Genomic DNA, 53197 nt, shown 5'->3' on the forward strand with positions numbered 1-53197 from the left:
GGCTGCGGCTTGACGAGCTGTATCAAATCGGTGGCTCCGCAGCAGCGCGAGCATCCGCAGTGCTGTCTTTGGACCCACAGCCGGGATGGTGCGTAGCCTCTTCAGATCGGCCTGGAGATCTGCATGGGCCGCAAGATGCTCGGCGATTGCCTCTTGCAGGAGCTTGCACTGAGCTTTGAGAGCCTTGATGCTCGTGGCAAAGGAACGCTTGATGACGCCGGAGCAGCCACGAACACAGGCCTGTTCATATCGGTTCTGCTCCCGGCGAAGATCACCCTCCAGGTCATCCAGCCGTGCAAGTAGGGCTTGCAGCTCGACCAGGGGCTCGGCAGGTGGGGTCCACGCTTTCGGCTGGGTCAGGCAGCCGTAGCGCGCTAGGAGCACTGCATCGATCTGGTCGGTCTTATTCAGGACAGCCATGCCCTTGGCGAAACTGCGGATTTGGGCAGGGTTGACGAGAGAGACCGTCATGCCTTTGGCCGCAAACAGTCGGGCAGCCAGTTCGTGATAGGCCGCTGTCGGCTCGAGAACCGCGTGGCCCCCCGGGAGCTCAGTCTTGGCAGTCCTCGTCACCCAGGCGGCTGCTCTCTCGATACCGTCTGGGGTATTGGGAAAGGATTTCTGCCCGATGGGGCGTTGCCGATCATGAATGATAGCTGCGCAATCCAGTCTCTCCTTTGCAACGTCAATGCCGAAGAACACCGTCATAGAGCTTCCTCTCACTGAGAATGCCCCTTGCGCTGATCAACCTTGTCAATGCAGGCTTACCCGTCGTGGGATGACCTTTGATACCGTCCAATCTCAGCTGGGGCGCGTGGTGAGGCCGGGTGCACTATCTACATCGCAGACTTCCGTCTTACGTCTCGTTCGAGCTATCCCGGCCTCATGCTGTGGGAATGACCCGCAACACCCATCAAATACAANGTGGGATGACCTTTGATACCGTCCAATCTCAGCTGGGGCGCGTGGTGAGGCCGGGTGCACTATCTACATCGCAGACTTCCGTCTTACGTCTCGTTCGAGCTATCCCGGCCTCATGCTGTGGGAATGACCCGCAACACCCATCAAATACAAGGTCTCGTCCACTCTCCAGGAACCTGAGCGAGGTCCCTGATAGGGTCGGATCCGCTTCTCGATCTCCGGAGCATAACGCTGAACCCATCGAAAGATCGTGGATGGGTCAACGGCGACACCGCGCTCGGACATCATCTCGGCGAGATCGCGATAGCTGATCCCATACTTGCAGTACCAGCGCACGCACAGCAGGATGATCGTGACCGGAAAGCGGCGGCGCTTGAAGATCGACAACAGGACGGCTCCTCAGGTAGTCGCCCTTTCCTAACCCGCCAAGGTTAATGCAACGGAGCCCTACAGCGCGAGCTCACCAGACGAACCGGCTACAGAGCTTGTGGAATCGTGTAAGATATCATTCCTTCCCTGGATCCTCAGCTCGTGAGAGCCGCCTAAGGATCGCATCCCTCAACTGCAGATGCCATCACCAATTCAAAAACTGCTCCATCCGGCGATTCACAAGCACACTGCCCACCCCACATGGAGGTTGGCAAGGAAGTTGCTTGCAAAGCCGGACTTCCGGGACCCGCTGCTGAAGTATTGTGTGACGATAACTCAGCCGCCGGGTGCCTCCTGGCCGAGCAACAAGGTCTTCGTGCAGAAGCTGCGTTACCTGACGTGCTACATCCTGATCGGCAACTATGCCCGGTGGCAGAGGGGGGAGGGGAACCCACCCACGCTCGCCGCCCTGCAGCGGGCCGCCGTGGCCAGTCCCCGGCAGATCGCCGGTTACATCAAGGATCTGAGACATGGAGGATATATTGTTGCCGAACAACAGGAGCGCGATCGCCGCCGCTATCATCTGCGCCCGACAGCGGCACTGATCCACGAGGTCGCGCGTTCGCCGCTGGCTTTCCTTGCCGCGTCTGAGCGGCTGGAACCGTCCTCGAGGCCTCTCGTCGAAACGATCTCGTCGTCGCCGGAACGAATGTGCGACTGGCTCGGCCGATCTATGGATTGCTACCAGGATGATGACAGCCTCTTCGCACCGTTCCGGACCATCGTGCAGGTCACGGAGCGCGAATGTGGCTATCCGTTGATGGCCGCTGTCCTCGGGGCGCATTACGCCGCACAACGTGGCTTGGATACCGGCCTGCCGACCCTTACCTACCGCGTCCTGGCCGAACGCTTCCAAGTCTCGCGCCAGCACATCGGCAACATGCTCGCCGAGGCCGAGAGACAAGGGTGGTTCAGCATCGTCCCAGGCGGTCACCTGAGGGAGATCTCCGCGGACTTCATCGCAGAGTTCGAGACCTGGGCGGCGGGCCAGATGGCTCATTATCGGCTGCTGGCGGAACTGGTGAGCAGCCGTGCCGGCACGGAACCGGAGACCATGGCCGTATGACGGATCGTGGTCCGTCAGGATCAGGCATTCCATGCAAGGTTTGGACTGTCAGACGCTTCGGCTCTAGTCGATAAACCAGCGTAGCGGTTAAGCTTGCTCATTGGGCCACCCGCTCCCCGCCAACGGCGCGCCGCAGTCTATCGCGGTACCGAGATCCGCAATGCACAACCCGATCCCGTCCGTTCCTCCTGCCCCTGAGCACCGCTCCTTTCGTGCCGTCCTGCTCGGGTCGGTTGCGCTCTGTGCACTGGTGGGCGCGTCAAGCGTCTTGGCCGATGGCGGCGATGGCGGCCTCTTCTCGCTCGGTGGACGATCCTCCTTTTCCGGAACCGGAGGGGGAGGCGGAGTTGTCGTCAGGGGCCTCAGTGGTGGAGGTGGAGGGGGCGCGGGCGATACTGGTGGAAATGGCGGCGAAGCAAATGGCTGCGACGATGCAGATTGCAGAATCTTATCAGGTGCCGCCGCGGGTGGGGGCGGCGGTCAACCCGGTGCGAGAGATGGACTCGGGGGCGACGGGAGCAACGGTCAGGACGCCACTTGGAGAGGCGGCGGCGGCGGCGGCGGTGGCGGCGCGCATGGCTTCAACGACGCTTCAGGACCAATCCCGAACCGAGAGTTGAGCGGCGGCCGGGGTGGCAAAGGTGGAAACGGCACCACCGGCGGTGGCGGTGGCGGTTCCGGAGGCTTCGGTCTCGTACTGCAGAACAACTCCGATTACACCACCACGCAGCGTGCCGTTGGTGGTGCCGGTGGGGATGGTGGTCATGGCGGCCAAGGCCAGGGAGGTGGTGGCGGCGATGGTGGGATAGGGCTTGCCGCCACCACCGCCGACTCATTGGCTGTGCGCGCCGTCATGACGGGCGGCAAAGGGGGGCGCGGTGGCGGCAATGACAGGCTCGATGGCCTCGGCATCGGAAAGGGTGGTCGCGGTGGCGCGGGCGTGTACTCGACCAGTCACTCCACGAGCATCGAGGCGATGGTTGTCGGCGGCGACGGTGGCGACAGCAACAATGGTCAAGGCGGAACCGGCGGCTCAGGCGTGGAAGCGTCCGGCGCCGTGACGGTCTCAGCGGAGATCCGCGGCGGCAATGGGGGAGTCGGCACTAACGGCGCATACACCGGACTCGGGGGTACCGGCCTCCTGCTCATGGGGTCCAACCACGCGGACGCATTCGCTCCCATCCACGGTGGCGTAGGTATCACTGGCGGAGCCGGCATTTTCCTGCGTACCGATTCAGACCTCACCGTCAATTCGGTCGTGCGGGGTGGTGATGGATTGGAAACCGGCGGCATCGCCATTGATGGCGACGGTACAGGGCACGAGATTAACCTGCAGGCGAACGCTGTCGTCAGCGGGGGCCTTGCCGGCGGCGTGCGCGGTGCCGCGATGAGGGTCACGGGGGATAGCACTCTCAATCTTTTCGCCGGCGCCGTTATCGAGGGAGACATTGTCATCGACTATGGCAACTGCCCGGTAGGCAGTTGCTACATGAGTGCCCTCACCGTCAATGTGCCGTCGGATTTCAGTTACAACGGGGCGTTCCGAGGCATCGGCAGTCTGGAGAAGCAGGGAAGCGGAACGCTCACCTTGTCAGGAGCCAACGCTTACGGGGGCGGGATTGTGATCGGTCAAGGCACCCTAGCGCTGACGGGCGTGAGCAGCATTGCGAGTGCGGCCAGCCTTCGCCTGAACGGCACACTCGACATCTCGGGCCTGTCGGCATCGAGCACGACAATCCCGAGCCTCGTGCCGACAGCGCTTGGGGAGCCGACGCCCGGCAACATTATCCTTGGCAATAAAACGCTCGTCATCAACCAGGGCGCCATCGCTGATTTCGCCGGCCGGATCACCGGTGCAGGGTCCGTCATCAAGGATGGCGGGGCGACCCTCAGGCTCCATGCCGAGCAGGGTTACAGCGGTGCCACCATCGTTCGTGGGGGCAGCCTGAACCTGACCGGATCGGCCAGCATCGCAAGCTCAAGCGCCGTCCAAGTCGACGCCATGCTGAACACCTCGGGCGCCGGAGATCTGGTCTTCCGAAACTTGTCCGGCTCTGGGGCAGGCAGGCTCTATCTGGGCAACCGCGGTTCGCTCACGATCGATCAGGAGGCAGATAGTACCTTTGCTGGCAGCTTGGAAAACAATGCGATCATAAGGAAAACCGGCGTCGGGACACTCACGCTGACTGGCGACAGCACCCGCTTCGACCATATCTACTCACCCTTCATCGGGACCATCGCAATCAACGAGGGGACGCTGGCATTGGCAGGCACCGCCAATATCAGCCGATCGCGCGGCATGAATGTCGGGGGCGTGCTGGATATTTCCGGCCTGACGACAGCAGGAACCTCACTCTCCAACCTTGCCGGAAGCGGCACGGTCGCACTCGGTGACAAATCGCTGACCGTCAATCAGACGACAGATGGTACTTTCTCAGGCGCTTTTAACGGAGCCGGCTCGTTCCAGAAGATGGGTACCGGCAGGCTCGCCCTTTTGGGCACCAGCACGAATGCCGGCGGCGCGACCGTTGGCCAGGGCGTGCTGGAACTGTCGGGCTCGCTCAGCGGACCTGTCACAATTGGACCAAGCGGTGCCCTCTATGCGGCCGGTGGCACCATCGAAGGCCCGGTGACGGTCGAAAATGGTGGCACGCTATTCGGCGGGCAGAGCGGCGGCACGCTTCGCATGGGCAGCCTCAGCCTTGCAGCAGGGTCGACGACCAACGTTAATCTCGACGCACCTTCGGGAGATGCGCTGTTCGACATCGTCGGTCCTCTTACCGTCAACGGCACACTCAATGTTACCGGTGGTGGATCCTATAGCACCGGCGTCTACCGGATTTTCTCCACGAACGACACCGTGACGGATGCGGGCTTGTCTCTCGGCTCGGCGCCTACCATCGAGAACGTTACGACGCGTCTTGAAATCGGCGACCGCGCCGTCGACGTGCTGGTCACAGGCGACGGGTCGGCGCTTCAATATTGGAGCGGCAACGGGGCGGACAGGGGAGGAAGCGGCACGTGGAGCGGCGTGACCCGGTGGCTCGAACCTGATGGTAAGCAGCGCTCCTGGCTGAACGGTACCGGCGTCTTCGACGGTCCCGCAGGCCGGATCACTGTCGAGGGAGCCGAACGGATCGGCACGCTCGAGTTTCTGACATCCGGCTACGAGCTCGTGGCGGGCAGTGGTGGCGAACTCCTTCTCGACGGGGGCGGCCGCCTTTGGGCCGAGGGCGCTCAAACGACCGCGACGGTCTCTGCTCCGTTCACCGGCACGGGAAGTCTCACCAAGATCGGCGCGGGCACAATCGTCCTGGCGGGACAGAACAGCTATTCCGGCGGGACCGTGCTGCAAGCTGGTACCCTCACGCTTGCTTCGAGTAGCGCCCTTGGTACAGGACGCCTCGATGCACGCGATAATACAAGGCTGTCGTTTGGAGCCGATGGGCTCAACGTCGCCAACGACATGGCGCTCACCGGCAACCTCAATATCGCAACAGGTCCGGGTCGGGCTGCCACCTTGTCAGGCGTGATCAGCGACGGCTTGATGACGGGCAGTGTCGTCAAGGCAGGCGCTGGCACGCTGACGCTGACCAGCGCCAACAACTATACGGGCAACACCGTCATCTCCGCCGGAACATTGCAGATCGGCGACGGCGGGACAAATGGGTCGATCCTCGGGGAGGTCACCAATAACGGCACGCTGGTTTTCAACCGGAGCGACGACGTTACGTTCGGCGGAGCCGTCATCGGGTCCGGTGCACTCGTCAAGCAAGGCGCAGGCCGGCTCACGCTAAGCGGTGCTAACCGCTATACCGGCGGCACGACCATCTCACAGGGAACACTGGTCGGGAGTTCGTCGAGCTTTGCTGGCAACATCGCCAACAACTCCTCCCTCGTCTTCGATCAGGCTCATAGCGGCACCTATTCCGGATCCATCTCGGGATCGGGATCTCTCACCAAGCAGGGGACCGGAACGCTCATCCTCACCGGCAACAACAGCCACACGGGTGGCACGGTCATTGAAGAGGGAACGCTGCAGATCGGTGACGGCGGCAGGACGGGAAGCATCTCCGGCTCAATCATCAACAACGGTGCACTGGTCTGGAACCGCTCCGGGAGCTACGACATTAACGCCTCCATCAGCGGAACAGGGACGCTTGCGATCATCGGCGGAACGGCGAACTTCACCGGGACGGGCTACGCGGGACCTGTGTCGGTGGAAACAGGGGCTTTCAACCTCACGCCCAATTCACACTGGGGCTCGATCGTTACGATTGGCCAGGGCGGCACGCTGGGCGGCTCGGGCACGATTGGTGGGCTGATCGTCAGTCGGGGCGGCACCGTTTCGCCCGGTTATTCTCCTGGGACGCTCAACGTTACCGGCGACGTAGCCTTCAATGCCGGCTCGACCTACACGGTCGATGTGACGGTGGATGGGGACCACGATCTCATTGCAGTGAAGGGTGCCGCCAAACTCTCAGGCGGCACTGTGAATGTCCGAGCCGCCCGAGGTCTCTATGCAGCCACGAACACTCACGCGGTCCTGAGCGCCCAAGGCGGTGTCACCGGCAAATTCGCCTCCACCTCCTCCGATCTTGCCTTCCTGACCCCTTCGCTCTCTTATGATTTGAACAACGTCTATCTCACGCTGACCAGAAATCAGGTCGATTTCAGCGCGCTTGCGGGAAGTCCCAATGCACGAGCGGCGGCCGCTGCCATCGATGCGCTGGGTTTTGGTAACAATCTCTATGAGGCCCTGGTGCTGCTCTCCGCAGACCAGGCAGGCACCACCTTTGACGCGCTGTCGGGCGAGGCGCATGCCTCGGCTGCGGGTGTAGCCTATGCGGATAGCCGCCTGGTGCGCGAGGCGATCCTCACCCGCCTGCGCGAGCCGCTGCGCGCCAGCGTGCCCACCCTCGTGCAAGGCGCCTACAGCGCCGCCTATGCGGCCGATCTGCCCGGCGCAGCCCCCGGGCCGGTTCCGGTCACCCCCGCCTTCGATCCGCGCCCCTTCGCCCTGTGGGGCGAGGGCTTCGGCTCCTGGGGCAAGGTGGATGGCAACGGCAACACAGCCTCCCTCGACACCTCCACCGGCGGGTTCACCCTCGGGGCCGATGCCCTGGTGAGCCCGGCCGCCCGCCTCGGCGTGGCGGGCGGGTTTACCCGCACTACCTTCGATGTGGACGGGCGTCTGTCATCGGGCAGCAACGACAGCGTGTTTGGCGCACTCTACGGCTCGTCCTCCTGGGGCGCGTTCAGCCTGCGGCTGGGAGCAGCCTACGCCTGGCACGACATAGACGTGAACCGCACGATCCATTTCCCGGGCTTTGCCGACACGATCAGCGCCTCCTATGACGGCTGGACGGCACAGGCCTTTGCCGAGCTGGGCTACCGCTTCAATCTGGGGCGTGTGTCCCTGGAGCCGTTCGCCGGGGCTTTGGCGCTGCGCCTGCACACTGACGGCTTTGCCGAGGAGGGCGGGGCGGCAGCTTTGACCGGCTATGCCCAGGATCAGGATCTGGCCACCACCACGCTGGGGCTCAGAGCCGAGACCCAACTGAGTGAGACAGTGCCGCTGATCGCACGCGGTCACGTAGGTTGGCGGCACGCCTTCGGGGATGTGGAGCCGCATGCGCTGCTGGCCTTTGCCGGCGGGGCGAGTGCCTTCACGGTGGCCGGAGCACCGATCGACCGCGATGCGTTGGTGGCGGAGGCGAGTCTCGACTGGCAGACCTCGGACACGATTACGTTGGGCGTTGCCTACTCCGGCCAGATCGGCGAGCGGGCCCAGGAGCATGCCCTCAAAGGCAATCTCACTTGGCACTTCAACTCCTATTGATCTGATCAGAGGATGGCGTTTCGGATGATACAAGCCTCGTGAATCTCACCGCCGTACAAGGGAGGTGCCGTCAAACAGCCGTTCGCTAAGATGCTCCGGCTTCGTGGCGAACGTCTGGTTGAGCCAACGCCCTCTTGGCACAACAGCTTTCAGATCGTATCTGTCCTTCGATAGGCTGCCTCGCCATAAGCCATGTACGAGCAACCCGGCCCTCCCTTCAAACGCCCCGTGCCGCGGCGCCTCAAAGGGGACTATCCATGTCTCATGAGCGGGTTCTCATCTAAGAGGCTGGTGAGCAATTATCTTTCCTTTCGCGTGAGGCGCCGCAGCAGGATGCGGCTCATGGCGAGATAGAGCAGCATCTCGCCGGTTTCGACCAAGCGTTCATAGTCCTTGGCCAGCCACCGGTTGGTGGTGAGCCAACCGATGGTCCGCTCCACCACCCATCTGCGTGCGAGGCCTTGAAAGCCGCTCGGGCGTGTCGGCGGCTCTGTGTCACTCCGCATCCAGGTTCCGCCGCTCTACCAATGCTGCGGGATGGATAATCGCCAGCCCAGGGCCTTCTGGAGCCAGTCCCGCAAACCCCGATAAGCCGTGTCCACCCACATGAGCTTGATGGCCGGAAACAGATGCTGCCGCCCCTCCAGCAGGAGTTCGGCTCCGGCGCGATAGTGGATGTCGGCTGGATGCACGCTGTTCTTCAGCAGATTGCCTTGCGTATCAACGAGAAGATGGCGCTTGCGGCCGTTGATCTTCTTGCCGCCGTCGTACCCACTTGGTCCGCCCATCTCAGAGGTCTTGACCGACTGGCTGTCGATGATCGCCGCTGTCGGCTGAGGATTGCGGCCGATCCGACAGCGGTAACTCTCGCGCAGAACCTGGGTCACGTGCTCCCAGGTGCCATCCTCGCGCCACTGGGCATAGTGGTAGAAGGCAGCACCACGCGGGGGATATTCGTGCGGCAGCAGCCGCCATTGGACTCCTGTCCGCAGCAGATAGAAAATCGCATCGACGATGCGGCGGAGCGAGTAGGTCTGCGGCCGTCCGGCCGGATGGCTGCGGGGAACGAGGGGCGCGAGCAGCGCCCATTCGGCATCAGTGAGATCGCCGGCGTAGGAACAGGCATCCATGGCGGGGCTCCCGGATCGTCACACAGCCCACATCCGCCGCAGCGGCCCAGCACCAAACCTATTCTGAATCAGGCACTTGGATCGAGCAATATAATTGCTCACCAGCCTCTCAGACCCTTATGGGACCGGTGCTCAACCCTTGGCATGACTTGGCGTCTGGCTGCTCCGTAGGAGGCCAACTTGTCAGTGACGATGCGCTTGGGCACCAAGCCTTGTTTCTTCATCAACCGGGTCAGCAAGCGCTTGGCCGCCTTGGTGTCGCGCCGGTGTTGAACGACTTCGTCGAGCACGTAGCCATCCTGATCCACGGCACGCCACAGCCAACGTTTCTTGCCAGCGATTGTGATGACAACCTCGTCCAGGTGCCAAACGTCAGTCGGGCGTGGCGGCTTGCGGCGAAGGCGCCGGACATAAGCCGGTCCGAACTTCTTACCCCAGCGCCGGATTGTCTCGTAGGAGACGACGATACCGCGCTCGAGCAGCATCTCCTCGACGATCCGGAGGCTCAGAGGAAACCGGAAGTACACCCACACGGCATGGGCGATGATCTCGGGTGGGAATCGATGGCGCTTGTAGCTGATGGGCTTGGTCATGCCACAGCTCTTAGGCCAGAAGCCTCTGACCAAAGGTTACCGTGACATCACCGCCCGACCTATCTCAAAGGCCAGAGCGATGACGTCTCTGGGGCAGGAGATACGCAAGGCCGTGCGATCTCGCTTTCAGATACCACTCAGCGGCCTGATGCCGTAATGACGCTTAGGATTGTCGACGAACTCCTGGCTGCGGGACACATTGAAGCCGCCAAGGTCGCCGTCAGGCGAGCTCTCAAGGCGATTGCTGTCGAATAGGCAACTCAACCTTGGTTGCCTCGGGCGATATGGGGGAGAGCAAGCTCCATAGCCTTACCTGCTGTTAACCAGTCAGCTACACTCTCGCGGGGTGGATCAGGAGCGAACCATGCAGTTCAGCGTTGGCGCTGTCGTGCATCTGATTGCCTACCCCTCTCATCGGATGACCGTTGTTGAGGTCGATGGCCGCGAGATAACCTGCAGATGGTTCGAAGGAGCTGCGGTCAAAGAAGGCATATTTCCGTCGCACATCATCGAGATGGAGTTTCAGCCTCAGATGTCTATCGTTCCTGCCTAGGGGCAACTCACAAAGCTAGTCGCAAGGGAGGCCAGGAGAGACCGAGCCTGGCCTTAGAGAGCGCTTACCCGCTGGCCTTCTTCTTGGAAGGCCTGCCGCGCTTTGGCTTTGCGGCCTCGGCGGGTGCCGTGACTGTATCGTCCGAAGTGACAGCTGCCTTTGCGGCCGCCTTCCTTCGCTGCTGGCCGAGGCCGCTGCTTCTGGCGAGTTCAGAGCGCTTGGCGGCATAGCTTGGTGCAACCATCGGGTAATCACCAGGGAGCCCCCACTTTGCACGATACTCCTCAGCCGTCAGTCCCAACTTCCCGAGGTGACGCTTGAGCGTCTTGTACTTCTTGCCGTCTTCAAGACTGATCAGGAAGTCAGGCGTGACGGACCTGCGGATCGAAACAGCCGGCTCTGGCTTCGCAGGTTCTTCCTGTTTGGGAGTGACCAGGCCTCGGAGTGCGGCGTGTACAGATGCGATCACAGTCGGCAAATCGGCCCGGTGGACTGCATTGTTCGCAACATACGATGAAACGATATCTGCGGTGATACTGGCGAAGTCTAGCTGCTGTTCAGTTTGATCCATAATTCATCCAATGCTTATGAGGCTGAGGCACGATCAGTTAGCTGATCGCCTAGATGGGTCAAGCCACTCGGGCAGGTGCGGGCGATTCTCAATCCTGACCGCTCCAGCCACACGTCGAAGGCCTCGCTTGCCACCCGCTTGGCTTCCTCGGCCGAGGCAGCGAAGCCAAGTAGGGGCACTCTCGCGTTGTGAGGCATACCGCTCAGGCTCCAGATCCACTGGCCATCACCATAGCCGCCGGTCTTCTGCTGATAGACGAGGCAGAAGGAATGGGAGCCGAGACCTCCCTCAAAGCTCCCGTCTCCGCGCCGCTCGCAAGGCCTCCATTTCAAGGGCATTCGCGCTTCCTTGGCGGCATCGGCAGATGTTTATAAGTCAGGCCTAGGGCTGCACTGCGCACAATGTCTCGGCCAACGCCGTACTTACGGGCAAGCTTGGTCCAATCTCTGTCTCCGACAGCATAGCTCAAGCGGGCATCAAGAACCTGCTCGACTGTCAGCTTACGCCTGGGGAAACGCTGCTCGACCATGCCCACCCGACTCAAATAGAACGAATGCAGAACATGTTCCATGGGCTGGTGCTGAGTCGAGCCCTATGAAGGGCAGGGGATTGGAGGCTGTGGAAACAGTGGATAGAGGGTGGCGGCCTGCTCAGCGGCCAGTGCTCGCATGGAGAAAGAGGTAAACTACGATCACTGCGCCGATGGTGATGAGAACGGCAACGGCAGTCAGAGTGGGCCAGCCAATTCGGGTTTCCCGAGCCAAGCGCTCTTTCACCTCATGCCGCTTCTGGTCTAAGGCCACATCCGTCTCTTGCTGCCCGTAAACCATTGCTGCCCCATCAGAGATGATGCATCTCCAGCAAGATCCGCCAGGTGCGCTCTTGTCTCCAGCTTAAGGCAGCCTTCGGCCTAAGGGCCAGGCCTTAAGAACGCAGGCACCGTTGCATTAACCTCGGCCGTATAGCGAGGAGCGGTTCATCAAGGATCTGCTCCCGTGTCTCTGTTCAAGCGCCGTCGCTTCCCGGTTGAGATCATCTTGCTGTGCGTGCGCTGGTACTGCAAGTACGGGATCAGCTATCGCGATCTGGCAGAAATGATGGCCGAGCGCGGTGTCAGCGTTAATCCAAGCACGATCTTTCGTTGGGTCCAACGCTATGCCCCGGAGATCGAGAAGCGGATCCGACCCTATCAGGGACCTCGCTCAGGTTCCTGGAGAGTGGACGGTATCTACGTCCGTGTAGGAGGCAAGTGGAAATACTTGTTTCGCGCCGTCGACAAGCACGGTCGGTTGATCGCCTCCATGCTGTCTGATCGCCGAAATACCAACGCCGCTTATCGGTTTCTGCGTAAAGCCATAAAGGCGATGAGCCACTATCCAGCATCCTTCATCACGACGGATAAACTGGCGTCGTATCCCATGGCTATCCTGCGCCTGCAGAACGAAGGGCTGCTGCCGAACGATGTGGTACACCGCACCTCGAAATATCTGAATAACATCCTTGAGGCGGATCATGGCGCGCTCAAGCGTGTGATCCGGCCGACGCGCGGCTTCCAGAGCATGAAAACCGCCGCCGCGACCCTGACGGGTTTTGAAAACATGCGCATGATCCGCCGCGGCCATTGCATCCAGCGGGAACGTCGAGCGACAGGCGAAATCCGGCTCGTCAATCAGCTCTTCGGTCTTGCTGCCTGAGTGTCCCGTTCGACGGGGTTCGTTGTGACCTTTTCAAGTTACTGCAACAGTGCCGGTCAGATTGCTACAGTCCTAAGCATGGAGGATGGCCAGATCAGCCGCCAGCCTTTCGCCAGTCCGGATGTCGACGCGATGCTCGACGATGAGCACTCCGAGATTCCGTTCCATTATTTCCTGGCCTCGGCCTTCCTGGTGCGCCTGGATCAGAATGAGAATTTCGCCGCCGACTTGGCCGATTGGTGCGATAAAAAGCTTTTTGGGAAAGCAGGCAGGGCAGCCGCGAGAAAAGGACGCCATGCCTATAGCTTCCCCGGCGCTCCTTTGTCTGGCCTGTCCAAAGAATAAGCCGCTCCGTCGGGAGCGGCTTGAAGAGCCAGCACTGAGCTGACGCTATGACAGGCTCCATCAAGCCTTTTGCAGGTTGGTTGCAGACTCCTTGCCCGAACGGCGGTCGGATTCCACCTCATAGGAGATCTTCTGGCCTTCCACGAGGCCGCGCATGCCAGCCCGCTCCAGGGCTGAGGCATGGACGAACACATCCTTGCCGCCATTGTCCGGCTGAATGAAGCCATAGCCCTTAGTCTCGTTATACCACTTCACAGTGCCAGTCGCCATTGAATGTTCCTCAAGTCCCGTCAGGTGCGCTTCCGCCAAGTCATCCTGCCGTGTCTGACCAAGAGGTCAAGCGCCTGGTTGAGTACTGGACTGTGACGCAGAACCTGCATCATGCGCCCAGAGTGAGCCGCCGCGGCTTCGCCTGCACGGGCACCGAGCGCCGAGTGGCGCACCCTTCAATGCCAACCAAATGATTTTTAGCCCCAGCATGACCTACAGCCTGATCCAGCTTGCTCCCGGCGCCTATGATCTTCTCCTGAACGGGCAAGTGATGGGCAGCGTGGTCAGAGCCGGCCACCGCAGCACCAACACGACCTGGACGGCCGAACTGCTCGAGGATTTGCCCCGAACCAAGAGACCGGCTCCGTTCGAAGAGATCGAGCACGACTTCGCGACCCGGGAGGAGGTGTGTGCCTGGCTCGGCAATCCACCCGTGCAGAGCACCTTTGGGCGCAGTTCGACGGCCCTCTGATTTTAGACAGAGCCGTGCAGGGCGGACTCATAATTCCCAACGAGGATGCATGGGATGGGAACTGCGCGCGTCATCCTGGATGGATCTACGCTGTCGTCAGACGGTCCGACTCGCGGCGCAACTTCGCAAGCCGTCGAGGTAAGAACGCCTCGGCGGAAGGCCGAGCCCCAGACCTCCCAGGGATCATTCCATCGGTTCTGATCTCGCTCGAGGAATATGATCATAGATCATGCTCACAGAAGTGGGCCTGAGCACATCACGATGGAACCATAGCAGACAGTCGTTGCGTCGCTTTCCTTAGGGCATGAAACCATTGGTTAACCATGCAAGCGCATGCTTTCACCTGTGAACGCATGGCTGGGCGGGCTTCCTCTTACCTGGAGACGGTTGCTCATGGCGAAGACAAGTTTCACCGATACGCTTGAGGAAAAGCTGGCTGTCATCTCCCCGACTGTGAAAGCCATCGAGTTCGGGGGAGATCAGCCCTATCTTCGAGAGCTGCAGACGCTGCTCAGACAACACCTGGCAAACCTTGTCCTCCTGTTTGAGCGAGATCCCGGGTTGGATGCCGCAACAGCCGATCTGTACGCGGCAGCGGCCGCCGCTGTGAACGACACCACAATGGCCTCTCAGCCCCTGGCCAAAAAGCGCCGTCTGCTCAGGGAAGCTCACACACGCTTCCACGAGCGCATTTCGACAGCACGCCCGAACGAAAGAAGAGCCTGTGCGGCTTGGAGACAGAACGAACTGTTCCTTGCCGCCTGACCCGAGCCTGGGTTTCGCATTATCCAACGCTGTGCGGCGAAACCCAAACGCCCACTCACCACAACAGCCGCTGATCTGGTTCACTACAGCGAATAATCGGTCATGGATTGCGTGCCCTCCCAAGATCCTGTGAACTCAGTCCGGCATGGATCTTGAGGAGGTGGCGTTCTGGCGATTTCAATCTTGGTCGGCAACCACTTTGCCGATCGAGTAACGGCTAGATTGACGGTTCATCAGGAGGGTCTCACCCGTGGCGAAAACTGCAACCAAGACAACAACTAAGAAAGCACCAGTCCGCAAAGCGGCCGCATCGAAGTCAATGTCGGCGAAAGCGGCAGGAGCTTCCGGCGCAGCAGCCAAGAGACCTACGAAGGCCACGGACTCAAAGTCAGCCGCCAAGGTCGCGAAGAAGTCCGGCAGCCCATCGGCCGGCACGATCCTCACCCTGCGCCATATCGCGGAGCAGTTGTCTGAAGCACACGAGCTGCCCAAGCGCCAGGCCAACGAGATGCTGACGCAGGTGATCGAGATGATCGCCAAGAGCCTGAAGAAGGGCGACAAGATCCGTCTGAGCGGCCTCGGCATCCTGCAGGTCCGCAAGCGCGCCGCCCGCACCGGACGTAATCCTCAGACCGGCGAGCCAATCAAGATCAAAGCGTCCAAGAAGATCGCCTTCCGACCTGCCAAGGAACTCCAAGGAAGCAGTCTAGCCGGGAACCGTACACCGGATGGCTGAAGCGACACCCGCCCCGCCGGAAAGCTGGCGAGGCGGGCCTGTTGTTGCGCCCGCTCAGGAGAGATGCTGAGCGAAGTGCTTGTTCATCTCGAACATGCTCACCTTGTCCTTGCCGCCGAAGACGGCCCGAAGCTTGTCATCCGCCAGGATTTCCCGCTTGTTCTCGGGGTTCTGCAGATTGTTGGACTTGATGTAGTCCCACACCTTGCTCACCACCTCAGTGCGAGGCAGAGGAGATGATCCCACAACAGCCGCCAGTTCTTTCGAAGGCTGCAGCGGCTTCATCAGCGCCGGGTTCGGCTTCTTGGCGGCTTTGGCCTCGGTCATTGTGAAACTCCTATGGTTTGCCTGGCTGCTATCTGCAGGGGCAAGGGGGCGGGACGATGGCGGGCAAATCCTAAGGGTGCCTTAAATCCGTTCCGGCCGCCCCATAGGCGGTGAAACCTCAGCGACCGCGACGCTTACCTTCTGGCTTTGCCATCATCTGCCGCATTGCCTCCTCTGCCCGAGCTCTGGCTTCAGCATCATCACTGAGGTTGCGAACCTCCGCAGGCTCCTCCTGCTCTTGCTTTGCCTGGGCAGCGGTGGCCGCCGCATTCGCCAGCCTCTCCAACCGATCCAGCTGGGGCGTGCTGGCCTTCCCATCAGCTTCAGGTTGTTCGTCTTCTTGCTCTGGGCGTGTAGCCATATGTTCGCTTCCGATAACCGTCTCGCGTTCCCTAGGATGTTACGTGCTTCCATTTCAGGAGGCATCGGTTAACTTCGCCTTAACCATAAAGGTCCGAGGTATGCCGATGCGGAAGATCCATCATGGCTTCGTAGCGATCGCCATCCTCGGAGGGCCAGCTTCTATGATTCTCGCGCACCAGACACTCACGGAGACTGTGACGCAAGGCGAATCCAATCCATCCGATGTCACCGCGATCGTGCAGCAGGCCTATTCCAGATGCTCGGAAGCCCCGCTGCCCGTCAGACCCTCACTATGCGATGAATACATTCGGTCGTTTGACCAATGCGCAGCCCGCGCGAACGCGTGCGACCCTCACTCTGTTTACGAGGTCTTGCTCAAGTGGGATTCCACACCTTCAGATCGCGGTCACGAAACGTCGCCAAAGCCACTCTGAGGACCAGTCGGCTGTGCGGCCTAGCGCATGAGCGGTCGCTCTTGTTGCGTGCTTCGAGTGAGCGCATTTCCCAGGCGTTCGCCACGTTCTTCCAATCAGTCCCCAAGTTTGACGGAGCCGCGATGAGCGCGGAACCATGTTTCCTCCAGACCATTGATGTCCGCCAGTTGAGTTGAGCCTCATCGCCGGATGCTCACGCATCTGTGTCATGCTTGGTGTCGCAACTGAGCGGCCCATTTCATGCTGCCGTCATCACTTTCTGGGAGAGCCAGGAGGATGACCCAAATCGTCCAAGCAAACGTCAGGCGCTCGCGCCCGATGCTCGCTTTTATTCAGCCACTGACGAGCCACATTGCCCGGTCCAAGGCAGATAAAGCACAAAGTTGGAGCTCAGATTCGCTATGTTCGCATGTCGTTCTGACGTCACCGCCCTCGCACACCAGAAACCCTCATCGGTTCACAGTTCTAGGAGGAACTTTCCGGCAAATCCCCCAACCGATCATTGGGGAGACATGTTCATGATCAACGACACCACGACCGCAGCAATCAATATCCTTGGAGCTATTGATGCTCTTGAGTCAGCCCTGGATCGTCGCAATGTCGCTTCCGATAGAATCATGACGACAGACCAGGAGCGGGAGCTGCTGACACTTGGGATCAGAGACACGCTGTTCATTCTCGAGATGAACCGCAAGCCACTGCCGAAAGCCCTGTCGTTGCTCTCGCTACAGATGGCAAACTCCCTCGGGTTCTCTGGCGCGAGGGCGAGCGCGGCCTTGCGCGAGTTTCGTTTGGTGGAAAAGCTGGCCGAAGGATCGGCTGCGCCCGACGCGCATGTCGCCTAAGAAACTCATCACGGCATTAGTCCGGCGCAAGCACATACCGGGCTTCCGTTAGGGCTATCCCTCATGGAGGTGCCTTGCGCGCGCGTCCTTCCTACCAAACACTCGTTCAGAAGTAATCCGGATGGCCATGAGCAACAAATGAAGCGGTGGGGCTAGTCTCGGCAGCAAAATTCTGGTATTGAAGCTGCCCCGCGGATCTTCCGCACGGTTCACAGCCACAGCCAGAGGAGGCGTTTCATGTCTATGCGACTTTGCACGTACCAACGCGCCGCTCTCCTCATCACGACTTTAGCTGCTGGTGGCTCCAATGAAACCAACCGTATTTCCTCTGCCCTTTGTAGGGTTCGCCTTCCGCTTTGAACTTGTTCGCGTTCCGCGCAGGCGTGCGAACGATCGCCAGCGGCCTGTGGTAACAAGCGAACTCGATCAACCCCTGCGTCGCGAGCTTGAACAAGCGCTGCGTCATGAACTCACCGCGTATATGCTTCGCGATGTGGGCGTTGACCGCAGCCGAACTGACTGACGTTTCGGCTGCAGTGCTGTCCAATGATCTCGTTCGGAACTGATGGCGTGCGTCACCACACATCGGCGCGCCGACGACTCATCTACATGGATCGTGCGATGCCGGAACACATCGCACGCGCCCTGGTGGCAGGTCTGGTGCTCAGCCTCCCGCCGGGGCGCTTCGTACTTGTGCACAGCGTCTGGTTGAACGTCCGGCGTTCCTGGGGCATTATGGTGACGTGGTGTTGCAACCGGCATCACAAAAGCGCCCTGACAGTGAGCTCCGCCCGGCTAACTCTGTCAGGGCGTTGTCATTTGTGAGCGCCGTGCTTTCATTGCTGGTGAGCCTGTACTCGGGGTATGTTCTGCTCAGACGATCAACGCGTCGCATTTTCCGCTCAGGCTGTCGCAGGTCGAGCATCTCTCACCCCCAAGTCACGCATGAGAGGTGGAGTTCGGCAAGCCTACGCTGATCCCTGGTTCCTTGAAATCGAGATGAGCTGGCCCCAGCGGAAGATCGGAGAAGGAGAAGTCTGGGCTTAAGGTCATCGTCTGAGCGGAAACCATATTGCGGGTTCAGGGTTGCCTCACTTTTTCTCTGCCATATACGAATAAAAGCTTTCTCGATCCCTTACATTTCTTGGGCTTCATGACTGTTCGCCGCCGCTTTCTCCTCACCCCGTCGTTTGCCCGCCTGATCCAGCGCGAGAGGGGTGGGCTGCGCCACGTCGAGGGCTTCTTTCCCGAGCAGCGGGATCGCTCCTCCTGGGTCCACCGCGAAGAGGAGAGGGGTCTGCTGATCCTTAAGACGATCGGCCCTGGTGGCGAGGTCGAGGACCAGACCGAGATCCCGGCGGGCCATGCCCAGGCGCTGCTCGAGGTCTGCGCCGGCGAGGTCGACTACACTCGGACAGTTCTGCCCATCGGCGAGGGTCATGCTCTGGTCGACGAGATCATCCGCCCCCGTGCCCTGCACCTCGTCACCGTGGAATTCGCCTCTGAAGTGGAGGCGAGGGGCTTTCGTCCGCTGGAGTGGTTCGGGCCTGAAGTGACGGCGGATCCTCGCTACACCAACCAAGCCATCGCCCTGAGAGGCCTCGACGAGGCTCCAGAGATCCCGCTGTCTGATGCGGCCCTCAACAGCCTGATCGATACTCTCGAAGGCCACTTCCCCGCCCAGGCGCGCATGGCCATCACCCAGCCCAAGGCCCAGCAGGTGCCTCTGACCAGGGCCAAGGCGCAGGCCAGCGGTGAACCCGTCAAGGTCAACTTCGACGAGATCGAGGCGGCCATGATGCGCGAGATGGAGAAGACGCCCCGGAAGGACAAACCGGAGTAAGAGCGCTCCCAGAATGCCGAACGCCCGCTCGCCCATCCGGCACCACCTGGTGCTCTATCGGCGTGACCCAGAGCAGGGCAGGGCACGGTTCTTCGGCCTGATGATCGAGCGTGACCTGTTCGGCACGATCCGGCTGGTGCGCAACTGAGGCTTCGTTGGCTCCAAAGGCCAGGAGAAGGTTGATATCTTCTCTGATGAGACGAAAGCTGCGCAGACGCTGGAAGGCTGGGCAGAAACCCAGCGATGGAAGGGCTATACAGACCTCTGACTGATCGGGGAAGGATCGCTGCGCTGTTCGAGGCAGCGTGTCAGCTCCTGTCAACGTGTTCCTCCTGAGGGGAGAGCCAAGCGGAACGGCAACCGAGAATGCGATCTCAATAAGGAGCGCTCGAATCTTGAATCTGTGAGCGCTGCCCTTGGATCGTCAGCACTCCTCCGGCCACAAAGTCCAGCCTGACACGTTCCGCACGCTCAAGCGCGACCGACAGTATCCCGAATTGGAAGCCTGGTTGCTTCCAAGTCATGAGACGCCCTGCAGACTTCGGAATGTTTTCGTTCGATGGTTTCGGCGCGATTGGCCGCTGGTCGATCTGTCGCTTGCACATGGAAGCCCCCTTTCCCTGTCACCCACTTAGCGCACCAACATTGTGCGAAAGTCGCTTTGCCAAAGGGGATGATGGCAGGCCGTGAGGAACTCCGCCGGCGAGTTCGGCAAAGGCCGGGCTCAAACCACCTTGTTCTGGGCTGCAGGCCTTGCCGGTGACGTAAAGACAACGTTAACCAAGGCATTCTATCATCTGTAGTTGCGCTTAGGCATCAGCATCGAGCAGCCGGTGATAAGACTACGCCACAGTGAACCCGGCGTAGCGAGCGTTTTGCATCGTTGAATGAGCCCTCTTGCATGGCGAAGGTGGGCATCCGATATGCGGAAACCGCACAAAAGATATCGAGTTCTGACCACCGACGCTCCACAAGCGAGCGTAGTGAATGCGATGTCTGCGACACCGATCGTCTCAGATGAAGCATGGTCTGTGGCTCAAGGAGACCTTTTCTGAATGACAACGAAGAACAATGCTCTGAGCTTCCAGGCTGGTGAAACGGTCGTGTATCCCAGCCATGGCCTTGGGGTGATCACAGGGATCGAGGAGCAAGAGGTGGCCGAGTTCAAACTTGACCGCCTTGTGCTTTCACTCGACTCGGGAAAGGTCACGGTCCGCATTCCCATTGCCAAAGCGAAGAGCAGCGGCTTGAGAAAGCTGTCTGAGCCGACCGTCGCCAACCAGGCACTCGAGATCCTAAGCCGAAAGGCTCGATCCAAGCGTGGTATGTGGAACCGCCGGGCGGCGGACTATCAGGAGCGCATGGGGAGCGGGCAGTTGACGGCCGTCGCAGAGATTCTGCGGGATCTGAACCGCGGGCCGCAGCAGGACGAGGCGTCCTACAGCGAACGCCAGATTTTCAAAGGCGCCCTGGATTTCATGACGAATGAAATCGCAGCAGTAAGACACATAACGGAGGCTGAGGCTCGTAAGCTTATCGAGCAGGGCTTGGCCGATGCTGCCCGTTCCAGCGAAGCGGCGGCATAGCTGGATTGGCACACAGTCTCCATTTGCGGTTCTCAGAGGAGAATAGGCTATCAGACCCAGAGCCGGGCAGCAGGTGAGAAGTATCAGGAGGGCAGCGCGAGCATCCATGCTGACTATCCAAGCCGCGCCACGAACTTCACACCCCCAGCCTGATTTTTTGCTGATACGTCCTTGCCTTGCGGCGAAAAGTCGGCTGCGAGCGCCTGCTGCAGGATCCTGTCACGGATCACCCGCTTCATGTTTCCCGCCTGACGCGCCATGGCATAGAGCCGATCCTGCAAGGCCATCACATCCGCCATGACCGGGAACGGCGGTTCGGGCGGGAGCGGCAGCGCGAGGCTGTTCTCAAGGTCTTGCAGCAGTGCCGCAATCGCCGAGTTGTCGTCGCGCAGCCGCTGCAGTTCAGCCTCGAGCATGTCTGATGTCTCCTGAGCCTATCCAGAGCTGCCGGCTTCTGGATTCTGGGTGCTCTGCTGCGAGTGGCTACTGGGGCATGACCACCGTCAGGTAAGGGGCTGTGGGCTTCTCGTTTATCCCAACCGGACCGGGCACCTGGTTCCTGACCGGCTTCAGGCTCTTGAGATAGCCGGCCAGAGCTTTGGCGTCGGCATCCGTGAGCTTGCCGTAGGAGTGGTACGGCATGATCGGCACGAGCTGCCGACCGTCCGGTCTGACGCCGGTCCGCACTGCCTTGATGATGTCGGCCTCGCCCCACTTACCGAGCCCCGTCTCGGGATCAGGGGTGAGGTTGGGCGGGTAGAAGATGCCAAGGCCGGGGATCTGGAAGCCGACCTCCGATCCGGCCAGAGGACGCTGCATGTCAGGCTTGCCGAGGAAAGTGCCGGGGGTATGACAGCCGGTGCAATCCATGATGGTCACCAGGTACTCCCCGCGTTGGGCTTGGCTCTGCGCGAAGGCTGACGGGACTGACAGGAGGCTGCAGGCTGCCAAAGCGGTCCAGATAATTGGTCTCATGGAGCTTCTCTGACTGAGGTTGAACCCAGCCAAAGTGCCAGATGCCACATGGGAGTGAAGTGCGCAGAAGGCGTAGACGGACCGCCTGTGGCTGAACCTTGCCACGCACAACCGGCCCCAAAGCACTCAGAGCCCGGTTTTGGATTACGCCCTTTCCGTCCGAGAGCTGGAAGAGGACACGCTTGGATGTGAACTGTCCTCCTGGACGAAATAGGTATTGATCAGCGCTTTAACTCTTCTGCCGAGCGCATGATCCTCTTCAAGGCTCCCTGTCTCGAGGATTTCGAGCCTGACTTCAAAACCCGGGTCGCAAATGAAAAGCCCCGGTTCCTGCTCGTTGCCGTCTCCCGGGCTGTCCAGGAACCAGCCCTCGTCCGGATTCGGGTCTTCTACATCGAGACCCGCATTCAGGCTCGCAACAAGGTACCGGGCGAGACGATCGTTGATCCGCGTGCCGTTATCATCGCCAAAGAGGAGCCGGGGCTCGCCTTGCGGATCCCGGACGACGTGCCGCCGGCTGTTACCAGGGCGGGCGAGGAACAGAGTCCAGTGTGACGACGGGTTCACGGCCTTCTCCTCTCGTCATCGGATGGCTGGGGAACTCCGGGATCATCTCCCAGCTGTGCCGGGACAGTGATGGCGCATGACTGCGCTCCTGCGCCCCCGGACCTGCTTAGGTCTCCAGTCACAGAGTCAAGAACGAGTTCTCGGCCTATGCGAGCAACGGCTGGTGACAATTCTCCTGCTTGTCCCCGTTCTCCACGGGATTCACAGGCCTTGGCATCTCTTCCGGGCTCCGATGATCCGAAAGAGCAGGCTTGCCCCACGGCGACCTCTGCTCTTTTCCAGAACGCGCGGGCTCCAGCAGCCTCTGGTCGATCCCAGACAGGTTAGCCAGCGCTAGTCCGGGCTGATCTCCGTCGTCTGGGGCGGCGTGATCTCAATGCCGATCGGACGTTCTCTATCGGAGATGATCCGCATGCGGTGTCCCAGAGGTAAGGTCACCTCTCGGGTTGTCACGGTCTGCGGAGTAGGCGCGCTGTAGAGAACGAACGCCTCTCGCTTGGCTTCCAGCTCCTGCTGCCAGAAGACATAGAACTCGCGGCCGACGAGGACCTTCTTGCTGGCCAACAACGGCCTCATCCGGGAGCTGAGCGGCGCATCGTCGACCCGGAAACCCATCGCTTTGAGCTGGATGAGCAGAAAGGCGGCATTGCGCATGGCAACAGCGCCGTGTGACCGCGTTGGCATCGATCGGGTGGAGTTGGCCCAGACCTGCACCTCCTCAAAGTCGAAGACCTGTGCCAACGAATCGATGGAGAAGCCGGAAAGCCGCGGATCCATGGCGGCAACCAGCTCCTGTAAGGAGGTCGAATAGATCCACCCCCGTGTCAGGCTTTCCTCAATCAGGTCCGTGAAGGTTTCGGTGAGGGTGAACTCCTGACGTGACAGTGGTTTTTGAGCTTGCTCGATCAGCCGCTTGAAAGGGTCCAGCTCTCTGTTCAGGGTTATAGGTATATCTTCATTTATCTTAAGCATATTTCCCAGCCGCTTTGATGATACGTCTTGCCCCACACAGCCTTCATTTGGCTGTCTTGTTAAGCTTCGGGCAGACATCCAGTATTGTTACTGCTGAATCGTGAAAGCTGTCTGAACCGCTGCTGATCGGCAGCCTCCGTTATGTTTCGGAAACAGCCGCCGATAAACGATCCATCAACACATTTGCGAAAGGCTGAGTAGAGCGCCGCCCTCAAGGGATCATGGCCTATGTTCAGCGTACGTCTTGTTGCCTGCGCGACAATGTTCCTCGTGCTGTTTCCAAGTTCAGGGTCAGCCGAGCCTGACTTCAACGCACTCGAAATCGATGTGGATTGGCAGCTTGCATCGCTTCCCCAGCCGCCTGATCTTGAGCCGCTCACAACATCCGCCATTCTGGACATTGCCTCTCCTTCCCGTGCTCTCAAAGAACGATCCACGTACCTGCCAGTCATTGCCGATGAGGCTGCAGCCAACGGGGTGCCGCCAGCCCTTGTCGATGCGGTAGTGCGGATCGAGAGCCGGTACGATCCAACCGCGGTTGGCAGCATCGGCGAGATCGGGCTTATGCAGGTGAGACCCAAGACCGCCGCGCTGCTGGGGTTCCAAGGAACGTCTGCCGAATTGGCGGAGCCGAGGACCAATCTTCGCTATGGCGTGGGATATCTGGCCAAAGCCTGGCGGCTGGCCGACGGTGACCTGTGTCGCGCGCTGATGAAGTACCGCGCCGGACACGGCTCGGACAAGATGAGCGCCCTCAGCATCGAGTACTGCAGAAGGGCTCGCCAGCATCTTGCTGCTGTCGGAACTGAGATTGGAGCCCTACCTGGGGCGCTTGCACAGCCGAGGATCCGCACGAGCGGCAAAGACATTCGGCGCGGGCACCCGATAAAGCGTACGATCAGCGCACCCAAAGCTTCTCGTCCCCAGGTCAGAGAGTGGGTCCGCCTCAGTCGGATCCACGAGGCCGCAAGCGCCAACAGAGCTTGGAGCAAGAAACATCGATTTAGCGAACTGGCGCGCCAGAAAGCTCGCCTCGCTCGGCTTGAACACCGGACATCATCTCGAACAATCCATTGGAAACTGGCAGTGCCGAAGCGTTGGGTTGCTTCGCGTTAGTCCTATCAGGGCAGAGCTGCGGAGACCTTGCGAGCAATTGCGCGCATGGATTTGGCCTGCAAGGCGTGCCCGGCCTCAACATGTCGTTGCGCTCGCCAGCCTCTGAGGACGCATCTTCCGGCGTCTGTGCCCTTTTCGGTACAGCCACAATCGTGTTCATCGGGCATTGTGATCCGGTCCATGATGGAGCGGCTGGGGGTCGGCCCTCCCTGGAACTCAAGCGCCTCTGCCATGCGCGGGGCGCTTCTCTTTGCCAGGAGCGGGTCAACAGTCGGCACACTCCTCGTCCAGAGGCCGCCTTCACTCGCATGGCACACGATGGATTGCGTCAGGTCCAGCTGCCTCGAAGCAGCGGTCGTGTGAATCCTTTTAGGGGTTAAGAGGATTGAGCATGCCTTACACACTCTCTCGGCTGGCTCCCGGCAGTTATGACGTCCTGCTCGATGGGGTGATCATCGCCAGTCTGGTGCGGAGCGGCACAACGAGCAATGCCACCTGGACAGCGGAGCTCCTGGTGGATGTGCATCCCAGGCGAAGGCCCGCGCCCTTCACCGAGACAGAACACACGTTCGGCAGCGTGGAGGACGCCCAGAACTGGCTTGGTGGAGCTGTGATCCAGGACACCAGTGGTGACAGCAGGACGTAAGGAGCCTTAGGACATGCCAAATCAGACCCATTCGGCCAGACACGAGCAAGGGGGCAGGGGTGAAGCCCTTGAGGCATACCTCCTTGAACACACTCCCGGCTTACGGGAACACGACGCGGCCCAGCACAGAGCCTTCCTCCAGATTGAGGAGGATGCGTATAGGCGCCATTCCGATCCGACGCCAGACGATATCGCTGCGGCGGAAGCCGCGGAGGCTGCCCTCCCGTCCAGGAAGAGGACGGAGGCTCAACTGCGTCGCAGCTTCGTGCCCCTGGCGATTCACCTTCCCAGCGAGGTCAAGCGCAGTCGCAAACGCTTCGTGCAGCGGCATCAGCGGGCATGGAACCGAGCCAACCCGACAGCGCTGACATGGGAGCTCGAGCGAACGCTCACGGCAGACTTCATGAAGGCTGATGGGCGCTGAGTGCCAACCAGGACGGCAATGAGGCGTCGCGGATCCGACGGATCCAAGTACTCCGCAAGGGTGATATCGGGACCCATCGGCTTGGTGTAAGGCGGGCCACAGACGCGGCGCACCAAAACTGACAAGAGCGCCAGCTTCCAGGGAATCCCCATGATGTCCGTTCCGCTGCTGGCGTCTGCCAGATCGTCTGCCCGTGATTGCACCTACAACCTGTTCCGCAACAGGCAGCGGCCCGAACTTCTCTGTGCCGTGCCGGAGGACCGTCCGGTTCCCGGGTTTGTTGATCCGGACGAGTGGAGGTTTGAGCGGGCGCTGCGGCCGTCGGATACGAGCCCTCCAGGCTTTGAGGAAAGGGCTGCCCAGGTCGGCGTGCGGTTTAACGGGTTCTACCTGTTCCAGATCACCGACTCGCGTGAGGAGATGGCGGCTTAGCCCAAGCACCTCCATCTGCGAGAGGAAAAGAGCTTGGGCGGCGAGGGAAGGCGGGCATGTGCAGATTGTTCGCCCAGAGAGCAGCATGGACCTGCGCAACCATCTCACAAGGGAGTTCTGACAGAGTCAACGGTACACTCTCCAATCCTGGCTGGCGGAACGTCTGCCCTGAGGTGGTCCACGGGTTGAGCCGCCGCTTCAAGACCGACCGATGGTAGTTTGCATCAGAAAGGCTTTGCATGGCCATGCCGCTATCCTCGGCGTTCTTCGCCCGGAATGCCGTCACTGTTGCGCAAGATCTTGTCGGAGCCACTTTGCTCGTCGACGGCATCGGCGGCGTGATTGTTGAAACGGAGGCCTACACCGGGGACGATCCAGCCTCCCACAGCTTTGGCGGCCCAACCCCCCGCAACGCGGCCATGTTCGGTCCTGCCGGGCAGGCCTACGTGTACCGATCCTACGGGATCCACTGGTGCCTGAACTTCGTATGCCGGCCAGGAAGCGCTGTCCTGATCAGAGCATTGGAGCCAACCGTCGGGATCGCGATCATGATGGCACGGAGGGGCCTCGACGATCCACGTCGTCTCTGCTCAGGGCCTGGCCGTCTGTGCCAAGCTCTGGGTGTGACAAGCACTCATAACGCGCTGCCGTTGGACCAAACACCCTTCCAGGTCTTCGATCGAGAGGGCCCGGTCGAGATTACGTCAGGGCTGCGCATCGGGATCACCCGGGCCGCTGACAGGCCCTGGCGCTTTGCGCTTGCGGGATCGCGCTTCCTCAGCAGGAAGATCTGAGAGCAATCTGAGAACAGATCGATGCTCACCATCCGCGCCTCGGGTCACCCTGCCGCGGGTCATCGGCAAAGTCGGGCGAACCCTCATAGGGCTCATCGCGACGCATGCGCTGCGGTTCGTCCGGCCAGCGCCGCTCACGTCTTCTCTGGCTCCGAAACGCCATTCAGAAGGGCAAGGCTGCCTTGCAGCATGGAACGAGTTGTATCGACAGCCGTTTCGGCGATGTCGCGGGCAGGCTTCGAGGCCGGCTGGAACTGGGTCCGTGACAGGCGCATCAGCGTTTCCAGCCGCACGTTCTCGCCGATCGCCAACACCCACGTGATCGCCGTGGCGGTCCGCGTTGATGATGCCGACGGGCGGATGAAGGGATTCCTCACGGTCAACCTGCCCGAAACCCGGCTTGCGGCGATCCTGCTGGAGAACCTCCTGCCGGATGGCTGGACGACGACCGTGTTCGACCGCAATCACGCTCCCGCGGCCAGCAGCGATCACCCACCCACCATTGCCCGTGTCATGCCTGCGGAGCTTCGCGAACGCTCTGGGGGTCTTGGTGGTACGGCCAGCGGCACGGGCTACGATGCCGCCTCGAAATCCTTCTTTGCCTATCATCGGTCCGCCCAAACGGACTTCGTGACCGGTGCGTTCGTCCCGGCTGCCCTCGTGGATGCCCCGCTCGCGGAGGCGTGGCACCGGATCGGCATGATCGGACTTGTGCTCCTTCTCGCGGGAGGGATCGCCGGCCTGCTTGTCGCGCGCCAGGTCGGACCCGTCGAGGCATCCGCGGCCCTGACGGCCCGGAAGCTGCACCTGTCCGAGGCCCGCCATGCCAGCCTGTGGAACGACACCCCCGAGAGCCTGTTCGTCGTCACCGTGGCCGCCGAAGGACGTTTCGTCTTCGAGGGGCTCAATCCCGCCCACGAGCGGGCGACGGGGCTGCGCCTCGGCATGATCGCGGGCAGGGAACCGCACGAATGCCTGCCACCCCAGGCAGCGAAGGCGGTGACGGGCCGGTACCGGGAATGCGTCGCGCGCGGCGAGCCGATGATCTACGACGAAACGCTCGCCTTTCCCGGCGGGATCCAGCACTGGCAGACGTGCCTGGCCCAGGTGCGCGATCCCGAGACGGGCCGCATCATCACCCTGGTCGGGACGGCCCGCGACGTGACGGCCGACCGCGAGGCCCGGGCGGAAGCCGAACGCAGCCGGGGCCTGCTCCAGGCCACCCTCGACGCCCTGTCGGCCCACGTGGCCATCCTTGCCGGGGACGGCACCATCATCGCGGTCAACCAGGCCTGGCGCTCGTTCGGCGACTCCAGCGGCCTTGCGGATCCGCATCACGGCGTCGGAACCAATTACCTTGAGGTGTGCCGGGCCGCCGGCGGAAGCGAGCCCCGCGCGGCCGCGGTGGCCCGGGGGCTCGCGGCGCTGCTGGACGGGGAGAGGCCGGCGTTCAGGTCGAGCTACCGCTGCGGTGAGCGCCACTTCCAGATGACGGCGGACTGCTTCCACCATGAGGGCGGCACCTATGCGGTCGTTGCCCATGAGGACGTGTCCGGATTGATGGCGGCCCGTCAGGATGTGCGGGACATCGCCCGGCGCCTGCTGTCGCTCCAGGAGGAGGAACGCCAGCGGATTGCGGCGGACCTGCACGACTCGACGGCCCAGCACCTGGCGGCCGTCGGCCTTGCCCTGATGGGGGTCAGCGCGGTGGGGGTGACCCGGAGCGCGTGGAGGAGGCGCTCGACCCGGTCTGGACCTCCCTCGACGAGGCCCAGCGGGAGATCCGCACGGTGTCGTTCCTGCTCTACCCGCCCGGCCTGCGGATGGACGGCCTCGCAGCCTTGCTGCGGCAGCTCGTCGGCGGCTTTGCCGACCGGACCGGGACGAGGGCGTGGCGAACGTCGCGGACGACGTGGACGGCGTCCCCTTCGAAGTGCAGCGGTCGATCCTGCGCGTGGCCCAGGAGGCCCTGATCAACGTGCATCGCCATGCGGCGGCGACGCGGGTCACGGTGGATCTCGGTCTCGACGGGGGCGAACTCCGTCTCGTGATCGTGGACAACGGCAAGGGCTACGTCGCGTCCGCGGCCAATAGGGATGCATCCCTGTCGCTCGGCGTCGGGATACCCGGCATGGAGGCCCGGATCCGGCAGTTCAACGGAACTCTCGAGATTGCGGGCGAGCCGGGGGCGACGACGATTCGCGCCACCGTACCGCTGGAGGTGGACACCTTCCAGTGACAGGTTTCCGGAGGCGTCTCACCCCCGAGTGGGAGGAATGGAGCGTACGAAACCTGCGCACCGGGAAAGTCTCGTTTTGACCCTGGTTGTTCTCTAATTCCGGGTTTGGGGTCAAGCTCTCTGTGGGCATCCTTGCCGGGTCCAGGGTTCTCTCCGCGGTAAGGACAGGCCTTCCGCATGATGGCGTCAGATGACGCTGGCGGATCAATGTGTGAAGCGCGCTCTGCCCTGATGGGCCTCGCAAAGCCTGGGGCGATCTCACCAACGCCAACGTCCCGGCAGGGACCTTGCTTCCCGCGGGTTGGCGGGATTCCAGTTAAACTTTCATGTTGCCTGTTGGACGGCCTCCTGTGATGACCAGTGGAAGTCCGTGCCATCCATCCACATCCGGTGCAGATCACGACGTGTTGGACAATGGTGCAAAGTTTGGCCTGTCTCAGGTGGACCTGAGACGCCGGGATCCACCCGGAAGATTACCCGAACAACATCATCGGCCACCTCGATGCGTTTGACGAGGGTACAGATAATGTCGCGCTTGGTCGCCCAATCTGCACCCGCGAGCCGCTCGCGCACCATTGCGGCAAACAGGTCCAGCTTACCAATGATAAGGTGCAGCGAGCGGATTTGCTCATCGGCCTCCTGGTGAGCCTTGGCTTCAGCTTCCAGCCGGGCTGTCCGGTGCCGCAACGCGGCCAGGCGCGGCTCGAATTCAGGCTTCTCAATCAAGCCCTCCGTGTAGCTGTCGATCAGCCGCTCGAGCGCGCGGTGGGCCTTGGCCAGTTGACGATCGAGGGCATCGAGTTCGAGCCGATGCGGCGTGGCCTGCATGGCGTCCAGGCGCCGCTGATACTCTGCGATCACCTGTGCCGGATCGTCGAGCAGCCGGCAGACTTCGGTCCACACCGCCTCGTCGAGCAACTCCGTGGCGACCAGCCGGGCATCGCACCGGAACGCACCGTGGAAGCGGCTCCGGTCCGTGCCGCAACAGCGATAGTAGCGCCACTGCCCGCGATGGTGATGGCCGGTGAACCCATAGCCGCACTTCTGGCAGACGAGCAGGCCCCGCAGCAGATACTGGACGCCCGCAAGCCGCTCGCGATTGCGCTTGCGGCGGGCCTCCAGCTGCTCGGCGACACTCGCGAAGAGGTCTTCGCCGACAATCGCTGGCACCGCGATGCCGATGTGCCGCTCAGCCGGGGCGAGCACTTGCCGCCAGGACCGTCGCGGCAGGCCATCATGGCCGCGCGGCGGATGCAGCGGCGGCCGCCACGGCACACTCTGGCGGCGACCATAAAGCGCCTGTCCCGCATAGGCAGGGTTGAGCAGCATGCTATGGATCATCGCCCGGCTCCAGTGTCGCCGCCCAGTCGGACTCGGAAGTCCGCTGTCGTGCAGGCGCCGGCAAACCCCGGCTAGCGTCGAGCGCTCGTGCCCGACCCAGATAAAGATCTGGCGCACGATCCGGGCGGCCTCCTCATCGATCTCGTAGCGTGCGTCTCCCCCGCCAGCCTCACGCGTGATGTAGCGGTAGCCGAAGGGCGCACGGGACAGGACGCTGACGGCACCGGTTTGGGCGCGGTGGCGCTTGCCGCGCCGGCTGCGCTCCAGCACCTTGGCTCTCTCATACTCGGCGAACATGCCCTGCAGCTGCAGCAGCAGGCTGTCCTCGGGCGTGGTCCCAATCGGGTGATTAAGGAATATCACCTGCGTGCCGGCTTGGGTGAACTCCTCGATCAACAGAACCTGATGGGCATAGCTGCGGGCGAGGCGATCCGGGGCATGGATGTAGACGAGATCAATCGCCGACAGCGCCACGAGATCGCGCAACCGCTCCAGAGCGGGACGGATCAGGCTGGCACCGCTGTGGCCGTTGTCGATGAACTGCAGGTCATCCCGGATGCGATGGCCGTCCTGGGCCACTCGGGCGGTCAACTCGGCCAGTTGGCTGTCGATGGTGTGATGCTCAGCCTGCTGGTCGGAGGAGACCCGGGCGTAGAGAGCGACCTGCAGGGGTTGTGGGGCCGAAACGGTTCTCAGGTGCGGAGTTCTCATCGCATGCTCCCTCGGAAATGGCGGCCTGTGCTCGTGATGGCAGCGAACAGCTGCGTAGGGGCACGAGGCGTTCATAGGCGCGTCCCAAGACGTCCCGACTGCCCCGTCTGACCTCGAAGCCGACCTCAAGGCGCAGAGGGCAGCGCCGCTTGCAAAGCTTGGCCATGGCGGTCCTCGTCCGTCATCGGTCTGGTTCATCCAGTGCCGGCTGAAGGATTTAACGCAGGACCTGTCGTGTGACGCCGGAGAGCCTCGCGAGCGACCGTATAGACAAAGCTGATCGCAAACTTTGCACCATTGTCTAACACGCCACGGCAAGCTTGCGCGCCACCGCAACCTTGGCTTTGCGCAGCCCGCTGCGCTTGGCCAGCCTGAGGCCCCACGCCTTCAGCGCCGACCACTTGGCCACTCGGGTGAGCAGCACGTTGGCGGCCTCGTAGAGGTAGCTGCGCAGCATCGCGTCGCCGCATTTTGAGATCCGGCCGGTCCAATCGGTCTCGCCGAAGGCGTAGCCTCGTGCCGTTAGGCCCGCATAGGCTCCGACGCTCCTCGACCGCTTGAAGCGGGTGGGATCATCGATCGTTGTCAAGAAACACAGCGCCGTAATGGCACCGACTCCCGGGACTGTCATGAACCGCCGCACCTGAGGACTCCTGCGGGCCAGTCGCAGCACCTTGCGATCAAGGTCCATGATCTCCTGCTCGACAGCCTCACGCGCCTTGAGGAGTGGCAGGGCTGCGGCGGCGAGGTCCGGTTGGTTTTCAAGCAGTTCGGCCGCACGCCTGGCAAACACGTTCATCTTGGCCCGGCCGATCACCAGCCGGAGGTTCTTCAGAAGTCCGCGGATCTGGTTCTCCAGATCGCGCTTGAGCTTGACCAGCAGAGCACGGCTGGCGAGCAGGGCCTTCATGGCGTGACTGCCGCGGTCTTTGACGTGCACCTGCTTGTACCATCCACATTGCATGATGCGGGCGATGCCAGCCGCATCGTTGCGGTCGTTCTTGTTGATCTGCATCTTCAACGCCGCCTTGGCATGCCGAGCATCGATGCAGATGACCGGCAATCCCAGCGCGTTCAGCTCGCTCCAGAGCCACGTCGCTGTTGCTCCGGTCTCAAGCCCCACCCGGGCCACATGCAGCGCATGGGATTGAACGAAGCCCGCGATCGCCTCCGGGTCGGAGGGGACCATGCCTTGGCGCACGATCTTTCCGGTGTGATCGACGATGCAGATCGCCGTCACCTTCAGCGAGACGTCCAGTCCGACATAGTGCTGCATGGCTACCCTCCTCACGGTCAGGGCCCTGGCGTGGGCCTCGTCGATCCTTGGAGAGCTGATTCCCAGAGCCAGTTATGGCGCGGCCCCGGAATTACCCCATGTGTAAAAACGCGAACCGGGCGCATCCCGGGGAACAATCTTTACAAGTTCAAGCCCATTTTCCGAGGAATCGACGGCGTAGGCGGGCTCGCAAGACCTAAAGTTGCTCAAACGTGCGACACGTGAGCGTTTTTACACAGCCAAGACCCGATGCAGACATTCCATGGCCGAGCGCTGACCCTCGATCTGGCATGGTCGGGTCGATAGCTCCGAATTGGCACGTTCCGTCCCCGCGCATTGACCGGCGCTAGGGTCATTGTTACATTGAGGCCATGATCACGCTCGCTCAGATGCTGCGACTTCGCCTCCCGGTCGTCACGACGGCCGGGACTTTCGTCGTTTTCGCGAAGTAACCAGGGCGACGCTCCTCTCACGTTCGCCCGAACGCAGAGAGTTGAGCCATGAAAGCCGACTTCTACTGTGCCGTGATGTTTCCGTACCCGTCAGCAGCGGGACTGCATCTGGGGCACTACTACAACTATGCCGTCATCGATTCCTACTGCCGTTGGCTGCGACACCGAGGTATGACAGTTTTCCAGCCCTTCGGCTACGACGCCTTCGGCCTGCCGGCTGAAAATTACGCCCGCAAGGTCAGGCGTGACCCGGCCGACGTGACCTACGAGAACATCCGGCAGTTCAGGGTCCAGATGGCCCGCATGAACACCTGCTACGAGGAGCGCCTAGTCACATGCGATCCCTCTTACATGAAGTGGACGCAGTGGATCTTCACCCGCCTGCATGAGCGTGGACTGGCCTACAAGGCTTGGGGTGAGGTGAACTGGTGCCCGTCCTGCGAGACAGTGCTGGCCAACGAGCAAGTAATCAATGGCCATTGTGAAAGGTGCGGCAGCGCAATCGAGCGCCAGGACATGAGCCAATGGTACTTCCGGATCACGGACTACCGGGATCGCTTGATCGCGGGTCTGGACAGGATCAACATGCCCGAGTCCACGAAGCGGATGCAGCGGACTTGGCTGGCGGACCAGAGGGACTGGTGCATCTCGCGGCAGCGGGCGTGGGGCTGCCCGATCCCGGTTGAAGGCGAGACGGATACGCTGGATACGTTCGTGGACTCGTCGTTCTACTACCTGCGGTACCTGACCGACAGCGAGACCGAGTTCCTGCCTGAGGGGTGCTACCAACCCGTCGACCTGTACGTCGGCGGGGCCGAGCACGCGTGCATGCACCTGATCTACACCCGGTTCATCCATATGGTGCTGTTCGATATGGGCATCGTCCCGCAGGAGGAGCCTTTCAGGAAGGTGATCCACCAGGGCGTCATCCGGAAGGACGGCGCCAAGATGTCCAAGTCCAAGGGGAACGCGGTCAGTCCGGACGATTACGATCCCGACGAGTTGCGGCTATACCTGATGTTCATCGGCCCCTACGTCGAGGGCGGGGAGTGGTCGGACGAGCACATGGTCGGCCAGAGAAGGTTCCTGTCGCGGATAAAGCGGTGGCTGTCCGAAAATGGTTCCGACCGGATCAACCTGTCAGCCTTTGAAGATCAGGTGGACCGGGACGTTCGAGCCTTCAAGTTCAACAAGGTCGTGAGTGGGTTTATGGAGTTCTACAATCGTCACAAGCACCTGAGGCCGGACGAAGAAACAGCCCGACGGGTCGAAGAAGTGCTGAGTGTCTTTGCTCCAGGATTTCGGGCCGGGCATCCAGGAGATGAAGGCAGCGGATTCATATCTTGTCGGACCAATGGTGCCTGATCTTAGTCCAGTATACGGATGGGATGGCACATAGCTGGGTCAGACGCAGCATCTGCGCAGTAAGCAATGATTGCGAGCGAAGCCAGGAGGGTCGCGGTCTCCGCCTGGGACCTCATCCTGCGCTTTGGCAAAGCTCTCGCAGGGCAGATACGACAGGATAGTATCATGCCCTAAGTTCGGCTTCTGGCACGCCTGCGACCTAAGCTCGAAGGCAGCAATCCTCATCGAAACGGACGTTCCGAAAACGCACGGAACCGCGGTTCCTGACCCGCAGCCGACGCCCTACCTCTCGAGCGGACGGACGCTTCACGATGATCCGCCCATGCGAGGCGGGTTCTCGCGCTTCGACCACGCGACGGATCGCGCTAGGATGACCCAGGCAGCGCCGGAGGGCCCGCCTTTTTGGATTTGACAGGAAATCGGGTAGATGCTCTTCATGCGAGCATCTGCTCAAGATTGTTGCTGTCCCATGCCCGTCCAAAGATCGCCCTTCGACCTCGTCATCTTCGATTGCGACGGCGTGCTCGTCGACAGCGAAGTCATCAGCTGCCGAACCCTGGTCGATATTCTCTCGCCTCTCGATCCGAGCTATGACCTGCAGACGATCATGCGCCGCTATCTCGGGCGCCCATCCAGCGCGGTCGTCAAGGATTACGAGAGAATGACAGGCCGCCCGGCCTCGACCGACTTCACGGAGGACTGGCGGGCCCGCCTGTTTGCTGCATTCGCTCGCGAGCTCCAGCGGGTCGAAGGTGTTCGCAGCGTGGTCGAAGCCCTCGCAAGCGACTACTGCGTGGCGTCGTCCAGCGACGAGGAGCGCATCGAGATCTGCCTCCGGAAAGTCGAGCTGTGGGATCTGTTCGAGGGGCGGATCTTCAGCACGACGCGCGTGCGATGCGGCAAGCCGGCGCCCGACCTGTTCTTGCTGGCCGCCAGGGAGCGCGGCGTGGCGCCGGAGCGCTGCCTCGTGATCGAGGATAGCGTCAGCGGCGTCACTGCTGCGAAGGCAGCTCGAATGACGGCCTACGGCTTGGCCGCCGGCAGCCATTTCGCAGTCCTGGATCAGAGACAGGCACTTCTTGACGCCGGAGCCGACAAGGTGCTCGAATCCTGGCGGGAGCTGGCACCGATGCCCGCAGACGGCTGATTCTCCGATGGCCGATAACGACAGCGCCCGTCTCGAAGACGCCGCCCGGGCCGGCTGGCTCTACTACATCGCCGGCCGCACACAGGACGACATCGCGCAGATCCTGAACATCTCGCGCCCGGCGGCGCAGCGCCTCGTCTCGCTCTGCCGCAGCGAGGGGCTGATCAGCTTCCGCATGAACCACCCGATCAGCACCTGCATGGAGCTCGCAGCGCGGCTGCGCGATCGCTTCGAGCTGCTGCATTGTGACATTGCCCCTTCCGACGGCTCGGCGGAGACGGGTGCAGCCGGCCTTGCCGCACTCGGCGGCGTGCTGATCGAGCGTTGGTTGCGCTCTCGCAAATCGCTGGTCATGGCATTGGGCACCGGCCGTTCGATGCGGGCCAGCATCGAGCGCGTTCCGCCGATGTCCTGCCCGCTGCACCGGCTCGTCTCGCTGGTCGGGACCATCTCGCCCGATGGCTCGGCCAGCCCCTTCGATACGCTGGTCAAGCTGGCCGAAATCACCCGGGCGCAGTATTTTCCGATGCCGCTGCCGCTCTATGTGTCGAGCCCCGAAGAGCGCGCTCAGCTCATCGAGATCGAGTCGATCAGGCGCATCCGCACCATCGCCGGCGAGGCCGACCTCTGGGTGATGGGCATTAGCCAGATCGGCGAGGATGCCATACTCTATCGCGATGGCTTCATGATGCGCGGCGAGCTGCTCGACATGGTCCGTCACGGCGCCGTCGGCGAGGTGACCGGCTGGGTCTTCGATGCCGAAGGCCGATTCCTCGACCGCGGCACCAACCTGCGGGTGACCAGCGTGCCACCGGAGCCTGGCAGCGCGCGGCTGCGCATCTGCATCGGCCAAGGCCCGGCCAAGGTCGCGCCACTGCGCGCCGCGCTGCGTGGGAGGATCGTCAACGGCCTCGTCACCGACGAGGATACGGCCCGCGCCCTCCTCGCGGACTGACCCCGCTTACCAACCTTGCTCCATCACCCTCTGCGCACAAGCCGGCGCGCGGCTGTCATCCATCGGTCATCAACGGTTGACATAACAAGCCAGTGTGCGAGCATATGCTTCAACAAAGAGCATATGCTCGCATAAATTCATGAGGGAGGCTTTACATGCGACCTTTCTACGGTGCGTTGGCGTGTGCGGGCGCAATGCTGCTGACGGGGCTATCCCCCGTGCAGGCGGCGACGGAAATCGAGTTCTGGCACGCGATGAGCGGCGCGCTCGGCGAGCGCGTCGAGGAACTCGTCAAGAAGTTCAACGACTCCCAGAAGGAATACGTCGTCAAAGCGATCGGCAAGGGCACCTATGACGAGGTGTTGAACGGCACGATCGCGGCCTATCGCGCCAAGCGCCAGCCCGAGATCGTGCAGTCGAACGAGCGCTCCTTCCTGACGATGGTCAATTCCGGCGCCATCGTCTCGACCACCGAGCTGATGGCGGAGCAGGGCCACCCGATCGACGCCTCGAAGTTCATCGCCCCGGTCGTCAGCTACTACGCGATCGACGGCAAGCTCCAGGCGATGCCGTTCAACTCCTCGACACCAATTCTGTTCTACAACCGCGACCACTTCAAGGCCGCCGGCTTCGACAAGCCCGGCACGACCTGGCAGGAGCTCGAGCCGCAGCTCGACGCGATCAAGGCCAAGGGCGTCTCGAAATGCGCGATGGTGCTGCCCGGCGACTACGAGTGGAGCTTCCTCGAAAACTACAGCGCGGTGAACGACATCCCGTATGCGACCAAGCGCAACGGCATGGATGGCCTCGACACAAGCTTCGTCTTCAACAAGGGCAAGCTCGTCGGCCAGGTCGAGCGCATGAAGCGGCTGGTATCTTCCGGTGTGATGCAGCTCGCCGGCCAGGGCATCATTCCGATCCAGCTCTTCACCTCCGGCGAATGCTCGACGATCATCGCCTCCACCGCCTCGCACGCCGCGGTCGTCGCCGCCGCGAAGTTCGACTGGAGCGCGGCCGAGCTGCCCTATGAGCAGGGTGTCACCCCGAAGAACAGCGTCATCGGCGGCGCCGCGCTCTGGACCCTGAAGGGGCATACGCCGGAGAAGTACAAGGCGGTCGCCGCCTTCTACGATTTCCTCGCGAAGACCGATACGCAGGTCTGGTGGCATCAGGCGACGGGCTATGTGCCGGTCACGACCGCGGCCTATGAAGCGGCCAAGGCGCAAGGCTACTACCAGAAGAACCCGACGCGCGAGATCGCCGTGGTGCAGTTGATGCGCGGCACGCCCAGCGACAACTCGCTCGGCTTCCGCATCGGCAACAGTAACCAGATCAACGTCGCGATCATGGAAGAGGTCTCGGGCGCCTTCCTCGGCAAGAAGCCGGTGCAGCAGGCGCTTGACGATGCTGTGGCTCGCGGCAACGAGGCGCTGCGCCGCTACGAGCAGCTCAATGCCGGCAAGAAATAGCACGGCTGCCCTTCCCGTGGCGGCTGGCGGTGGCGGTTTGCGCCTCCGCTGGCCGCTCAGGCGCCTCTTCGTCAAGGGCACCGGCGATGCACAGTCCGAAAGCGGGCTGAAGCGTGCGCATTTCCGGGAATGGCGCCTGCCGTTCTGGCTGCTGGCGCCGCAGCTCTTCATCCTGCTGCTGTTCTTCTTCATCCCCTCGATCAGGGCTCTGATCCAGGCCTTCCAGCTCACCGACCCGTTCGGTGCAACCATCCAGTGGGTTGGCTTCCAGAATTTCGAGCGGCTGTTCCGCAGCAGCGTCTATTGGTCTTCGGCGCAGGTGACGCTGATCTTCACCATCGCGCAGAACGTGCTGACGCTGTCGCTCGCGCTGCTGCTCGCCTTCGCCTCGAACCACATCCTGCGCGGGCGCGGCGCCTACCGGACCGTGCTGCTGCTGCCCTACGCCATCGCCCCGGCGATCGCCGGCATCATGCTTGCCTTCCTGTTCAATCCCCGCGTCGGCCCCGTCGCCCACATATTGCAGGGGCTCGGCTTCGACTGGGACCCCAACCGCAATTCCTGGCATGCGCTCGTCCTGATCGTCATGGCGGCCTCATGGAAGCACATCTGCTACAACTACATCTTCCTGGTGGCGGCACTGATGTCCGTGCCTCAATCGATTCTCGAATCCGCCTATCTCGACGGCGCGGGGCCGATCCAGCGCTTCCTGCGCATCTCGCTGCCGATGATCACGCCGACGCTGTTTTTTCTGATCGTGATCAACTTCGTCTACGGGCTGTTCGAGACCTTCGCCATCGTCGACGCCACAACCCGGGGCGGCCCGGCCGGCGCGACCTCCATCCTGGTTTACAAAGTCTATCTGGACGGCTTCGTCACGCTCGACCTCGGCTCCTCCGCCGCGCAATCCGTCGTGCTGATGGTGCTCGCGCTGCTTCTGACCTTCGCGCAGTTCCGCTTCGTGGAGCGCCGCGTGAATTACAGCGTTTAGGCCGGCGATGAACGAACATACGCCGATCCTCGACGCCGTCTGCCATCTTATCCTGCTGGTGGGCGCGGTGCTCGTCTGCCTGCCGATCTATTTCGTCTTCGTCACCGGCTCGCTATCGCAGCCGGAGATCATGCGCGTGCCGATGTCCTGGCTGCCCGGCAACCAGTTCCTCGCCAATATGCAGACCGTGCTGAGCAGCGCGAATTTCGGCCGGCTGCTGCTCAATTCCTTCATCATCGCCACAGGCATCACCGTCGGCAAGCTGGCCGTTTCGGTGATTGCGGCCTTCGCCGTCACCTATTTCCGCTTCCCTTTCCGGATGACGGTCTTCTGGCTGATCTTCATGTCGCTGATGCTGCCGATTGAAGTGCGCATCGTGCCGACATACGAGTCGGCGGCGAACGTCGCCTTGCCGCTCAACATCCTCGGCTCCTGGCTCGGCATCCAGGTGCTGGTCGCTCTCGACTGGAATCTGGTCAACACCTATTCAGGCTTGATCCTGCCGCTGATCGCCTCCGCTACGGCGACCTTCCTCTTCCGCCAGTTCTTCCTCACCATTCCGGACGAGCTCTGCGAGGCGGCGCGCATCGACGGCGCCAGCCCGTGGCAGTTCTTCCGGCTGATCCTGCTACCCCTGTCGCGCTCGAACATCGTGGCGCTGGCGATCATCCTCTTCCTGACGGGCTGGAACCAGTATCTCTGGCCACTGCTGCTCACCACCGATCCTGCGATGGCCAATGCGGTGATCGGCCTGAAGAAGCTGATGCCACAGAGCGACTCGCTCCCGACCTGGCATCTCTTGATGAATGCGGCCTTCCTGACGATGCTGCCGCCGACCCTCGTCATCCTCATCCTCCAGCGCTGGTTCGTGAAGGGGCTGGTGGACAGCGGCAAGTAAACGACCAACAGGTAAACAAGGCTCATCGACATGAGGATCATCGGTCATCGCGGCGCGCGCAACATCTGGGCAGAGAACAGCCTGGGCGGCTTCCGCAACGTCTGCGGCCTCGGCGTCGATGCCGTCGAGCTCGACGTGCACCTGTCGAGCGACGGCGAGATCATGGTCATCCATGACCCGCTGCTCGACCGCACCACCGACCACAAGGGCCCGGTCGGCCGGATGTCGCGCGAGGCGCTCGGCAAGGTCAGGCTCGACGACACGCTGGGTGAGACGATCCCGACGCTGCCAGAGGTTCTCGACGTTTTCGGTCCGACCGGGATCGAGCTCGAGATCGAGCTGAAGATGGATGCCTTCGGCAATCCTTATCCGGGCCTGCTCGACAAGGTCATCGCGCTCGTAGAAGCCCGCAACATGGCGTCTCGCGTGGTCCTGACCTGCTTCGTCCCGGAGGTCATCGAGGAAATCCGGGCCAAGGCGCCGGGCATGCGCCGGCTCGCCTCGGTCGACCGCCGCTCCTGCGAAGCCTTCGGCGGCGTCGACTGGACCTTGCGGCGCTTCGTCGATCTCGGCTGTATCGTCGCCGTCGAGCAATCGCTGCTGCGGCTGACGGTCGACCGCGCCATCGAGATCGTTGGGCGCGACAAGCTCGGCGCCTGGGTCCCGAATACGGTGCGCGAGCTCGACTACTGGCTCAGCCAACCGATCTCGCAGATCACCAGCGATCGTCCCGATCTTGCCTTGCAGCTGCGCACCGCGCGGCACGGTTGAGCCACGGCTCTACGCCTATCCTGCGCGACGCACGGGCCGCTCGGGTCATTCCTGTTCGGCCCTTGGCGCGTCACTGTGCGATTGCGTCGTGTTCAAGACGTTTTCGGAGGAGCGGGGGCCTCCCCTTTGAGAGCTTCCCCTATCAAGCGATGCTGATTTTCAAAGACTACCCTATCTGATAGTCCGTGCAGTCTGTTGAAGCATTTCGAAAGCTTTGAAGCGCTTCTCGTGCCATTCCGCCGTCATAGGGTTGGGATGGTAGGTTCGTCCAATCGCCGACATCGACGACATAGCCTGTGCAACGTCGAGATGCTGGCCCGCCGCAACAGCTCCAAGGATCGCAGATCCAAGGAGCACAGGCTCCTCCGATGTAGGGGCCGCAATGACCTTTCCCGTCGTGTCAGCGAGAAGCTGACGCACGAGGGGACTCTGACCTGCGCCGCCGCTCACTACGATTGTGTCGATTAAAACAGCGTTCTCGGCCTGTACCTGCACGATCTGCCGAGCGCCATAGCCAAGACCGCATATTCCTGCGAGATAAAGAGCGACGAGGCCATCGAGATCAGTGTCCATGCTCAGCCCGGCGATCAAGCCGCGCGCATCGGGATCGGAGAAAGGAGCACGGTTACCGAGGAACTCGGGAACCACGTGCACGTCGCCGACGAGGCGCGCTGCCGCCGGCGCGCCACCGCGCCGCTCAGCCTCCTGCGACAGCCAATGGCTGAGACCGATCCCGCTTTCACGGGCCATCTTCGCGGCCTTCTCCGAAGCCGGATGCATTTGAACCAAGTGATCGATCGCGGCACCCGCCGCCGATTGGCCGCCCTCATTGAGCCACAGCCCGGGGACCATGGCAGAGAGGTATGGTCCCCAGACGCCCGGCACGAAAGCCGGCTGCCGGGTCGATGACATGGTGCAGGCGGACGTGCCGAACACATAGGCCATGCGGGTCAGCACATTGCCCACGTTTCCGCGTGCGCCTACAGTTCCAACCCCGCCGGCATGGGCGTCGATGAGGCCCGCCGCGACGGGGGTTCCAGGCTCCAGACCAAGATCAGCCGCCGCTTGCGCGGTCAGACCATTGCCGAGGGCGGTGCCGCCCGGCACGATCTCGGTGCCGATTCGCCGGAAGGATTCGTCGGCTAATTGCCCGAGCCCAACCCTTCGGAAATAGCCTTCATCCCACCGGTTCTCATGGGCCAGATAGGTCCATTTGCACGTCACGGTGCAAACGGATCGCGCAAGGCTCGCGGTGGCCTTCCAGGTGAGAAAATCTGCCAAGTCCATGAACTGCCATGCGCCCGTGAAGGTTTGGGGCATGTTCTCCGCGAGCCACAAGAGCTTCGGGGTTTCCATTTCCGGAGAGATGGAGCCCCCGACGTAATGCAATACAGTCTCGCCCGTGCCATTGATCCTGCGCGCCTGCTCAGTGGCGCGGTGATCCATCCAGACGATGATGTTGCGCTCAGGGTCGCCAGACGGCCCGACGGCCAAGGGTTGGCCATTCTGTCCCAAGACGACGAGGGAGCAGGTCGCGTCGAAGCCGATGCCCGCGACGCTCTCGGTCGGAACGCCCGCCTTGCTCACAGTGTCGCGCACGCTGGTGCAAACGGCCCGCCAGATATCGTTGCTCGACTGCTCCACGATGCCCCCGGATTCATGCCAGATCGCGATATCCGCTTTGGCAGAGGCGAGCAGGTTGCCATGCTCGTCGAAGAGACCGGCGCGTGCGCTGCCGGTGCCGACATCGATACCGAGGAAATGATTTGCCATGACCGTTCAATCATCCAGAGAAGGTTCTGAGGAGCGATGCCCTGCGCCGACGCGCATCACAGGTCGTTGCTCTGCGGCAGGATGACGAGGTCGCGAATGGTGACGTTCCGAGGTCTCGTCAGCATGAACAGGACCGCTTCGGCCACTTCAACAGGCTGCATCAGGCCGCCCGCCGCCAGCTCCGCATTGAGCTTCTCCTTCGGCCAGTCCTTGATCAGGGCCGTGACCACGGGTCCGGGTGCGACGGCGCCGACGCGTAGGCCGTGCGGGGCAACCTGCCGTCGGACCGTGTGCACGAAGGCTTGTACAGCATGCTTGGAGGCGGTGTAGATCGGCTCCCACGCTACAGGAACAAGGCCGGCGATGGAGCTTGTCACGATGATGTCGCCGGTCTTGCGCTCCACCATGTGCGGAAGCACGGCGTGGATGGAGCGGAAAGCGGCATTGATGTTGAGGTTCAGCATCCGGTCCCAGGCATCCGGATCTCCCTTCAGAATCTCGCCGCCGATATAGGAGCCGGCATTGGCGTGAAAGATGTCGAGCTGACCTGTCCGTTCGAGGATCTGGGGCATCATGCGCGATACACTCGCCGGATCGGTGATGTCGATCAGCATGGGAATGGCTTGTGGACCGAGTTCGGCGCAGGCGGCGTTCAGCGCTTCCTCGTCGCGATCGACCAGCACGACGCGCGCGCCTTCGGATAAAAGGATCCGGGAGCATTCGAGGCCGATGCCAGAGGCCGCTCCGGTGATGGCGGCGACCTTGCCGGATAGTTTCTCACCCATGGTTTTTTCCTTCTTGTTGGGTTCAAGCCCGGCCATGGGATGCGCGCGAGCGGCGTGCCAAGGAGTCGACGATGACCGCAATGGCCAGCACGGCGCCGGTAATCATGTACCGAAGCGATGAGGAGAGATCGAGCAGCGTCAATCCGCTGGCGATCGACTGGATGACGATGATGCCGAGCAGGGCGGAATAGGCGCTGCCGCGGCCGCCGAACAGGCTGGTTCCACCAATAACGGCGGCGGCGATGGCGTTCAGGTTGACGTCGCCGGTGCCTGCCTGCTGACTTGCGGAGGCCAGACGCGCGGCGGAGAGAATGCCTCCGGCTGCGGCGAAACCTGAGCAGAGCACGAATGCGGTCATGTAGATGAAGCGGACATTGATGCCCGCGCGGCGCGCAGCCTCGCGGTTGCCGCCCACCGCCAGCATCTGGCGGCCCCATTTTGTGCGCGTGAGGGCATAATTCATCACCGCGACCAGGCCCACGAAGAGGCCGAACATCCACGGGATGCCGCGATCGAGGTTGAGGTAATAGACGATGAACTCCAGAACGACGGTGACTGCGACGGAGCGCAGGAGCAGGCTGGTCAGCGGCTGAGGCGACAATCCCGCCTCGCGCCGCCGGGCCGCGGTCCGGTAGCCCAGCACGAACATTACGAACCCAGGAAGAGCCGCAAGAGCGTAGGATACCGGGTCCGGCATCACGAGCAGCTGGCCGAAGTTCACCAGGGGCGCTTCATAGGGCAGGTTGATCGAGCCAGTGGAGCCGAGCAGGTAAAGCTGCAGGCCCAAGATGGATAGAAGGCCCGCCAGGGTCGCCACGAAGCTCGGCATGCCGAAACGGTTGAACAGGACCGCATAGAGCGCGCCGATTAGAGCGCCGAATAGGAGCGCAGCCAGAATGGCGATCGAGACGGGCCAGCCCTGGTTGACCCAGAGCACGCCGACGAGCGCGGACGCGAAGCCGCTGACGGATCCCACCGACAGATCGATTTCGCCGACGACCAGGATGCAAACGATGCCTAGCGCGATCACGCCGACGGTCGAGCAGTCGAACAGGAGATTGACGAGATTGTTCGGTGCCAGGAACACCGGGTTGAGGCTTTGAAAGACCGTCCAGATGATTGCCAGGCCGACCACGACCGGAACCGAGCCGAGATCGCCCGAGCGGACCCTGTCCCAAAAGGCGCGGACCGAGCCGCCGACCCCTTCCGCATGTTTCACGCGCTCGTCGCTGCGGTCGAGAAGCGCAGCTGCCTGTGCGTTTTGTTCCGCACCCTTTGTCATGGGCGTCCCTCCGGCGCCGGGGCTTGTCCGCTTTGCGCCTGGCGTCGGCTCGCGCGGCGCGAGACCGAATTGTTCGCAGCGCCCGTGATGGCGCTGACGAGTTCCTGGTTCGACGCGTCGGGCTCGAAGACGCCGTTGTTCCGGCCGAGCCTGAGCACGACGATGCGGTCCGCGACCGCGCGCACGTCCTCCATGTTGTGGCTAACCATGATGACCCCAAGTCCCCGGTCGCGTACGCGCTCGATCAGGTCGAGCACCTCGGCCGTCTGAGCGACGCCGAGGGCGGCCGTGGGTTCATCCAGGAGAATAAGCTTGGGTTCGAGCAGCAGAGAGCGAGCGATGGCGACGGTCTGGCGCTGGCCGCCTGAGAGAGAGGCCACGGGCTCGCGCACGCTGGGGATGCGCGCGGACAATTCGTTGAGCAGGGTCCAGGCCTTCAGCTCCATGGACACCTCGTCGAGCCGGTAGGGGCTGAGCTCCCGGCCGAGGAAGATGTTGGCGACCACATCGAGATTTTCGCACAGGGCGAGATCCTGAAACACGGTCGCGATCCCAAGGCCGAGCGCAGCGCTGGGATCTGCGAGCGTCACCGGCTTGCCGCGGAAAGTGATCGATCCGGAACTCGGCTGGTGCACGCCTGCCAGGATCTTGACCAGCGTCGACTTGCCCGCACCGTTGTCGCCGACGAGGGCCACGACCTCACCTGCGTGCACGTCCAGATCAATATCAGTCAAAGCCGAAACGGCGCCGAAATGCTTTGAGATTCCGCGCAGGCCGAGCACCAGTTCGCCCATGTCGCGCAGCTCTTGAGTTCTGTCCATTCTTCCCTAACCTCAAAGGCGTCCTTTTAGCCCCACGCATGATGTCCGGCCGCCGGACGGGCGGCCGGACGGAGTTTGCCGTTTACTGGGTGATGCCCAGCTTCTTGCAGCCCTCCGCATAACGGCCCGAGCAGAGCTGTTCGGCCGTATTGATCTTCTTGTCGATGATCTCCGCCTTCAGGTTCTCTGCCGTGATCACGGCAGGAACGAAAAGCTTGGACGGCGTATTGAAGAGCGTCGTATCAGCCTTCGGCGTTTCGCCGGCCAGGAGCTGGACGGCGACATTGGCGGCGGCCGCGGCCACGATCTCGCTCGGCTTTGAGATCGTGTTGTACTGATCGCCCGCGATGATCAGCTGAAGAGCTGCGATCGTCGCGTCGTTGCCGGTGACCGGCGGAACCGGATTCATGCCGGCGGCCTTGAACGCCGCGATGGCGCCGCCGGCCGTCCCGTCATTGGCAGCCACGACGCCGAGAATATTCTTGTTGAAGCGGGTGATTTGACCGCTGGCCCATTGCTGCGCCTTCGGAGGCGCCCATTCTGGGGTGTCGAATTCGGCCAGGATCGAATAGCCGCTGTTGTCGAGACCTTCGTGAATGCCCTTCTTGATCAGGCCCGCGGCCGCGTCCGTTGGCGAGCCGTTGATCTGCAGAACGCCCGTGCCGCTCCCGGCCGTCACGTTGGCTTTCTTCAAATGCTGCACCAGCGAATCCGCGATGGACTTGCCGATGGCCTGGTTGTCGAACGAGACATAGAAATCAGCCTTCACATCGGGGACGGGGCGGTCATAGGCGATCACCTTGATGCCCTGGCTCTGCGCCTGCCTGACCAGCGAGACGGCTGCGGCGGAATCGACCGGATCGAGCACGATCGCCTTCGCACCCTGAGAGATTGCGGAGTTGAATTGCTGCTGCTGGCGCGACACGTTCGCATCGGCGTTCTGATAGATGACCTTGCAAGTCGGGCAGAGCTTTTCCATTTCTGCCTTGAAGCCGGGGAAGTCGTGCTCTTCGTAGCGGGTGGACGCCTGGTCGGGCATCAGGAACGCAACCGTGGCGTTGGACACCTTCGCGTTCTGGGCCACGGCAACGCCGGTTCCGGCAAGTAGGGACAGGGTGAGCGTCGCAAGGCCGCCGAGTTTCCATGAAGACTTGATCATTCGTTTCTCTCCCAGTGGTACTTGTTATAGGCTAGGCGAACTGCTTGTCTTGTCGACAAGCCCGACAGGAACGTGCCGCTCCTTAGTGCGCCCTTAGCAGAGCGCTTCTTCTCGCGAGTCCCCTTGCGGAGCCCGTTGTTCTCTCGATGATTGAGGTGGTGTTTTCTGGCCCTCCCTGAGCAGCCTTGGCCGTGTTGCTGTTATCGAGCAGCAGACGCCGGAACCGGGAGGGCGTCATGCCCTTCTCGGCCAGGAACTGCCTGTTGAAATTGGACAGATTGTTGTAGCCGACCTCGTAGCAGATGCTGGTGATCGAGGCCTTCTCGTCACTCATCAGGATCTGGCATGCGAGATTGATACGCAGCCGCTTCACGTATTGCACCATAGACATGCCGGTGTGCTGGCGAAAGGCGCGCGACAATCCGCTCGTCGATTGGCCGGCAATCACCGCGAGATCCCCCTCGCCGAAGGGCCGTGTCAGGTTCTCGCGAATATAGGCGAGCGCCTTGTTGATTCCGGCGGACATGTAGCCGGACGGGTCGGGTAAATAGCTGGCGCTGGCCAGCATCCGCGATCCTCTCGCCCGGCTCAGCAATCCGGCGATCATCATGAATAATTCGATACGGCGCACGCCCTGGGCGTCCATCGCCTCGGCCATAAGAGGCGCGATCTCGCAGCTCGTCTCTTGGCTGAAGAGCAGGCCGCGTCGGGACGACTCAAGGACCGGCGCCAAGAGCGCGAGTTCAGGCAGCGCCGTCATGGCTCCGCTGATGAAGCCCTCGCTGAACTGGATAATGCGGCAGCGGAGCGGAACGATCGTGTCCTTCGGAACGTCACTCACCCAGTTGTGCGGAAGGTTCGGTCCGGTCAGCACCAGGTTGCCGGGCTCAAACTCGCCGATGAAGTCGCCAACGAAATAGCGGCCCTTGGTGGCAACCACCTGATGTAGTTCGTATTCGGGATGAAAGTGCCAACGCACGGTACGATAAGGGTAGCCGTGCGACCAGGCAGCGAAAGACTCGCCAGGCCTAATCTGGACGACTTCGAGATCCGGCTCCATGTCCGTTTCCTCCAGGTCGATACGTGTACCTGCATCGGCCCTCGCTCCCGGCCGGCCAACTTTATGTCGGCTCTCGCTGGCACTGACGGTAATCTCCGGCACCGACACCCGCCAGCACGTTTTTAAGCCTCTGCCGATACTTTTTTGACATTCGGCAAGAAGGATTCCCATCGATATGGATACTGCTCTGGCCGAGAGCGCCAGCCTGCAGCTTATCCGGCACTCCTGCGAACTGCTGAACAGAGTTCACCCTTTGGTTGTATAATCGAGATACAATGTAGCCCGTTGCGTGACTTTGTTGCCGCCGTCGGAGGTCGTGCGATATGGCCCTTATGGTCTGGAAATGGCACGTTCCGGAAGTAGGTCGCATTTCCGCGAAGCGGCGAACAGCAGACGTTTACACAGCCGGAGAATTCGCGGAACGGATCCGGAAGACTGGCATCTGCTGATGTACCCCCTTCAGCTGGGCCATCTCTTGCTCCATGACAAAGGGCGCCAGAATGTCTTTGACGCCCGGTGCGCTCAGAACTTCACCCGTCAGACAGATCTCCTTTGCGTCCGAAAGGCTCTGAACGCGGGCTGCGATGTTGACCGTTTGACCGAAGTAGTCGAGGCGCTCGTTTAGCGTGACCGCGATGGCCGCTCCCCTGTGAATGCCGACCTTGAGAATGACCTCCCGGCTCGGCAAGCGGTTATTGAAAGCTTCCATGTCCTGCAGCATCGCAAGTGCAGCCCGGACGGCATCCGCCGGCTCGACGAAAGCCGCCATGACGGCATCGCCGATGGTCTTGATGATGGCACCACCATGCCGGACCGTGACATCTCGCAATCGCTCGAAGTGCTGCTGGACCAGCGACAGGGCGTTGAGATCGCCGATTCGATCATAGAGGTCCGTCGAGCCTTTCAGGTCGGTGAAGAGCAACGTGATGTCCCGCACACCGATCCCCTCGACCGCCCGAATTGCTTCCGAGCGAAACAGGTCCCGAAAGGTCTGAGTCGCCAGCAGGCGGCTGCCTGACAGGTTGGACAGGAAGTCGAGTTCGGGGATCGCCAGGATCGGCAGGTCCTTGGCAGGGACAGCGGAGATGCCAAGAAATCCTTGCTGACCTGTGTCATTCTCGATCTCAAACACAATCTGGCCTGGCGCCACGGTGCCCACAGCTGGATCGCAGCGGTTGCCCAGGTAGCGGATGCGGGCGACTTGAGGTGACGTGGCCGGTTCGCCTTCAACTCGGAAGTCAAAACCGGCATCAGTGTCGGGTCCCCACGCATGCAGAAGCCCTTCCTTGGCGTCGACCTCGAGCTGGGTCATTCCTGGCGGCAGGTAGCTGACAGCGGCGGTCCAGGACCTGAGCATCTGGACAAAAGGTGTTCCGTCGGGTAGCAGTCCCTCGTCCGTCAGCTTGTAGGCGAAGGCAAAGTCTTGAGCCGAAAGGGTCTCGGGCCTGTGGAATGTGATCGGCCGGATCTGTGGCGAGACCGTGAAGGTGACCGCGATATAGTCGTCGAGCGCGGCCTCCAGATCGGCCCGGCACATGGCACAGTGGAACTGATTGCGCACCCCCTTGAGGCTGCCAAAGCTCTCGACCACGCAGGAACAGGCTGAGCAGAGCAGCAGCCAGTCCATCTCAAAGAGGCCCAGAAACGTTCCGTACAGGAACAGATCGATGGCTTCGGCCTCGGCGATGTTTTTCTCGACGGCGAACCGGATCGGATTGATGCGGAACAGGGCGGCGTCATCGGCCGCCCGGATGTGGCTCTCCAGCTTGGAGACCACGCGAGGGCTCCAAGCGCGAGCTGCCTCCAAGGCAGCGAGGCGCTCGTCCAGGATTTGTTCGTGAACCAGCGCTTCCATCGCGCACCTATCCTGGCCCGCTGCCGACGGCCGCGGCAAGCCATGGCATCAAAGCGGCGCCGCTACCAACAGCCACCCCGAGGATGAGCAGCGCAAGGCCGATGCCCGCCGATGCCCGCTGGCCCAGCGGCAGCAGCTTTTCGATGGCAACCACAAGCGTCAGCAAAAGCATCCAGGCCACGCTCATCACGCCAGCGGCGACCAACACGGCGAACAGGGCCCAACAACAGCCAAGACAATAAACGCCGTGCCGAAGGCCCATCCGGAGAGCACCGAAGCGACCATTGCGCCAGTGAAGGGCAACAAACGCCAAAGGTGAGCGGCAATGGGCAAGGCACGTACGCTTGAGCGGAGTGAACTGATACAGCCCGGCGCCGACCAGAACGGCCCCGAGGGCGAGAGGCGCCCAACGCTCCCGCTCGGCGCTGGACAGGTGGGGGACAACCGAGCTGCCGGCTTGGCCAAGGATGTAGACGAGCAGGCCGGTAGCCAGCCAGACCAGCAGGTATCCGGCAATGAAATTCCAGGTCGGGATGGCCATGGTCCGGGTTCGCCGCGCCTGGGCGGCTGCGAAGGTCAGCACCATTGGTGTCATGGCGGGAAGCATCATCGCCGCCATCATCACGGTCCACATTGCCACAAACACAACCGCTTCCTGCAGCGACCAGCCGACTCCTGGCATGCCCGTCACCACCATTCCGTTCATGCTGTCCATGCTCATGCCATCCATGGCCGAGCTGGTAGGTGCCGCGATGCCCGGCGGCTCGGCCATGACGAAGGCTTGGTACAGAGTCAGCACCCAAGCTCCTGCCGTCAGGACGCCCAGCGACAGCAGCAGGGACAACCGTGCCCGTGCCGGAGAAACCGTTAGGTGCGGCCTTGCAAAGCGGCCGGTTCTGTTGGAAGTCCGCACCAGCACACCTCTCAAGGCGAGACAGGATCCGGTCCAGCCCAGTCAAACGGAATGTGCTTGCTCGACCGGCTCTCGCCGGACCATTGGAAGCCAAATCCCTCTGTGCGCACATCGACTGATCGGCCCCAGGTGGCGACTTGCCCGGGTCCGACCTCGGATCCCGGCGGATTGAGCATCTGGACCCGCTGACCCGGCGGTGTTGTCGGCCCACTCAGGGCCTCCGCTCGCCCGACGACCCGGTTTGGGATCTCGGCTCGCCAGAAGGCAAGGTCGTCCGCGACTTCAAAGGTGATGGGGACGAATTCGATGCCCCGGAATTCTCCGACCAGAGCGGCAAACTGGGCGGGCCAGCCGCCGGCTTCGCCTGCAAAGATCTTCTGCAGGGCCTCGCGCTGCCGTTCGTCCGCTGTTTCATCGATAAAGAGGCCCATTGCAACAGTCGCATCTCCTGCCCATACGTTGCCCTCAAAGGCGGCGAGGGCGAGCAGATTCAGGTCATCTAATTGGACCTCGCCAAAATGACCCTGCCGCACATGCCACGCCAGCATGCCCTGGCAGGCGTTGTTCGTCGGGGCTTGGGCAAACTCACAGGGGCAGGGGATATCGCAGCTGCAGATATCGAACCAGTCGCCAGCGAGACGCCATTCAGGGACCGTTGCCATTGGATGTCCCTCCGTAAAGATGAAGTCTTACTCGGATCTGCGGCGGTGAGCGTACGGCTTGGCGCTAACGAAACTACAAACCATTACGCGATGGCACAGCCGGATCGGGTCACTTCAAAATACTACCATCCGGCAGACCCAACAATGGCGACCAAACCCGCAACCGCCTTTCTCAGGCGGGTTCACCTGACGGTTATCTGAAGGGCCAAGCTCCACTGTGGCTGCTCCCACTGATTGGACATCGGGAGAGCGAGACAAAAGTGAGCGGAAGGTGGGGACTTGAGCTCGAAAATCACTGAGCCGAAGGTTGTGCCACTGCAATCTGTGGCGCGAAACTCAGGCATTCGCCCTTTGCGGCTGTCCGGGCAATTCTTCCGCCCTACGTCGCTGGTCGACCCAAAGCGGCCGAAGAACCCAGAGGTCGAACGGCACGATGGACCATCGCCACAGAGAATGCCGTCCGACGTGGGCCGAGCGGCCTTCCCAAAGTTTCCGCCAAAGCGCCCTATCGATCGACTACAGCTCGGAACGTGATCTCAACGAGCTGTTGCGGGAAGGCGAGTCGTGACACGCCAATAAGGTTGCTCGCGAGCTGCGGTATCTCTGCTCCATAAACCTGCTTGCGAACCTTGGAAGCTGCACTAAACGCCGCGTCGACGTCCAACACGTACAGTGTCTCCTCTACGACGTCGTCGAATGAGAGAGCTGGCTCGGGAAATTTGGACAGAGGGATAAGTGGAGTTTCTGCCTGACCGTAGCCAGAATGGCTGCCGAACAGGAGAGACCATGAGCAAGCGACCCCGCCGGAACCACTCTCCGGCTNCCCCCAACGGCCTTGGTGTGCCACAGTGGAGGTGTTGAACACCACTTGAGGGAGGCGTCCATGCGAGAGGAGAGCTGGCTCGGGAAATTTGGACAGAGGGATAAGTGGAGTTTCTGCCTGACCGTAGCCAGAATGGCTGCCGAACAGGAGAGACCATGAGCAAGCGACCCCGCCGGAACCACTCTCCGGCTTTCAAAGCGAAGGTGGCCCTTGCTGCCGTGAAGGGTGAGAAGACCCTGACCGAGCTGGCCCAACAGTTCGATGTGCATCCCAACCAGATCACCCAGTGGAAGGCGCAGTTGCTCGACGGAGNTTTCAAAGCGAAGGTGGCCCTTGCTGCCGTGAAGGGTGAGAAGACCCTGACCGAGCTGGCCCAACAGTTCGATGTGCATCCCAACCAGATCACCCAGTGGAAGGCGCAGTTGCTCGACGGAGCCGCCGGCGTGTTCGGGCCCGAGCCCAAGGCCGAAACAGGCACGCCGCCGGTGGATGTGAAGACCCTGCACGCCAAGATCGGCGAGCTAACGCTGGTCAACGATTTTTTGGAAAGCGCGCTCGGCAAAGCCGGAGTGTGGCCGAGCGCAAAGCGATGATCGACCGCTGCCATGCCCTGCCACTCGCCCGGCAGGCTGAGGCGCTCGGGATCAGCCGGGGGAGCGTCTATGATGCGCCCCGGCCGGTCTCAGCATCTGATCTGGCCCTGATGCGGCGGATGGATGAACTGCATCTCGACTATCCGTTTGCGGGCAGCCGGATGCTGCGCGACCTGCTGCTGGCGGAGGGCTTCACGGTCGGACGCCTGCATGTTTCCACGCTGATGAAGCGGATGGGCATTGAGGCGCTCTATCGCAAACCTAACACCTCCAAGCCGGCGCAAGGGCATCAGGTCTATCCCTACCTGTTGCGCAAGCTGCCGGTGACGCGACCCAACCAGGTGTGGGCCATGGACATCACCTACATCCCGATGGCTCGCGGGTTTGTCTATCTCGCGGCAGTGGTGGACTGGTTCAGCCGGCGGGTTCTGGCCGGGCGGCTGTCCATCACCCTGGAGGCCGCGTTTCGCATCGAGGCTGTGGAGGAGGCGCTGGCCCGGTATGGGCGGCCTGAGATCTTCAACACCGATCAGGGGAGCCAGTTTACGTCGACGGCCTTCACGGATGTCCTGCTCAAGAACGAGATCGCGATCAGCATGGACGGCAAGGGCGCCTGGCGCGACAACGTCTTTGTCGAGCGGCTCTGGCGCAGCATCAAATACGAGGAGGTGTATCTNTTTCTGGAGGATCGGGTGCCTCGGGTTCGGATGGAATAGGCTTTGGCAACTGAAGGTGCCCCGCAGGCGTGTTTCGTCTGGCCGGAAATCTTGTACAGCCGACCCGTTACCAATCTGCCCCACAAAACCTTATGCTCTCCTTCACGGATGTCCTGCTCAAGAACGAGATCGCGATCAGCATGGACGGCAAGGGCGCCTGGCGCGACAACGTCTTTGTCGAGCGGCTCTGGCGCAGCATCAAATACGAGGAGGTGTATCTGAGAGCCTATGACAGCGTGTCCGAAGCCCGCAGCTCGATTGGCCGCTATCTGACCTTTTACAATGGCCAGAGGCCTCATTCATCCCTTGACCGCAAGACACCCGATCAGGCCGACTTCGACCCGCTGCCGCAACTCGCGGCGGCCTAACCCCGGCAGACACTCCACTTCGCCAGCCGAAAACGCTGTTCAACCAAACCGAGCCACCTCA

At 61.9% G+C, this 53197-nt stretch carries 45 protein-coding genes and 6 pseudogenes; 28 read left to right on the forward strand and 23 right to left on the reverse strand.

The features are described from left to right. Positions 1-708: transposase (locus KHP60_RS19235; protein WP_213565930.1), on the reverse strand; the 708-nt coding region annotated here is incomplete at its 3' end. Positions 709-1074: 366 nt separating this feature from the next. Further along, a pseudogene (locus KHP60_RS19240) lies at positions 1075-1308 on the reverse strand (IS6 family transposase); the annotation flags it as partial. A gap of 307 nt (positions 1309-1615) precedes the next feature. On the opposite strand from KHP60_RS19240, the gene KHP60_RS19245 reads away from it, so the two are divergent. After that, entirely contained in the window at positions 1616-2416 is an 801-nt protein-coding gene (locus KHP60_RS19245) for a MarR family transcriptional regulator (RefSeq protein WP_311925207.1), read from the forward strand. Between the two features lie 160 nt (positions 2417-2576). Continuing rightward, positions 2577-8258 carry an autotransporter domain-containing protein gene (locus KHP60_RS19250; protein WP_213565932.1) on the forward strand — a complete coding sequence of 1894 codons (5682 nt, stop codon included), beginning with the start codon at positions 2577-2579 and terminating at the stop codon, positions 8256-8258. Between the two features lie 299 nt (positions 8259-8557). On the opposite strand, the pseudogene KHP60_RS19255 reads toward KHP60_RS19250, so the two are convergent. Continuing rightward, positions 8558-9388: pseudogene (locus tag KHP60_RS19255) on the reverse strand (IS5 family transposase). Positions 9389-9498: 110 nt separating this feature from the next. After that, a pseudogene (locus KHP60_RS19260) lies at positions 9499-9981 on the reverse strand (IS6 family transposase); the annotation flags it as partial. Between the two features lie 364 nt (positions 9982-10345). Between KHP60_RS19260 and KHP60_RS19265 the strand changes: the two are divergent. Then, positions 10346-10534, forward strand: coding sequence for a hypothetical protein (locus tag KHP60_RS19265; RefSeq protein WP_213565933.1), 189 nt, complete (start codon positions 10346-10348; stop codon positions 10532-10534). Positions 10535-10598: 64 nt separating this feature from the next. Here KHP60_RS19265 and KHP60_RS19270 read toward each other — a convergent pair whose 3' ends face one another. Continuing rightward, positions 10599-11105 carry a MucR family transcriptional regulator gene (locus KHP60_RS19270; protein WP_213565934.1) on the reverse strand — a complete coding sequence of 169 codons (507 nt, stop codon included), beginning with the start codon at positions 11103-11105 and terminating at the stop codon, positions 10599-10601. Positions 11106-12100: 995 nt separating this feature from the next. On the opposite strand from KHP60_RS19270, the gene KHP60_RS19275 reads away from it, so the two are divergent. Next, a complete protein-coding gene (locus KHP60_RS19275) occupies positions 12101-12799 on the forward strand; it encodes an IS6 family transposase (RefSeq protein WP_213565935.1) in 699 nt (232 codons plus the stop codon). 78 nt (positions 12800-12877) lie between these two features. Continuing rightward, positions 12878-13144 (forward strand): hypothetical protein, encoded by a 267-nt coding sequence (locus tag KHP60_RS19280; RefSeq protein WP_213565936.1) that lies wholly within the window; start codon positions 12878-12880, stop codon positions 13142-13144. Between the two features lie 60 nt (positions 13145-13204). On the opposite strand, the gene KHP60_RS19285 is transcribed toward KHP60_RS19280, so the two are convergent. Then, positions 13205-13414 (reverse strand): cold-shock protein, encoded by a 210-nt coding sequence (locus KHP60_RS19285; protein ID WP_213565937.1) that lies wholly within the window; start codon positions 13412-13414, stop codon positions 13205-13207. A gap of 208 nt (positions 13415-13622) precedes the next feature. Between KHP60_RS19285 and KHP60_RS19290 the strand changes: the two genes are divergently transcribed. From KHP60_RS19290 to KHP60_RS19300, 3 genes are all read left to right on the forward strand, one after another. Beyond that, entirely contained in the window at positions 13623-13886 is a 264-nt protein-coding gene (locus KHP60_RS19290) for a hypothetical protein (protein ID WP_213565938.1), read from the forward strand. A gap of 393 nt (positions 13887-14279) precedes the next feature. Then, complete coding sequence (locus KHP60_RS19295; protein WP_213565939.1) at positions 14280-14651, forward strand: hypothetical protein; 372 nt, start codon at positions 14280-14282, stop codon at positions 14649-14651. Between the two features lie 250 nt (positions 14652-14901). Continuing rightward, positions 14902-15387 carry an HU family DNA-binding protein gene (locus KHP60_RS19300; protein ID WP_311925208.1) on the forward strand — a complete coding sequence of 162 codons (486 nt, stop codon included), beginning with the start codon at positions 14902-14904 and terminating at the stop codon, positions 15385-15387. 54 nt (positions 15388-15441) lie between these two features. Here the strand turns inward: KHP60_RS19300 and KHP60_RS19305 are convergent, their stop codons facing one another. Continuing rightward, positions 15442-15714 carry an SWIB/MDM2 domain-containing protein gene (locus KHP60_RS19305; protein WP_213565940.1) on the reverse strand — a complete coding sequence of 91 codons (273 nt, stop codon included), beginning with the start codon at positions 15712-15714 and terminating at the stop codon, positions 15442-15444. Between the two features lie 1315 nt (positions 15715-17029). Here KHP60_RS19305 and KHP60_RS19310 point away from each other — a divergent pair. Further along, a complete protein-coding gene (locus KHP60_RS19310; RefSeq protein ID WP_213565941.1) occupies positions 17030-17356 on the forward strand; it encodes a hypothetical protein in 327 nt (108 codons plus the stop codon). A 280-nt stretch (positions 17357-17636) separates the two neighbouring features. Here KHP60_RS19310 and KHP60_RS19315 read toward each other — a convergent pair whose 3' ends face one another. After that, the gene (locus tag KHP60_RS19315) at positions 17637-17903 is read right to left on the reverse strand and encodes a hypothetical protein (protein WP_213565942.1); all 267 of its coding nucleotides are present in this window, start codon (positions 17901-17903) and stop codon (positions 17637-17639) included. Between the two features lie 606 nt (positions 17904-18509). Between KHP60_RS19315 and KHP60_RS19320 the strand changes: the two genes are divergently transcribed. The 3 genes from KHP60_RS19320 (at position 18510) to KHP60_RS19330 (ending at position 20785) form a co-directional block, all read left to right on the forward strand. Then, positions 18510-19199: a hypothetical protein gene (locus KHP60_RS19320; RefSeq protein ID WP_213565943.1), complete on the forward strand. Its 690-nt coding sequence runs from the start codon at positions 18510-18512 to the stop codon at positions 19197-19199. A gap of 13 nt (positions 19200-19212) precedes the next feature. Further along, the gene (locus KHP60_RS25555; RefSeq protein ID WP_283770728.1) at positions 19213-19347 is read left to right on the forward strand and encodes a hypothetical protein; all 135 of its coding nucleotides are present in this window, start codon (positions 19213-19215) and stop codon (positions 19345-19347) included. A 907-nt stretch (positions 19348-20254) separates the two neighbouring features. Next, positions 20255-20785, forward strand: a complete 531-nt coding sequence (locus KHP60_RS19330) for a CarD family transcriptional regulator (protein WP_213565944.1) — start codon at positions 20255-20257, stop codon at positions 20783-20785. A 113-nt stretch (positions 20786-20898) separates the two neighbouring features. Here KHP60_RS19330 and KHP60_RS19335 read toward each other — a convergent pair whose 3' ends face one another. Continuing rightward, on the reverse strand, positions 20899-21201 hold the full coding sequence (locus KHP60_RS19335; RefSeq protein ID WP_213565945.1) for a hypothetical protein: 303 nt from the start codon (positions 21199-21201) through the stop codon (positions 20899-20901). 67 nt (positions 21202-21268) lie between these two features. Beyond that, positions 21269-21760 carry a cytochrome c gene (locus KHP60_RS19340; protein WP_213565946.1) on the reverse strand — a complete coding sequence of 164 codons (492 nt, stop codon included), beginning with the start codon at positions 21758-21760 and terminating at the stop codon, positions 21269-21271. A 249-nt stretch (positions 21761-22009) separates the two neighbouring features. On the opposite strand from KHP60_RS19340, the gene KHP60_RS19345 reads away from it, so the two are divergent. Next, positions 22010-22315 (forward strand): hypothetical protein, encoded by a 306-nt coding sequence (locus KHP60_RS19345; protein ID WP_213565947.1) that lies wholly within the window; start codon positions 22010-22012, stop codon positions 22313-22315. A gap of 345 nt (positions 22316-22660) precedes the next feature. Here KHP60_RS19345 and KHP60_RS19350 read toward each other — a convergent pair whose 3' ends face one another. Then, positions 22661-23299: a hypothetical protein gene (locus KHP60_RS19350; protein ID WP_213565948.1), complete on the reverse strand. Its 639-nt coding sequence runs from the start codon at positions 23297-23299 to the stop codon at positions 22661-22663. A gap of 228 nt (positions 23300-23527) precedes the next feature. Between KHP60_RS19350 and KHP60_RS19355 the strand changes: the two genes are divergently transcribed. From KHP60_RS19355 to KHP60_RS19380, 6 genes are all read left to right on the forward strand, one after another. Then, on the forward strand, positions 23528-24415 hold the full coding sequence (locus KHP60_RS19355) for a lytic transglycosylase domain-containing protein (RefSeq protein ID WP_249688937.1): 888 nt from the start codon (positions 23528-23530) through the stop codon (positions 24413-24415). Between the two features lie 391 nt (positions 24416-24806). Then, the gene (locus KHP60_RS19360; RefSeq protein ID WP_213565949.1) at positions 24807-25061 is read left to right on the forward strand and encodes a hypothetical protein; all 255 of its coding nucleotides are present in this window, start codon (positions 24807-24809) and stop codon (positions 25059-25061) included. Positions 25062-25635: 574 nt separating this feature from the next. Continuing rightward, a complete protein-coding gene (locus KHP60_RS19365; protein WP_249688938.1) occupies positions 25636-25917 on the forward strand; it encodes a hypothetical protein in 282 nt (93 codons plus the stop codon). A gap of 245 nt (positions 25918-26162) precedes the next feature. Beyond that, a complete protein-coding gene (locus KHP60_RS19370; protein ID WP_213565978.1) occupies positions 26163-26711 on the forward strand; it encodes a DNA-3-methyladenine glycosylase in 549 nt (182 codons plus the stop codon). Positions 26712-26900: 189 nt separating this feature from the next. Further along, positions 26901-28805: a PAS domain-containing protein gene (locus KHP60_RS19375; protein ID WP_213565950.1), complete on the forward strand. Its 1905-nt coding sequence runs from the start codon at positions 26901-26903 to the stop codon at positions 28803-28805. Beyond that, positions 28690-28950 carry an ATP-binding protein gene (locus KHP60_RS19380; RefSeq protein ID WP_409366300.1) on the forward strand — a complete coding sequence of 87 codons (261 nt, stop codon included), beginning with the start codon at positions 28690-28692 and terminating at the stop codon, positions 28948-28950. Before KHP60_RS19375 ends, KHP60_RS19380 begins: the two co-directional genes overlap by 116 nt. Positions 28951-29274: 324 nt before the next feature. Here the strand turns inward: KHP60_RS19380 and KHP60_RS19385 are convergent, their stop codons facing one another. Further along, positions 29275-31002: a recombinase family protein gene (locus KHP60_RS19385; protein WP_249688939.1), complete on the reverse strand. Its 1728-nt coding sequence runs from the start codon at positions 31000-31002 to the stop codon at positions 29275-29277. 301 nt (positions 31003-31303) lie between these two features. Further along, positions 31304-32278, reverse strand: a complete 975-nt coding sequence (locus KHP60_RS19390) for an IS110 family transposase (RefSeq protein WP_213565952.1) — start codon at positions 32276-32278, stop codon at positions 31304-31306. Between the two features lie 500 nt (positions 32279-32778). Between KHP60_RS19390 and KHP60_RS19395 the strand changes: the two genes are divergently transcribed. The 7 genes from KHP60_RS19395 (at position 32779) to KHP60_RS19425 (ending at position 40326) form a co-directional block, all read left to right on the forward strand. Further along, complete coding sequence (locus KHP60_RS19395; protein ID WP_213565953.1) at positions 32779-34095, forward strand: class I tRNA ligase family protein; 1317 nt, start codon at positions 32779-32781, stop codon at positions 34093-34095. A gap of 469 nt (positions 34096-34564) precedes the next feature. Further along, positions 34565-35242 carry an HAD family phosphatase gene (locus KHP60_RS19400; protein ID WP_213565954.1) on the forward strand — a complete coding sequence of 226 codons (678 nt, stop codon included), beginning with the start codon at positions 34565-34567 and terminating at the stop codon, positions 35240-35242. Between the two features lie 7 nt (positions 35243-35249). Further along, positions 35250-36197 (forward strand): sugar-binding transcriptional regulator, encoded by a 948-nt coding sequence (locus KHP60_RS19405; protein ID WP_213565955.1) that lies wholly within the window; start codon positions 35250-35252, stop codon positions 36195-36197. A 155-nt stretch (positions 36198-36352) separates the two neighbouring features. Beyond that, positions 36353-37666: an extracellular solute-binding protein gene (locus KHP60_RS19410; protein ID WP_213565956.1), complete on the forward strand. Its 1314-nt coding sequence runs from the start codon at positions 36353-36355 to the stop codon at positions 37664-37666. Next, positions 37650-38657 carry an ABC transporter permease subunit gene (locus KHP60_RS19415; protein ID WP_213565957.1) on the forward strand — a complete coding sequence of 336 codons (1008 nt, stop codon included), beginning with the start codon at positions 37650-37652 and terminating at the stop codon, positions 38655-38657. Before KHP60_RS19410 ends, KHP60_RS19415 begins: the two co-directional genes overlap by 17 nt. A 7-nt stretch (positions 38658-38664) precedes the next feature. Continuing rightward, positions 38665-39555 carry a sn-glycerol-3-phosphate ABC transporter permease UgpE gene (ugpE, locus tag KHP60_RS19420; RefSeq protein ID WP_213565958.1) on the forward strand — a complete coding sequence of 297 codons (891 nt, stop codon included), beginning with the start codon at positions 38665-38667 and terminating at the stop codon, positions 39553-39555. A 30-nt stretch (positions 39556-39585) separates the two neighbouring features. Beyond that, positions 39586-40326, forward strand: a complete 741-nt coding sequence (locus tag KHP60_RS19425) for a glycerophosphodiester phosphodiesterase family protein (protein ID WP_213565959.1) — start codon at positions 39586-39588, stop codon at positions 40324-40326. Between the two features lie 171 nt (positions 40327-40497). Here the strand turns inward: KHP60_RS19425 and KHP60_RS19430 are convergent, their stop codons facing one another. The 10 genes and pseudogenes from KHP60_RS19430 to KHP60_RS25260 all read right to left on the reverse strand — a co-directional run. Continuing rightward, entirely contained in the window at positions 40498-42099 is a 1602-nt protein-coding gene (locus KHP60_RS19430; protein WP_213565960.1) for an FGGY-family carbohydrate kinase, read from the reverse strand. 56 nt (positions 42100-42155) lie between these two features. After that, the gene (locus KHP60_RS19435; protein ID WP_213565961.1) at positions 42156-42884 is read right to left on the reverse strand and encodes an SDR family oxidoreductase; all 729 of its coding nucleotides are present in this window, start codon (positions 42882-42884) and stop codon (positions 42156-42158) included. A 22-nt stretch (positions 42885-42906) separates the two neighbouring features. Next, a complete protein-coding gene (locus KHP60_RS19440; RefSeq protein ID WP_213565962.1) occupies positions 42907-44166 on the reverse strand; it encodes a sugar ABC transporter permease in 1260 nt (419 codons plus the stop codon). After that, on the reverse strand, positions 44163-44987 hold the full coding sequence (locus tag KHP60_RS19445; RefSeq protein ID WP_213565963.1) for an ATP-binding cassette domain-containing protein: 825 nt from the start codon (positions 44985-44987) through the stop codon (positions 44163-44165). Before KHP60_RS19445 ends, KHP60_RS19440 begins: the two co-directional genes overlap by 4 nt. An 82-nt stretch (positions 44988-45069) precedes the next feature. Next, positions 45070-46146, reverse strand: coding sequence for a sugar ABC transporter substrate-binding protein (locus KHP60_RS19450; protein WP_213565964.1), 1077 nt, complete (start codon positions 46144-46146; stop codon positions 45070-45072). A gap of 178 nt (positions 46147-46324) precedes the next feature. After that, a pseudogene (locus KHP60_RS19455) lies at positions 46325-47206 on the reverse strand (AraC family transcriptional regulator); the annotation flags it as partial. A 397-nt stretch (positions 47207-47603) separates the two neighbouring features. Next, a complete protein-coding gene (locus KHP60_RS19460; protein ID WP_213565965.1) occupies positions 47604-49061 on the reverse strand; it encodes an adenylate/guanylate cyclase domain-containing protein in 1458 nt (485 codons plus the stop codon). Positions 49062-49068: 7 nt separating this feature from the next. Next, a complete protein-coding gene (locus KHP60_RS19465; protein WP_249688940.1) occupies positions 49069-49905 on the reverse strand; it encodes a DUF2182 domain-containing protein in 837 nt (278 codons plus the stop codon). A gap of 80 nt (positions 49906-49985) precedes the next feature. Beyond that, positions 49986-50636: a DUF1326 domain-containing protein gene (locus tag KHP60_RS19470; RefSeq protein WP_213565966.1), complete on the reverse strand. Its 651-nt coding sequence runs from the start codon at positions 50634-50636 to the stop codon at positions 49986-49988. A 505-nt stretch (positions 50637-51141) separates the two neighbouring features. Continuing rightward, positions 51142-51336 (reverse strand): annotated as a pseudogene (locus KHP60_RS25260) (RidA family protein); the annotation flags it as partial. A gap of 278 nt (positions 51337-51614) precedes the next feature. On the opposite strand from KHP60_RS25260, the gene KHP60_RS19475 reads away from it, so the two are divergent. Both KHP60_RS19475 and KHP60_RS19480 read left to right on the forward strand, forming a co-directional pair. After that, positions 51615-52768, forward strand: a protein-coding gene (locus KHP60_RS19475) for an IS3 family transposase (RefSeq protein WP_409366301.1) whose coding sequence is annotated in 2 segments (ribosomal slippage) — positions 51615-52005 and positions 52005-52768 — 1155 coding nt in all. Because the reading frame shifts where the segments join, the coding sequence is not laid out codon by codon here. Between the two features lie 122 nt (positions 52769-52890). Then, a pseudogene (locus KHP60_RS19480) lies at positions 52891-53136 on the forward strand (integrase core domain-containing protein); the annotation flags it as partial. Between the last annotated feature and the right edge of the window lie 61 nt (positions 53137-53197).

The organism is Microvirga sp. 3-52, from assembly GCF_018383585.1.
GTDB lineage: Bacteria > Pseudomonadota > Alphaproteobacteria > Rhizobiales > Beijerinckiaceae > Microvirga.

What these genes read in the sequence shown, in the direction of transcription:
- KHP60_RS19250 (WP_213565932.1), top strand. Translation starts at nt 2,577, where the DNA reads ATGCACAACCCGATCCCGTCCGTTCCTCCTGCCCCTGAGCACCGCTCC.
- KHP60_RS19265 (WP_213565933.1), top strand. Translation starts at nt 10,346, where the DNA reads ATGCAGTTCAGCGTTGGCGCTGTCGTGCATCTGATTGCCTACCCCTCT.
- KHP60_RS19270 (WP_213565934.1), bottom strand. Translation starts at nt 11,105, where the DNA reads ATGGATCAAACTGAACAGCAGCTAGACTTCGCCAGTATCACCGCAGAT.
- KHP60_RS19280 (WP_213565936.1), top strand. Translation starts at nt 12,878, where the DNA reads ATGGAGGATGGCCAGATCAGCCGCCAGCCTTTCGCCAGTCCGGATGTC.
- KHP60_RS19285 (WP_213565937.1), bottom strand. Translation starts at nt 13,414, where the DNA reads ATGGCGACTGGCACTGTGAAGTGGTATAACGAGACTAAGGGCTATGGC.
- KHP60_RS19290 (WP_213565938.1), top strand. Translation starts at nt 13,623, where the DNA reads ATGACCTACAGCCTGATCCAGCTTGCTCCCGGCGCCTATGATCTTCTC.
- KHP60_RS19295 (WP_213565939.1), top strand. Translation starts at nt 14,280, where the DNA reads ATGGCGAAGACAAGTTTCACCGATACGCTTGAGGAAAAGCTGGCTGTC.
- KHP60_RS19305 (WP_213565940.1), bottom strand. Translation starts at nt 15,714, where the DNA reads ATGACCGAGGCCAAAGCCGCCAAGAAGCCGAACCCGGCGCTGATGAAG.
- KHP60_RS19310 (WP_213565941.1), top strand. Translation starts at nt 17,030, where the DNA reads ATGATCAACGACACCACGACCGCAGCAATCAATATCCTTGGAGCTATT.
- KHP60_RS19320 (WP_213565943.1), top strand. Translation starts at nt 18,510, where the DNA reads ATGACTGTTCGCCGCCGCTTTCTCCTCACCCCGTCGTTTGCCCGCCTG.
- KHP60_RS25555 (WP_283770728.1), top strand. Translation starts at nt 19,213, where the DNA reads ATGCCGAACGCCCGCTCGCCCATCCGGCACCACCTGGTGCTCTATCGG.
- KHP60_RS19330 (WP_213565944.1), top strand. Translation starts at nt 20,255, where the DNA reads ATGACAACGAAGAACAATGCTCTGAGCTTCCAGGCTGGTGAAACGGTC.
- KHP60_RS19335 (WP_213565945.1), bottom strand. Translation starts at nt 21,201, where the DNA reads ATGCTCGAGGCTGAACTGCAGCGGCTGCGCGACGACAACTCGGCGATT.
- KHP60_RS19340 (WP_213565946.1), bottom strand. Translation starts at nt 21,760, where the DNA reads ATGAGACCAATTATCTGGACCGCTTTGGCAGCCTGCAGCCTCCTGTCA.
- KHP60_RS19345 (WP_213565947.1), top strand. Translation starts at nt 22,010, where the DNA reads ATGATCCTCTTCAAGGCTCCCTGTCTCGAGGATTTCGAGCCTGACTTC.
- KHP60_RS19350 (WP_213565948.1), bottom strand. Translation starts at nt 23,299, where the DNA reads ATGCTTAAGATAAATGAAGATATACCTATAACCCTGAACAGAGAGCTG.
- KHP60_RS19355 (WP_249688937.1), top strand. Translation starts at nt 23,528, where the DNA reads ATGTTCAGCGTACGTCTTGTTGCCTGCGCGACAATGTTCCTCGTGCTG.
- KHP60_RS19360 (WP_213565949.1), top strand. Translation starts at nt 24,807, where the DNA reads ATGCCTTACACACTCTCTCGGCTGGCTCCCGGCAGTTATGACGTCCTG.
- KHP60_RS19365 (WP_249688938.1), top strand. Translation starts at nt 25,636, where the DNA reads ATGATGTCCGTTCCGCTGCTGGCGTCTGCCAGATCGTCTGCCCGTGAT.
- KHP60_RS19370 (WP_213565978.1), top strand. Translation starts at nt 26,163, where the DNA reads ATGCCGCTATCCTCGGCGTTCTTCGCCCGGAATGCCGTCACTGTTGCG.
- KHP60_RS19375 (WP_213565950.1), top strand. Translation starts at nt 26,901, where the DNA reads ATGGAACGAGTTGTATCGACAGCCGTTTCGGCGATGTCGCGGGCAGGC.
- KHP60_RS19385 (WP_249688939.1), bottom strand. Translation starts at nt 31,002, where the DNA reads ATGAGAACTCCGCACCTGAGAACCGTTTCGGCCCCACAACCCCTGCAG.
- KHP60_RS19390 (WP_213565952.1), bottom strand. Translation starts at nt 32,278, where the DNA reads ATGCAGCACTATGTCGGACTGGACGTCTCGCTGAAGGTGACGGCGATC.
- KHP60_RS19395 (WP_213565953.1), top strand. Translation starts at nt 32,779, where the DNA reads ATGAAAGCCGACTTCTACTGTGCCGTGATGTTTCCGTACCCGTCAGCA.
- KHP60_RS19400 (WP_213565954.1), top strand. Translation starts at nt 34,565, where the DNA reads ATGCCCGTCCAAAGATCGCCCTTCGACCTCGTCATCTTCGATTGCGAC.
- KHP60_RS19405 (WP_213565955.1), top strand. Translation starts at nt 35,250, where the DNA reads ATGGCCGATAACGACAGCGCCCGTCTCGAAGACGCCGCCCGGGCCGGC.
- KHP60_RS19410 (WP_213565956.1), top strand. Translation starts at nt 36,353, where the DNA reads ATGCGACCTTTCTACGGTGCGTTGGCGTGTGCGGGCGCAATGCTGCTG.
- KHP60_RS19415 (WP_213565957.1), top strand. Translation starts at nt 37,650, where the DNA reads ATGCCGGCAAGAAATAGCACGGCTGCCCTTCCCGTGGCGGCTGGCGGT.
- ugpE (WP_213565958.1), top strand. Translation starts at nt 38,665, where the DNA reads ATGAACGAACATACGCCGATCCTCGACGCCGTCTGCCATCTTATCCTG.
- KHP60_RS19425 (WP_213565959.1), top strand. Translation starts at nt 39,586, where the DNA reads ATGAGGATCATCGGTCATCGCGGCGCGCGCAACATCTGGGCAGAGAAC.
- KHP60_RS19430 (WP_213565960.1), bottom strand. Translation starts at nt 42,099, where the DNA reads ATGGCAAATCATTTCCTCGGTATCGATGTCGGCACCGGCAGCGCACGC.
- KHP60_RS19435 (WP_213565961.1), bottom strand. Translation starts at nt 42,884, where the DNA reads ATGGGTGAGAAACTATCCGGCAAGGTCGCCGCCATCACCGGAGCGGCC.
- KHP60_RS19440 (WP_213565962.1), bottom strand. Translation starts at nt 44,166, where the DNA reads ATGACAAAGGGTGCGGAACAAAACGCACAGGCAGCTGCGCTTCTCGAC.
- KHP60_RS19445 (WP_213565963.1), bottom strand. Translation starts at nt 44,987, where the DNA reads ATGGACAGAACTCAAGAGCTGCGCGACATGGGCGAACTGGTGCTCGGC.
- KHP60_RS19450 (WP_213565964.1), bottom strand. Translation starts at nt 46,146, where the DNA reads ATGATCAAGTCTTCATGGAAACTCGGCGGCCTTGCGACGCTCACCCTG.
- KHP60_RS19460 (WP_213565965.1), bottom strand. Translation starts at nt 49,061, where the DNA reads ATGGAAGCGCTGGTTCACGAACAAATCCTGGACGAGCGCCTCGCTGCC.
- KHP60_RS19470 (WP_213565966.1), bottom strand. Translation starts at nt 50,636, where the DNA reads ATGGCAACGGTCCCTGAATGGCGTCTCGCTGGCGACTGGTTCGATATC.